General features: G+C 62.4%; 52 protein-coding genes (2 of these 52 cut by a window edge). 12 read left to right on the forward strand and 40 right to left on the reverse strand.

Annotation, left to right across the window (positions count from 1 at the left end):
• On the forward strand, positions 1 to 1,178 hold the 3' portion of the coding sequence (gene mpl, locus NOX35_RS22925) for a UDP-N-acetylmuramate:L-alanyl-gamma-D-glutamyl-meso-diaminopimelate ligase (protein ID WP_182284553.1). 241 nt of this gene lie to the left of the window's left edge; only the last 1,178 of its 1,419 coding nucleotides appear in the window; its start codon lies beyond the left edge, outside the window; it ends in the stop codon at positions 1,176 to 1,178.
• 144 nt (positions 1,179 to 1,322) lie between these two features.
• On the opposite strand, the gene NOX35_RS22930 is transcribed toward mpl, so the two are convergent.
• A complete protein-coding gene (locus NOX35_RS22930; protein ID WP_012839818.1) occupies positions 1,323 to 1,640 on the reverse strand; it encodes a hypothetical protein in 318 nt (105 codons plus the stop codon).
• A gap of 395 nt (positions 1,641 to 2,035) precedes the next feature.
• Here NOX35_RS22930 and NOX35_RS22935 point away from each other — a divergent pair, with 395 nt between their 5' ends.
• Complete coding sequence (locus tag NOX35_RS22935; RefSeq protein ID WP_182284554.1) at positions 2,036 to 2,407, forward strand: YqcC family protein; 372 nt, start codon at positions 2,036 to 2,038, stop codon at positions 2,405 to 2,407.
• 94 nt (positions 2,408 to 2,501) lie between these two features.
• Here NOX35_RS22935 and NOX35_RS22940 read toward each other — a convergent pair whose 3' ends face one another.
• A complete protein-coding gene (locus tag NOX35_RS22940; protein ID WP_232538037.1) occupies positions 2,502 to 3,662 on the reverse strand; it encodes a 3-deoxy-7-phosphoheptulonate synthase in 1,161 nt (386 codons plus the stop codon).
• A gap of 216 nt (positions 3,663 to 3,878) precedes the next feature.
• On the opposite strand from NOX35_RS22940, the gene NOX35_RS22945 reads away from it, so the two are divergent.
• Positions 3,879 to 4,181, forward strand: a complete 303-nt coding sequence (locus tag NOX35_RS22945; protein ID WP_256494835.1) for an ABC transporter — start codon at positions 3,879 to 3,881, stop codon at positions 4,179 to 4,181.
• 72 nt (positions 4,182 to 4,253) lie between these two features.
• Here the strand turns inward: NOX35_RS22945 and tldD are convergent, their stop codons facing one another.
• Together tldD and rodA are read right to left on the reverse strand one after the other, a co-directional pair.
• Positions 4,254 to 5,714 carry a metalloprotease TldD gene (gene tldD / locus NOX35_RS22950; protein ID WP_003051333.1) on the reverse strand — a complete coding sequence of 487 codons (1,461 nt, stop codon included), beginning with the start codon at positions 5,712 to 5,714 and terminating at the stop codon, positions 4,254 to 4,256.
• Positions 5,715 to 6,099: 385 nt separating this feature from the next.
• Entirely contained in the window at positions 6,100 to 7,281 is a 1,182-nt protein-coding gene (rodA, locus tag NOX35_RS22955) for a rod shape-determining protein RodA (protein WP_182284556.1), read from the reverse strand.
• Between the two features lie 178 nt (positions 7,282 to 7,459).
• Between rodA and NOX35_RS22960 the strand changes: the two genes are divergently transcribed.
• The 6 genes from NOX35_RS22960 to ruvC all read left to right on the forward strand — a co-directional run bounded on the left by NOX35_RS22960 (position 7,460) and on the right by ruvC (position 13,634).
• A complete protein-coding gene (locus tag NOX35_RS22960; RefSeq protein ID WP_182284557.1) occupies positions 7,460 to 8,044 on the forward strand; it encodes a YqiA/YcfP family alpha/beta fold hydrolase in 585 nt (194 codons plus the stop codon).
• A 167-nt stretch (positions 8,045 to 8,211) separates the two neighbouring features.
• The gene (locus tag NOX35_RS22965; protein WP_256494836.1) at positions 8,212 to 10,281 is read left to right on the forward strand and encodes a ribonuclease catalytic domain-containing protein; all 2,070 of its coding nucleotides are present in this window, start codon (positions 8,212 to 8,214) and stop codon (positions 10,279 to 10,281) included.
• Positions 10,282 to 10,310: 29 nt separating this feature from the next.
• Positions 10,311 to 11,171, forward strand: coding sequence for an energy transducer TonB (locus NOX35_RS22970; RefSeq protein ID WP_256494837.1), 861 nt, complete (start codon positions 10,311 to 10,313; stop codon positions 11,169 to 11,171).
• A 181-nt stretch (positions 11,172 to 11,352) separates the two neighbouring features.
• The gene (aroE, locus tag NOX35_RS22975) at positions 11,353 to 12,219 is read left to right on the forward strand and encodes a shikimate dehydrogenase (RefSeq protein WP_256494839.1); all 867 of its coding nucleotides are present in this window, start codon (positions 11,353 to 11,355) and stop codon (positions 12,217 to 12,219) included.
• Positions 12,220 to 12,233: 14 nt separating this feature from the next.
• On the forward strand, positions 12,234 to 12,962 hold the full coding sequence (mtgA, locus tag NOX35_RS22980; RefSeq protein WP_256494840.1) for a monofunctional biosynthetic peptidoglycan transglycosylase: 729 nt from the start codon (positions 12,234 to 12,236) through the stop codon (positions 12,960 to 12,962).
• A gap of 123 nt (positions 12,963 to 13,085) precedes the next feature.
• Entirely contained in the window at positions 13,086 to 13,634 is a 549-nt protein-coding gene (gene ruvC, locus NOX35_RS22985; protein WP_182284562.1) for a crossover junction endodeoxyribonuclease RuvC, read from the forward strand.
• Between the two features lie 173 nt (positions 13,635 to 13,807).
• On the opposite strand, the gene NOX35_RS22990 is transcribed toward ruvC, so the two are convergent.
• Positions 13,808 to 14,236, reverse strand: a complete 429-nt coding sequence (locus tag NOX35_RS22990) for an RcnB family protein (protein WP_182284563.1) — start codon at positions 14,234 to 14,236, stop codon at positions 13,808 to 13,810.
• Here NOX35_RS22990 and NOX35_RS22995 point away from each other — a divergent pair.
• Positions 14,235 to 14,435, forward strand: a complete 201-nt coding sequence (locus NOX35_RS22995; protein ID WP_182284564.1) for a hypothetical protein — start codon at positions 14,235 to 14,237, stop codon at positions 14,433 to 14,435. The two genes, NOX35_RS22990 and NOX35_RS22995, sit on opposite strands and share 2 nt — an antisense overlap.
• A gap of 3 nt (positions 14,436 to 14,438) precedes the next feature.
• Here the strand turns inward: NOX35_RS22995 and NOX35_RS23000 are convergent, their stop codons facing one another.
• The 32 genes from NOX35_RS23000 to NOX35_RS23155 form a co-directional block, all read right to left on the reverse strand.
• Positions 14,439 to 14,615, reverse strand: a complete 177-nt coding sequence (locus NOX35_RS23000) for a hypothetical protein (RefSeq protein WP_182284565.1) — start codon at positions 14,613 to 14,615, stop codon at positions 14,439 to 14,441.
• 6 nt (positions 14,616 to 14,621) lie between these two features.
• Entirely contained in the window at positions 14,622 to 15,545 is a 924-nt protein-coding gene (lpxC, locus tag NOX35_RS23005; protein ID WP_182284566.1) for a UDP-3-O-acyl-N-acetylglucosamine deacetylase, read from the reverse strand.
• Positions 15,546 to 15,815: 270 nt separating this feature from the next.
• A complete protein-coding gene (gene ftsZ / locus NOX35_RS23010; RefSeq protein WP_003051295.1) occupies positions 15,816 to 17,009 on the reverse strand; it encodes a cell division protein FtsZ in 1,194 nt (397 codons plus the stop codon).
• Between the two features lie 146 nt (positions 17,010 to 17,155).
• A complete protein-coding gene (gene ftsA / locus NOX35_RS23015) occupies positions 17,156 to 18,385 on the reverse strand; it encodes a cell division protein FtsA (RefSeq protein ID WP_003051293.1) in 1,230 nt (409 codons plus the stop codon).
• 72 nt (positions 18,386 to 18,457) lie between these two features.
• Positions 18,458 to 19,267 (reverse strand): cell division protein FtsQ/DivIB, encoded by an 810-nt coding sequence (locus NOX35_RS23020; protein WP_256494842.1) that lies wholly within the window; start codon positions 19,265 to 19,267, stop codon positions 18,458 to 18,460.
• A complete protein-coding gene (locus NOX35_RS23025; RefSeq protein ID WP_182284568.1) occupies positions 19,264 to 20,235 on the reverse strand; it encodes a D-alanine--D-alanine ligase in 972 nt (323 codons plus the stop codon). Before NOX35_RS23025 ends, NOX35_RS23020 begins: the two co-directional genes overlap by 4 nt.
• Positions 20,232 to 21,665, reverse strand: coding sequence for a UDP-N-acetylmuramate--L-alanine ligase (gene murC / locus NOX35_RS23030; RefSeq protein ID WP_182284569.1), 1,434 nt, complete (start codon positions 21,663 to 21,665; stop codon positions 20,232 to 20,234). Before murC ends, NOX35_RS23025 begins: the two co-directional genes overlap by 4 nt.
• Positions 21,662 to 22,747: an undecaprenyldiphospho-muramoylpentapeptide beta-N-acetylglucosaminyltransferase gene (gene murG, locus NOX35_RS23035; protein WP_256494843.1), complete on the reverse strand. Its 1,086-nt coding sequence runs from the start codon at positions 22,745 to 22,747 to the stop codon at positions 21,662 to 21,664. The genes murC and murG overlap by 4 nt, the downstream gene beginning before the upstream one ends.
• Complete coding sequence (ftsW, locus tag NOX35_RS23040; protein ID WP_182284571.1) at positions 22,744 to 24,015, reverse strand: putative lipid II flippase FtsW; 1,272 nt, start codon at positions 24,013 to 24,015, stop codon at positions 22,744 to 22,746. Before ftsW ends, murG begins: the two co-directional genes overlap by 4 nt.
• Positions 24,012 to 25,910 (reverse strand): UDP-N-acetylmuramoyl-L-alanine--D-glutamate ligase, encoded by a 1,899-nt coding sequence (gene murD / locus NOX35_RS23045; RefSeq protein WP_256494846.1) that lies wholly within the window; start codon positions 25,908 to 25,910, stop codon positions 24,012 to 24,014. Before murD ends, ftsW begins: the two co-directional genes overlap by 4 nt.
• A 5-nt stretch (positions 25,911 to 25,915) precedes the next feature.
• Entirely contained in the window at positions 25,916 to 27,094 is a 1,179-nt protein-coding gene (gene mraY, locus NOX35_RS23050; protein WP_003068985.1) for a phospho-N-acetylmuramoyl-pentapeptide-transferase, read from the reverse strand.
• On the reverse strand, positions 27,085 to 28,512 hold the full coding sequence (murF, locus tag NOX35_RS23055) for a UDP-N-acetylmuramoyl-tripeptide--D-alanyl-D-alanine ligase (RefSeq protein WP_256494847.1): 1,428 nt from the start codon (positions 28,510 to 28,512) through the stop codon (positions 27,085 to 27,087). Before murF ends, mraY begins: the two co-directional genes overlap by 10 nt.
• Positions 28,509 to 30,014 (reverse strand): UDP-N-acetylmuramoyl-L-alanyl-D-glutamate--2,6-diaminopimelate ligase, encoded by a 1,506-nt coding sequence (locus NOX35_RS23060; RefSeq protein WP_256494848.1) that lies wholly within the window; start codon positions 30,012 to 30,014, stop codon positions 28,509 to 28,511. Before NOX35_RS23060 ends, murF begins: the two co-directional genes overlap by 4 nt.
• Entirely contained in the window at positions 30,011 to 31,759 is a 1,749-nt protein-coding gene (locus tag NOX35_RS23065; protein ID WP_182284575.1) for a penicillin-binding protein 2, read from the reverse strand. Before NOX35_RS23065 ends, NOX35_RS23060 begins: the two co-directional genes overlap by 4 nt.
• Entirely contained in the window at positions 31,756 to 32,037 is a 282-nt protein-coding gene (ftsL, locus tag NOX35_RS23070) for a cell division protein FtsL (RefSeq protein WP_182284576.1), read from the reverse strand. Before ftsL ends, NOX35_RS23065 begins: the two co-directional genes overlap by 4 nt.
• 43 nt (positions 32,038 to 32,080) lie before the next feature.
• The gene (rsmH, locus tag NOX35_RS23075) at positions 32,081 to 33,010 is read right to left on the reverse strand and encodes a 16S rRNA (cytosine(1402)-N(4))-methyltransferase RsmH (RefSeq protein ID WP_182284577.1); all 930 of its coding nucleotides are present in this window, start codon (positions 33,008 to 33,010) and stop codon (positions 32,081 to 32,083) included.
• A 9-nt stretch (positions 33,011 to 33,019) separates the two neighbouring features.
• Positions 33,020 to 33,448 (reverse strand): division/cell wall cluster transcriptional repressor MraZ, encoded by a 429-nt coding sequence (gene mraZ, locus NOX35_RS23080; protein ID WP_003051254.1) that lies wholly within the window; start codon positions 33,446 to 33,448, stop codon positions 33,020 to 33,022.
• Positions 33,449 to 33,802: 354 nt separating this feature from the next.
• A complete protein-coding gene (gene hslU, locus NOX35_RS23085) occupies positions 33,803 to 35,122 on the reverse strand; it encodes an ATP-dependent protease ATPase subunit HslU (protein WP_182284579.1) in 1,320 nt (439 codons plus the stop codon).
• A 77-nt stretch (positions 35,123 to 35,199) separates the two neighbouring features.
• The gene (hslV, locus tag NOX35_RS23090) at positions 35,200 to 35,745 is read right to left on the reverse strand and encodes an ATP-dependent protease subunit HslV (protein ID WP_003051248.1); all 546 of its coding nucleotides are present in this window, start codon (positions 35,743 to 35,745) and stop codon (positions 35,200 to 35,202) included.
• Between the two features lie 148 nt (positions 35,746 to 35,893).
• Positions 35,894 to 37,621 carry an STAS domain-containing protein gene (locus NOX35_RS23095; RefSeq protein ID WP_256494849.1) on the reverse strand — a complete coding sequence of 576 codons (1,728 nt, stop codon included), beginning with the start codon at positions 37,619 to 37,621 and terminating at the stop codon, positions 35,894 to 35,896.
• A gap of 46 nt (positions 37,622 to 37,667) precedes the next feature.
• Positions 37,668 to 38,411 carry an RNA polymerase-binding protein DksA gene (gene dksA / locus NOX35_RS23100; protein WP_182284582.1) on the reverse strand — a complete coding sequence of 248 codons (744 nt, stop codon included), beginning with the start codon at positions 38,409 to 38,411 and terminating at the stop codon, positions 37,668 to 37,670.
• Between the two features lie 254 nt (positions 38,412 to 38,665).
• Positions 38,666 to 39,781: a GTP-binding protein gene (locus NOX35_RS23105; protein ID WP_256494850.1), complete on the reverse strand. Its 1,116-nt coding sequence runs from the start codon at positions 39,779 to 39,781 to the stop codon at positions 38,666 to 38,668.
• 210 nt (positions 39,782 to 39,991) lie between these two features.
• The gene (locus tag NOX35_RS23110) at positions 39,992 to 41,038 is read right to left on the reverse strand and encodes a tyrosine recombinase XerC (RefSeq protein ID WP_256496958.1); all 1,047 of its coding nucleotides are present in this window, start codon (positions 41,036 to 41,038) and stop codon (positions 39,992 to 39,994) included.
• A 24-nt stretch (positions 41,039 to 41,062) separates the two neighbouring features.
• Positions 41,063 to 41,776, reverse strand: coding sequence for a DUF484 family protein (locus tag NOX35_RS23115; RefSeq protein ID WP_003069020.1), 714 nt, complete (start codon positions 41,774 to 41,776; stop codon positions 41,063 to 41,065).
• Positions 41,773 to 42,651, reverse strand: a complete 879-nt coding sequence (gene dapF / locus NOX35_RS23120) for a diaminopimelate epimerase (RefSeq protein WP_182284584.1) — start codon at positions 42,649 to 42,651, stop codon at positions 41,773 to 41,775. The genes NOX35_RS23115 and dapF overlap by 4 nt, the downstream gene beginning before the upstream one ends.
• Before the next feature lie 50 nt (positions 42,652 to 42,701).
• Positions 42,702 to 43,262, reverse strand: coding sequence for a MarR family winged helix-turn-helix transcriptional regulator (locus NOX35_RS23125; protein ID WP_256494852.1), 561 nt, complete (start codon positions 43,260 to 43,262; stop codon positions 42,702 to 42,704).
• Between the two features lie 96 nt (positions 43,263 to 43,358).
• The gene (locus NOX35_RS23130) at positions 43,359 to 45,122 is read right to left on the reverse strand and encodes an acyl-CoA dehydrogenase family protein (RefSeq protein ID WP_256494853.1); all 1,764 of its coding nucleotides are present in this window, start codon (positions 45,120 to 45,122) and stop codon (positions 43,359 to 43,361) included.
• A 167-nt stretch (positions 45,123 to 45,289) separates the two neighbouring features.
• Positions 45,290 to 46,297, reverse strand: a complete 1,008-nt coding sequence (locus tag NOX35_RS23135; RefSeq protein ID WP_256494854.1) for a Bug family tripartite tricarboxylate transporter substrate binding protein — start codon at positions 46,295 to 46,297, stop codon at positions 45,290 to 45,292.
• A gap of 90 nt (positions 46,298 to 46,387) precedes the next feature.
• Positions 46,388 to 47,395 (reverse strand): Bug family tripartite tricarboxylate transporter substrate binding protein, encoded by a 1,008-nt coding sequence (locus NOX35_RS23140; protein ID WP_256494855.1) that lies wholly within the window; start codon positions 47,393 to 47,395, stop codon positions 46,388 to 46,390.
• A gap of 178 nt (positions 47,396 to 47,573) precedes the next feature.
• Positions 47,574 to 48,341: an SDR family NAD(P)-dependent oxidoreductase gene (locus NOX35_RS23145; RefSeq protein WP_003081161.1), complete on the reverse strand. Its 768-nt coding sequence runs from the start codon at positions 48,339 to 48,341 to the stop codon at positions 47,574 to 47,576.
• 60 nt (positions 48,342 to 48,401) lie between these two features.
• The gene (locus tag NOX35_RS23150) at positions 48,402 to 50,306 is read right to left on the reverse strand and encodes a feruloyl-CoA synthase (protein ID WP_182284589.1); all 1,905 of its coding nucleotides are present in this window, start codon (positions 50,304 to 50,306) and stop codon (positions 48,402 to 48,404) included.
• Between the two features lie 38 nt (positions 50,307 to 50,344).
• A complete protein-coding gene (locus NOX35_RS23155; protein ID WP_182284590.1) occupies positions 50,345 to 51,127 on the reverse strand; it encodes a crotonase/enoyl-CoA hydratase family protein in 783 nt (260 codons plus the stop codon).
• Between the two features lie 159 nt (positions 51,128 to 51,286).
• On the opposite strand from NOX35_RS23155, the gene NOX35_RS23160 reads away from it, so the two are divergent.
• The gene (locus tag NOX35_RS23160) at positions 51,287 to 52,981 is read left to right on the forward strand and encodes an MBL fold metallo-hydrolase (RefSeq protein ID WP_256494858.1); all 1,695 of its coding nucleotides are present in this window, start codon (positions 51,287 to 51,289) and stop codon (positions 52,979 to 52,981) included.
• A gap of 66 nt (positions 52,982 to 53,047) precedes the next feature.
• Positions 53,048 to 53,815 carry a pseudouridine synthase gene (locus NOX35_RS23165; RefSeq protein WP_256494859.1) on the forward strand — a complete coding sequence of 256 codons (768 nt, stop codon included), beginning with the start codon at positions 53,048 to 53,050 and terminating at the stop codon, positions 53,813 to 53,815.
• A 13-nt stretch (positions 53,816 to 53,828) separates the two neighbouring features.
• Here the strand turns inward: NOX35_RS23165 and NOX35_RS23170 are convergent, their stop codons facing one another.
• The 3 genes in view from NOX35_RS23170 to NOX35_RS23180 are tightly spaced (each overlapping or abutting the next) and all read right to left on the reverse strand, a layout consistent with a single transcriptional unit that may run on beyond the window.
• A complete protein-coding gene (locus tag NOX35_RS23170; protein WP_256494861.1) occupies positions 53,829 to 54,941 on the reverse strand; it encodes a siderophore-interacting protein in 1,113 nt (370 codons plus the stop codon).
• On the reverse strand, positions 54,938 to 56,197 hold the full coding sequence (locus tag NOX35_RS23175) for an MFS transporter (RefSeq protein ID WP_256494862.1): 1,260 nt from the start codon (positions 56,195 to 56,197) through the stop codon (positions 54,938 to 54,940). Before NOX35_RS23175 ends, NOX35_RS23170 begins: the two co-directional genes overlap by 4 nt.
• Positions 56,197 to 56,995 carry the end of a TonB-dependent receptor gene (locus tag NOX35_RS23180; RefSeq protein WP_256494863.1) on the reverse strand. Its footprint extends 1,394 nt past the window's final position, so only the last 799 of its 2,193 coding nucleotides appear in the window; its start codon lies beyond the right edge, outside the window — the gene reads right to left on this strand; it ends in the stop codon at positions 56,197 to 56,199. The genes NOX35_RS23175 and NOX35_RS23180 overlap by 1 nt, the downstream gene beginning before the upstream one ends.

Raw genomic sequence — 56,995 nt, forward strand, 5'->3', positions numbered from 1 at the left:
CCAAATTCCCGCTGATGGAGGCGATTCTGGACACCGGCGCCGCCTATACCAGCGGCCCGCAATGGCTGGCCGAACATGTGCTGCGCGGTCGCCATGTGCTGGCCGTGGCCGGCACCCACGGCAAGACCACCACCACATCCATGCTGACCTGGGTGCTTGAGTGCGCAGGTCTGCAACCCGGTTTCCTGGTCGGCGGCGTACCGCTGGACTTTGGCGTCTCCGCCCGCCTCGGTGCGGCCCAGCGCCCCGTCGCGGGCCCTGGCCCCGTCGGGGACGAACCCGTGTTTGTGATCGAGGCCGATGAGTACGACACCGCCTTCTTCGACAAGCGCAGCAAGTTTGTGCACTACCGCCCCCGCACGGCCGTGCTCAACAACCTGGAATTCGATCACGCCGACATCTTTGACGATCTGGCTGCCATCGAGCGCCAGTTCCACCACCTGATACGCACCGTGCCGTCAACCGGCCGTGTGGTGAGCAATGGCCTGGAGGAGAGCCTGACCCGCGTGCTGGCCCAGGGCTGCTGGAGCGAAGTGCGGAGCTTCGGCTCGGCTGTCAGCGACTTCAGTGCCGATGGCGATCCCAGCGACTTTGCCGTGCTGCACCGCGGCAAAAAAGTGGCGCAACTGCGCTGGAGCCTGACCGGCGTGCACAACCAGCTCAATGCACTGGCCGCCATCGCTGCTGCCGACCATCTGGGCGTCAGTGCCGAGCTGGCTTGCGAAGCCCTGTCGCGCTTTCAGAACGTCAAGCGTCGCATGGAGCTGCGCGGCACGGTCAACGGCATCGAGGTCTATGACGACTTCGCCCACCACCCCACCGCCATCCGCACCACCCTGGACGGCCTGCGCCGCAAGCTCGGGGCAGAGGCCCGCATCCTGGCAGTGTTCGAGCCTCGCAGCAACACCATGAAGCTGGGCACCATGAAGAGCCAGTTGCCCTGGTCGCTGGAAAGTGCCGATCTGGTCTTCTGCCACACTGCAGGCCTCGACTGGGATGCCGCCGAAGCACTGGAATCCATGGGCGTAGGCGCCGGCCAGCGCGCTCAGGTAGCAGCTGATATCGAGACCCTGATAGCGCAGATCAGTGCCGTCATCCGCCCCGGTGACCATATCGTCTGCATGAGCAATGGCGGCTTTGGCGGCATCCACGCCAAGCTGCTGCAAGCACTGAAATAAGCCCTCCCAAAAAGCAAATGCCCGCTCAACGCGGGCATTTTTCATTGTTCGGGCACTGAGCAAGCCAGAGACGCCAAGCAAGGGCCGCCCCGCAGCAAAGGCGTCGTCCCCCTGGGGGGAAGCCGCAAAGCGGCTCAGGGGGGGTCAATAACTAATCGACATCGCCGGCACATCCACCCGGATCAAGGGCTTGGACAGCACAGCATGCGCTGCCAGGGCATAGCTGTTGCGCCAGTCTTCGTTGTCAAACAGCTCGGGGCGATTGCGCGCTTCACGCGCCACCACCACCAGCTTGTCGGCCAGCAACACCTTGCCCGTGGCCCGCAAAGGCTCGCACTCGAGCGAGACAAACTGCTGATCCAGCCAGCGTCGGCCTTCGTCCGAACTGATAGGGGACAGGGACTGGGTATCGACCCGGTATTCACGGTCGCCATCCAAAACCACGATTACTTCACTACGCATAAATCTCCTCTGACCTGGTGACTCTTGCACCATTCGTTGTCGTGGCCACAGCTTAATAGTGACCGCGGTGCTGAAGACGCTGCAAGCTGACGGCTTGCAAACAGCTGCGGCAACCAATGCATGGCCTGAAAGACTTGCATCAAGCATCACAGTGGTTACAGGAACATGGCATGCAAAGCAATGAAAAATCTTTAAATTTCATAGCATTGCCTGCATGCTTGGCATGAATATAAGGGCAAAACCGTCTTTTTCAAGTGTCATTACGGACTCGTAACCCGCCAGTTATCTCCATCCAGGCTCCTGCCTTGAAAATGTGATGAGAGGACTTACATACTGGATAGATTTTTGACGAATACCCGTTTGCAGGCCTTGCAACGCCTTCAGGAACCATCACCATGACCGCTGAAAACATCCACAAAGAAATACGCGAGCATCTGCAACAACTGGAGGCCGAACTGCAGGTCCAGAAGCTCTGGTCCGCCGTAGCCCCAGACCCCAAGGCACTGGAATCCACCACGCCTTTCATGTACGACACGCTCAAGCTGCACGAGTGGCTGCAATGGGTGTTCATCCCGCGCCTGCACGCCGTGATCGATGCCAAGGGCAGCCTCCCCCACCAAAGCCATGTCTATCCGCTGGCCGATCACGAGTGGCAGCAGCGCACCGACTTTGACAAGCAGCATCTGCTGCGCCTGCTCAACCGCATCGATGCCACGCTCAACGGCTGCGAGATGACGCCGGAGCCGGCACCGGACACCAAGCACTGAGCCGGCAGGCGAGCCGCTCCACGCCATCTGGAAAAACAAACAGGCCACAGGGAACAATCCCTGTGGCCTGTTTCGTTCATGCCCGCTCTGTCGATCAGGCGAGCACTTCGGCTTCCTGCTTGCAGGCAGCCGCAGCCGCGCGGCGCTGGCTCACGGCCTGCGACAGCTCCTGCAGCGTTGCCAGGGAATCGTCCCAGCCCAGGCAGGCATCGGTAATGCTCTGGCCGTAGGTCAGATCGCAGACCTCATCCTTGCCGGGAGTGAACTTCTGCGCACCGCCGACCAGATGACCTTCGATCATCACGCCGAAGACGCTGCTGGAGCCACCTGCAATCTGAGCCGCGATATCACGGGCCACATCCTTCTGGCGCTCATGCTGCTTGTTGCTGTTGGCGTGGCTGCAATCCACCATCAGCGAAGGCGTGAGGCCCGCTGCCTCCAGATCCCGGCAGGCGGCTGCCACATGCGCCGCATCGTAGTTGGGCGTCTTGCCACCGCGCAGAATCACGTGACAGTCCTGATTGCCGCCCGTATGCACGATGGCGACCTGGCCGTTCTTGTGTACCGACAGGAAATGGTGACCTCGGCTGGCCGACTGAATCGCGTCGGTGGCAATGCGGATATTGCCGTCCGTGCCGTTCTTGAAGCCAATCGGTGCCGAAATGCCCGAAGCCAGTTCACGATGCACCTGGCTTTCCGTGGTGCGGGCACCGATGGCGCCCCAGCTGATCAGATCGCCGATGTACTGGGGCGAGATCACGTCCAGGAACTCGCTGGCCGCAGGCACACCCAGGCGGTTGATGTCGATCAGGAGCTGGCGCGCAATGCGCAGGCCTTCGTCGATGCGATAGCTCTGATCCAGGTAGGGATCATTGATCAGTCCCTTCCAGCCCACGGTGGTGCGGGGCTTCTCGAAGTAGACGCGCATCACCACTTCCAGCGTGTCCTTGTACTGCTCGCGCACCACGGCCAGACGGCGGGCATAGTCCAGGGCAGCGGCCGGATCGTGAATGGAACAAGGGCCGACGATGACCAGCAGACGATCATCCTGCGCACGCATGATGTTGTGGATGCTGCGGCGGGTGTCGCTGATCAGCGTCTCCACGGCAGTGCCGCGAATGGGGAAGAAGCGGATGAGGTGCTCTGGAGGGGGTAACACTGTGATTTCCTTGATACGTGCGTCGTCGGTCTGACCTGTCTTGGGAGAGCCGGCGCGATACCAGGAATCGGTGGCGGAAGTGTTCAGAGCAGTCATGGCAATCTTTCGTGAGGTGTTTGATCGTTGAAAACCGGGGGTGCTGAAACGTAGGGGTGAAAAAAAACCGCCGGGCTTTGCAGCTTCGGCGGTTCTTTGGGAGGTGTTTGCAGGGTGCGCGCGTTTACCTCTCAGCCGCCGGGGGCGAGAACCAAAAGTAAAAGAAATAGGCGCGTTGCGTTTGCATGTCTTTCAATGTAGCACAGCTCTTTTGCATTGCAACATCAGCAGCTCGCACCGCTGTTCTGTCCAAAACAGGCTTTCCCTCTGAAATGGCGCATTTTTCAAAATTCATCCAAATGCACTATTTCTGCGTTTTTTCTTGTTTTTCAGAATTTTATTGATATTAATTCCAATTTACCAAGAATCAATGCAATTTTTCAGCGAATCAACAATATTCAAGATCAACCCACAAAACACCGTACAAAAACCCTGCTGCCCGGCGACCTACAGCGTCTTGCCACAAGCTTTGTTGCCGCAAGCGGTCTGTGGCGAACGGTTTGCACCACGCTGAAATGAAAAAACCCCGCTCTGACATGCAAAGCGGGGTTTGGTGCTCGCGGCGGGCAGAGCCGCCATGAAATCTCTCTATCAGGCCGTGCCACCAACCGTCAGCCCATCAATGCGCAGCGTAGGCTGACCCACGCCCACAGGCACGCTCTGGCCTTCCTTGCCGCAGGTACCCACACCCGAGTCCAGGCGCATGTCGTTGCCTATCATGCTGATGTGCTTGAGCGACTCCGGGCCGCTGCCGATGATGGTCGCGCCCTTGACGGGGTACTGGATCTTGCCGTTTTCCACCCAGTAGGCTTCGCTGGCGGAGAACACGAACTTGCCGCTGGTGATGTCCACCTGACCGCCGCCGAAGTTGGTGGCGTACAGGCCCTTCTTGATGGAGCCGATGATCTCCTGCGGATCCTTGTCGCCACCCAGCATATAGGTGTTGGTCATGCGCGGCATGGGGATGTGGGCGTAGCTTTCGCGACGGCCATTGCCCGTGGGCTTGACGCCCATCAGGCGCGCATTCATCGAGTCCTGGATATAGCCCTTGAGAATGCCGTCCTCGATCAGCACATTGCTCTGGCTGACATGGCCTTCGTCGTCCACGTTCAAGGAGCCGCGGCGATCGGCAATCGTGCCGTCATCCAGCACGGTCACGCCCTTGGCGGCCACGCGCTGACCGATGCGACCGCTGAAGGCGCTGGAGCCCTTGCGGTTGAAGTCACCTTCCAGACCGTGGCCCACGGCCTCGTGGAACAGCACGCCGGGCCAGCCCGAGCCCAGCACCACGGTCATCACGCCTGCCGGTGCGGGACGCGATTCGAGGTTGACCAGGGCTGCATGCACGGCCTCGTCCACATACTGGCTGATCTGCTCGTCACTGAAATAGGCAAGACCGAAGCGACCGCCACCACCGGAGGAGCCCACCTCGCGGCGGCCCTTCTGCTCGGCGATCACCGTTACCGACAGGCGCACCAGCGGGCGCACGTCAGCGGCCAGCGTGCCGTCGGCACGGGCCACCAGCACCACATCGTATTCACTGGCGAGACCGGCCATGACCTGCACCACGCGCGGGTCCTTGGCGCGGGCCAGCTTTTCCACCTTGCCCAGCAGCTCGACCTTGGCCGTGCTGTCCAGCGTGCTGATGGGGTCCAGCTCAGGATAGAGCGAGCGGCTTTGCGCAATCTTCTGCGCACCCGCCTTGACGCGGCGCGTCTGGGTGGCGCTGGAGATGGAGCGCACGGTACGTGCGGCATCCAGCAGCGAGGCTTCGGAAATGTCGTCGGAATAGGCAAAAGCCGTCTTCTCGCCACTGACCGCCCGAACGCCTACTCCCTGATCGATGGAGAAGGAGCCGGTCTTGACGATGCCTTCCTCCAGACTCCAGCCTTCCGCGCGGGTGTACTGGAAGTAGAGATCGGCGTCATCCACCTGGTGCGAGCGAATTTCGGCAAGCGCACGCGCAAGATGGGTTTCGTCCAGGCCGAAGGGCTCAAGCAGCAACTGACGGGCCGTGGCCAAGCGTTCGATGGTGGGTTCGCGGGAAATCATGAGAGCATTGTAGAGATAGCTGCAAGCCCTGACTTGTCTCGGGCTGCGCATAAAAAAGAGCGGAATGCTGCCCCACCAGGCTGAACAACATTCCGCTCCATTCACTTAGCTTCGCACTTGCCGGGTTCCGCCCTGCCCGCTTTGCATTGCAGAACCCCACCTGGGTCTTTGCCGCTCCCGCTTGATCGGTCTTCTGACCCCCCCAGAACCGTTTGTAAACGCTGTTTACAGTCGAAGCAAGACCTTGGACGGAACTACTGACATTTTTCAACGATCTAAACGCGCTGCCCCGACGCGCAGTTTCACATAAAACTATTACTCAAAGCTTTCAGGACATGGGATAGAAGCTCTCCTTTTAAGAGCATCCAAGCCCTATCACGGGTCTTCACGAATGGGGAATATGCCCATCACCGCCGGGGAGTTGCCGCTGCGCCCGCGACACCGACATCAGCACACCCAGCGCCAGGCCCAGCGTGACCATGGCCGTGCCGCCATAGCTGATGAAAGGCAGAGGCACACCTACCACCGGCAGGATGCCGCTGACCATGCCCATGTTCACGAACGCATAGGTGAAGAAGATCATGGCCACGGCAGCTGCCATCAGTCGGCCGAACAGCGAGTTGGCATTCATGGAAATGGCCAGCCCGCGCCAGACAAGCAAGAGAAAGCCGACGATGATGAACAGATTGCCTATGAGGCCGAATTCCTCGGAATAGGCGGCAAAGATGAAGTCGGTGGTGCGCTCTGGAATGAATTCCAGGTGAGTCTGCGTGCCCGCCATAAAACCCTTGCCCCAGACACCGCCCGAACCGATGGCGATCATGCCCTGAATGATGTGAAAGCCCTTGCCCAGAGGGTCGCGCGTGGGGTCCAGCAAGGTACAGACGCGTGTACGCTGATAGTCATGCAGAAAATACCAGCTCACGCCGTCGGCACAGAGCTGGGGCTCGAACCAGACGATCAGGAAGATGCCGACCAAGGCCAGCAGCACGGGGGGCACGATGAGCTTCCAGGGCAGGCCGGCAAAAAAGATCACGGACAGACCTGCAGCCATCACCAGCAGCGAGGTGCCCAGGTCTGGCTGCTTCATGATCAGGCCCACAGGCACCATCAGCAACACAAAGGCAATGACAAAGTCCGAGGCGCGCAGATTTCCCTCGCGGCGCTGGAACCACCAGGCCAGCATCAGCGGCGTGGCGATCTTCAAAAGCTCGGAGGGCTGAATCACCACTCCCACATTCACCCAGCGCGTGGCCCCCTTCTTGGTGATGCCGAACAGCGCCACCGCCACCAGCAACACCACGCCCAGGGTGTAGAGCGGCACGGCTACCTTCATCAGTTGCTGGGGGGATATCTGGGCCAGCACGAACAGCAGACCCGCCGCAATCAGCATATTGCGGCCGTGGTCCACAAAGCGCGTGCCGTGATCGAAACCCGCCGAGTACATGGCCAGCAGCCCCGCCCCTGCCAACATGGCGATAAAGAGAAGCAACAGGAAATCAAAGCCGCGAAACAGCGGAACAATGCGTTGCAGCAGCGAGGGCTTATCGAATTCGATGGCGGACATGGGCCGCAATTATCGTGGGAGCCGACCGCCGTGCAGCTTGCAGGGTTGAGCTTTGCTGACGACTCAAGTCGGCCCAGGCTCATTCCCCCCGCCATAGGCCTTCTCCCCTGATAGGCTTGGGGCAGACAGTCCACAATGACCGAGACAGAAGTGTTTTTTACCAGAGGAGATTGCCGCTATGACGACCACCCACCTGCTGTATCTGCATGGCTTTCGCTCCTCCCCTCAGTCCAACAAGGCACGCATCATGGCGGACTATGTGGGCGCCAGGCATTCCAAGGTACGCTGGTGGTGTCCTCAGCTGCCGCCCTCGCCGCGAGAAGCGGCGGCCGTGATCGCCGAGGGCATCGCCAACTGGCCACGCCAGAACATGGCCGTCATGGGTTCGTCGCTGGGTGGCTATTACGCCAGCTGGGTGGCCCAGCTGGCACGCTGCAAGAGCGTGATGATCAACCCCGCCGTCAACCCGGCCCGCGACCTGGAAAAATACATTGGCGAGCAGTCCAGCTGGCATGACCCTGAGGAAACCTTCTTCTTTCGCCCCGAATACATTGAGGAATTGCGCCAGCTCGACACCCGCGCCATGACGCCGGCAGCACCCGAGATGGTGTTGATCGCCCAGGGCGACGAGGTGCTGGACTGGAACGAGATGAGCGAGCGCTACCCTCACGCCCTGCAATTGGTGCAAGAAGGCGGCGACCACGCCCTGAGCAACTTTGCCGAGTATCTGGACCGGATCGACGAATTCCTGGCCTTGGCCTGACCCCCTCGGCGACTCCATGCGCCGCCCCAGGGAACGGCTGTATCGCTAAACGCCCACTGTTCGCAGCCCTTACCGCGCGGGTGCCGCGTCTGATATTGACCGATCTCAAGCATGAACTGAATCACTTCTGAGCGCCGAATGTTCGGCTCGTGGGAAAATGCGCGGTTATGCACGCACTGTTTGAAGAAGCCGGCAAATTTCTGGCCGGGCGCATCCTCTCCGAAGCCGAATCCTCTGCCCAAGTCGAGCTGGACTCGGGCAAGCGGGTCAAGGTCAAGGCCGCCAATATCCTGCTCAAGTTCGAGAAGCCGGCTCCTGCCGAGTTGATCGCTCAGGGCCAGGCCCAGGCCGCCGAGATCGATCTGGATCTGGCCTGGGAGTTTGCGCCCGAGGAAGAGTTCGGCTTTGCCGACCTGGCGCGTGACTATTTTTCAGAATCCGCGACGCTGGCCCAGCAGGCCGGTGCGCTGTTCTGCCTCTACGACGCACCGCACTATTTCCGCCGTGCGGGCAAGGGCCGCTTCAAGAAGGCCCCTGCAGAAATCCTGCAGCAAGCCCTTGCCGCCATCGAGAAGAAAAAGCAGATTCAGGCACAGATCGACGCCTGGGCCGAGGAACTGGGCCGCGGCGAGTGCCCGCAGGCGATCCGCGAGCAGCTCTACAAGATTCTGTTCAAGCCCGACAAGAACGCCCCCGAATACAAGGCCGTGGTCGACGCCAGCCGCGCCACCAAGCTGGCCCCGCTGGAGCTGCTGCACCGCGCTGGCGCCATCGACTCGTCCTACCAGTTCCACTGGAAGCGCTTCCTGTTCGACAACTTCCCCAAGGGCACAGGCTTCCCCTCCGTGCAGGCTCCCCAGCCACCGGACGACCTGCCCGTGGCCGATGTACAGGCCTTCTCCATCGACGACTCGGCCACCACCGAAATCGACGATGCGCTGTCCGTCACCGGCCTGGGCACGGGCACCGTCACCGTGGGCATCCACATTGCCGCTCCCGGTCTGGCCATCACGCCCGGCGGCGAGCTGGACAAGCTGGGCCGCGCCCGCCTGTCCACCGTCTACATGCCCGGCTACAAGATCACCATGCTGCCCGACGACGTGGTGCATATCTACACGCTGGACGAAGGCCGCTCCAACCCCGCCGTTTCTCTGTATGTGCAGATCAACGAGGAGACGCTGGAGACCATCTCCAGCGAAACCCGTCTCGAGCGCGTGCCAGTGGAAGTCAACTTCCGCTACGACAAGCTCGATCACATCGTCACCGAGGAATGGCTGACGGACTCCTCAATCGAAGTTGAAAACACGCCCGATTCTTTGCTGGGAAAGCGCAAGGAGCTCACCTTTTTGCAGCGCTGGTCCAAGTTCCTCAAGGCCAATCGCGAAGTCGTGCGCGGCAAGCCCGAGAACTTCAACCGCCCGGACTACAACTTCCGTCTCGTCGGCAACGACGGCGCCGAGCCCAACGGCAGCGAGCAGGTGCAGATCACCGTGCGCAAGCGCGGCGCGCCGCTGGACCTGATCGTGGCCGAGGCCGCCATCGTGGCCAACAGCACCTGGGGGCTGATGCTGGCCGAGCACGGTGTGCCCGGCATCTACCGCAGCCAGGCCAGCCTGGCACCCGGCGTCAAGGTACGCATGAGCACCAAGGCCTTGCCGCATGCCGGTATCGGCGTGAAAGCCTACTCCTGGGCCACCTCGCCGCTGCGCCGCTATGTGGACCTTGTCAATCAATGGCAGATCATTGCCTGCGCCCGCCATGGCAAGACGGCTGCCCTTGCAGCGCCCTTCAAGCCCAAGGACGCCGAGCTGTTCGGCATTATCAGCAGCTTTGACGGCGCCTACAGCGCCTACAACGGCTATCAGGCCGGCATGGAGCGTTTCTGGACACTCAAGTATCTGGAGCAGAACGGCATCAGCGAACTGACGGCCAGCGTGTTCAAGGAAGGCCCCAACGGTTCCTTCCTGGTGCGCGCCGACAATCTGCCTCTGGTGCTGCCCGTGCTGGGTGCGCAGAACCTGCCGCGCGGCGCCCATGTTCGCGTCAAGCTCGGCGAGATCGACGAGATCTCGCTGGACATCTCGGGGACGCTGATCGAACGCCTGGATGCAGGAGCCGAGGCCGAAAGCGAAGATGAGGACAGCGGCGAGGACGATGAAGAAACCGTGGCCGGCCCCATCTCCATTGCAGTGGACATGAACGAAGCCGATCCCGCTGCAGACCAGCCCAAGTCCTGACCTCCACACCTCATAGCCCTGACGCTGCCGTGAAACTGCCCACCTCTCTTCGACGACTGAGTACGCTGCAGCTGGCGCTAGGCGTTTCCATCGCCATCCATGCCGTGCTACTGGCCATCCGCTTCGTGGACCCGGAACGCTTCGAGCGCGTGTTTCAGGACACGCCGCTGGAAGTGATCCTGGTCAACGCCCGCGCCAACGAGACGCCGGACAAGGCCCAGGCCATTGCCCAGACCTCGCTGGCTGGCGGCGGCGATGCCGACCAGGGCCGCTCCACCAGTCCCATGCCCTACTCGGCGCTGACGACAGTGGGCGATGATTTCGAGGAAAAACAGCGCCAGCTCGATGCCATGCAGGAGCAGCAGAACCACTTGCTGACCCAACTGCGCCAGCAAGTGGCCGCGCTGCCCCCCATAGACCCGCGGCTGAGCGCCGACAACAAGGCCCTGGAGGCACAGGAAGAAAAGCGCTTGCAGCTCATCAAGCTGCTGGCCGAGATTGAAAAGCGCATCAACGAAGAGAACGCCCGCCCCAAGAAGCGCTATATCAGCCCCGCCACCAAGGAGGCCGTGTATGCGGTCTACTACGATGCGCTTCGCCGCAAGGTGGAGGACAAGGGCACGGAAAATTTCCCCGAGCACAAGGGCAAGAAGCTGTATGGCGAGCTGGTCATGATCCTGACCGTGAACCATGACGGCCGCGTGCTTTCCACCGAGGTTGTGCAGGGCTCGGGCAACCGCATGCTCGATACCCGTGCCGAGGCCATCGCCCGCGCCGCCGGCCCCTACGGCCACTTCGGCCCGGCCATGCGCTCCAAGGCCGATCAGATTGCCGTCGTCTCGCGCTTCAGGTTCACGCGCGAGCAGACACTGGAAACAGACATAAGGTGACCCCCTGTGCCGCCTTCGGCGTCTTCCCCCGCTTTCGCATCGCTTCGCTTGCGGGCGGGGAACGCAGCCAGCGCGGCGGGACGGCCCTTGCGCATCTGCCTCGGCTTAGGCTTGGCCGGTTTCACAGGCCACTGTCCCAACGCGTATCCAACTCTGCTCAGCGATTTCTTTCAGCCTTTTTATGACCAATACGCTTGATGCCTACTGCGTCATGGGCAACCCCGTTGCCCATAGCCGCTCCCCCTGGATTCATGCCCGCTTCGCCGAGCTGACCGGCCAGCCCCTCAGCTACGACCGCGCCCTGGTGCAGCTGGATGGCTTTGCCGACTTTGTGCGCGACTTTGCCGCGCGCGGCGGCAAGGGCTGCAATGTGACCGTTCCCTTCAAGCTGCAGGCGGCCGAGCTGGCCACCAGTACCAGCGAGCGCGTGCGGCTGGCTGGTGCTGCCAATACGCTGGTATTCGGCGCCAACGGCATTCATGCCGACAACACCGATGGCCTGGGCATCGTCGCCGACATCACCCGCAATGCCGGTGTGCCCATCGCCGGGCGCGATGTGCTGCTGCTGGGTGCGGGTGGCGCCGCCGCTGGAGCCCTGGGCTCTATGCTGGAGCAAAAGCCCCGCCGCCTGGTCGTGGTCAACCGCACTCATGCCAGGGCTCAAACGCTGGTCCAGCAGCATACGGACATTGCCACGCTACATAAAGTAGAGCTGCTAGCACTTGAAAGACAAGTGCTCGAGATCGATCTGACCCAAAATTTCGACATCGTCATCAACGCCACGGCCAGCAGTTTGGCTGGGTCTGATGTGCCCGCGCCCGCCAGCGTGCTGCACGCACGCAGTCTGGCATACGACATGATGTACGGCCCCGCCGCCCAGAATTTTCTGGACTGGGCCAGCAGCCACGGCGCGCTGGCGCGTGATGGCCTGGGCATGCTGGTGGAGCAGGCTGCTGAATCCTTTGCCTTGTGGCGCGGCGTGCGTCCGCCGTCTGTGCAGGTTCTGGCCGAGTTGCGTGCCTTGCTGCAAGCCGAAGCGGCACATTGAAATCACCACGCACCATGAAAGCTCTTGGCCGACTGCTGTTGCTTGTGCTCTGCGCAGGGCTGTTGCTGCAATTATTTTTTGCAGCACGCATCGCAGTCATGGCCTGGTTGGATCCAGAGTCCACCAGCTATCAGCGCTCCGAAGCCTGGCAGCTTGCGCACAGCAGCGAGGGCCTGCGCTGGCGCCAGCAATGGGTGGACTACGGCCAGATCTCCAGCCACCTCAAGCGCGCGGTGATTGCCTCCGAAGATGCCGGCTTCATGGACCACCACGGCGTGGAATGGGATGCCGTTCAGAGGGCCTGGCAGCGCAACGCCAAAGCCGAGGCCAGGGCCATGCAGGCAGAAAAAGCCGGAAGCAACAGCAAGCCCGCCAAGGTCTATGGTGGCTCCACCATCACCCAGCAGCTGGCCAAGAACCTGCTGCTGTCGGGCGAACGCAATTTTCTGCGCAAGGGCCAGGAGCTGGTGCTGGCGCAATTGCTGGAGCTGATGCTGAGCAAGCAGCGCATTCTGGAGATCTACCTCAACAATGTGGAATGGGGCCAGGGCGTATTCGGCGCCGAGGCCGCCGCCCGGCATTACTTCCGCAAGAGTGCCACCCAGCTCAATGCTGCGGAGGCAGCGCGACTTGCCGCCATGCTTCCGGCGCCCAAGCGCTTCGAGAAAATGCCGCAATCGCGCTATCTGGTGCAGCGCAGTCGCACGATTGCACGCTATATACCGATGGTGACGCCTCCCTGAGGCGCTTCGCCTGGGCGGCCCCACGCCTTCCCCCGAGCAGAAGGCAGCATCGCCGCGAGGCGGCTCTTGCTTGCTGCCACCCGCATGGAACGTGAAGGTTTTGTACGTGGATAATCGACAGCCATGCGAATTCTAGGAATCGACCCTGGCCTGCAGACCACGGGCTTTGGCGTCATCGACATGGAAGGCCAGCGCCTGTCCTATGTGGCCAGCGGCACCATACGCACCAACAAGATGGAGCTCGGCGACCTGCCGGGCCGTCTCAAGGTGCTGTTCGACGGCATCTCGGAAGTCGCCTCGCGCTACCAGCCCGAGGTGGCTGCCGTGGAAATCGTCTTCGTCAACGTCAACCCCCAGTCCACGCTGCTGCTGGGTCAGGCCCGTGGTGCGGCGCTGACGGCCCTGGTCAACGCCAATCTCGCGGTTTCCGAATACACCGCCCTGCAGATGAAAAAAGCCGTGGTAGGCCATGGCCGCGCAGCCAAGAGCCAGATTCAGGAAATGGTCAAGCGGCTGCTGCAACTGCCCGGTCTGCCTGGTACCGATGCCGCCGACGCGCTGGGACTGGCCATCACCCATGCCCACGCGGCTGCCGCCATGGGACTGATGGCCAAGTCCACCGATCTGCGCCGCAAGCAACATGCCATGTACCGGAGCGGACGGGTCTATTGAGCTCGCCCTGAGCCGCTTCGCGGCTTTCCCTTCTCTCTTTGGAAGGGGTCGGCAGTTGCGCAGCAGGATGGCCCTTGCTCGCTGCCTTCGAGTTGGAGCGCACACCGTTTCAAAGCTCTGCCTGATACAAAAAAGCCGTGACATGTCACGGCTTTTTTGATGGTCTGATTTGCTTAATAGGCGCTCAGCACCATGGAGGCGATCACACCTGTGGCAATGGCAACCAGCAGATAGTCGCCGCCGTTCTGAATCCAGTGGTAGCCACGCGGCGGTGCCGACAGATGATGGCCGCGCCAGTCATTCACCACATAGTGCTGGCTGCGGTATTGCGGCGGCACGCGACTGCCCTTGTACCAGTTATGGTCGGGACCACCGCCACGGCGACCATTGTCGTGATGATCGGCACGTCGGTCATCACGCCTGTCATAGCGCTGCTCATGCCGGCCACGATCATCATGGCGACCGCCATGGCGCATGTCCTGCGCTCCATGCCCATTGCCGCGACCAGGCGGTGGGCCGGGCTGCGCCTGGACGGCCAGACTGCCCAGGCCCAGGCAGGCGGCAACGGAGGCAGAAAGAATGCGGGTAGTCAAACGGGACATGGGTACTCCTTTGTCGAATCGTTTCGGTCAACAAGGTGTGCGGCCAGTCATGGCGGCCGCAGCAGAGCCATCTTTACCCAATTTCGGTACCGCAAGAAGTGAGCAACTGCCGATTTACCACTTTTTGCGCGCTGTTTACAGAACAGAAACCTATGAAACGCCGAGCCGGATTTGGCAAGCCGCTATCAATATTCATTAACTCTCAGAGGATGCGCCCGACAAACATCACGGCAAAAAAGGCGAGACCGGCGATCACCGTCCACTTGAACAGCAAAAAACCAAGGCGCTTGTAGTGCGCCTTGCCGGTTCCCAGATAGAAGGCAAAGCTCAGTGCCGAAGCCAGAATCAGCAAGGTGGCCAGCCAGCGAAAGATCAGCATGGAGGTCTACCAGGCCTGGGCGGGCATGGCAAAGCCCTGGGGAGCCTGGCGCTCGCTCTCAAAGGTCACGAGCTCCCAGGTCTCGGGCTGAGCAATCATGGAGCGCAGCAGCTTGTTGTTGAGGCCGTGACCCGAGCGAAAGGCGCTATAGGCACCGAGAATGGGCTTGCCGATCAGATACAGGTCACCGATCGCATCAAGGATCTTGTGCTTGGCAAACTCGTCGTCATAGCGCAGGCCGTCGCTGTTCAGGACCTTGTAGTCGTCCATGACGATGGCGTTGTCCAGCCCGCCTCCCAATGCCAGGCCGTTGTTGCGCAGCATTTCCACATCCTTGGTGAAGCCGAAGGTGCGCGCACGGGCGATATCACGTGTGTAGTTGTCCAGGCCCATGTCGAACTCCACGCACTGCCCCGTCGAATCCACGGCGGGGTGAGCGAAGTCGATCTCGAAGCGCAGCTTGAAGCCGTGGTAGGGATCGAAGCGCGCCCACTTGAGGTTCTGGCCTTCGCCTTCGCGTACCTCGATCGGGCTCTTGATGCGGATGAAGCGCTTGGGAGCCTTCTGCAACTCGATTCCGGCGCTTTGCAGCAGAAACACGAACGAGGACGAGGAACCATCGAGAATCGGCACCTCCTCGGCAGTGATGTCCACATAGAGGTTGTCGATTCCCAGACCGGCGATGGCCGACATCAGGTGCTCCACCGTATGTACCTTGGCACCGCCGCTGCCGATGGTCGAGGCCATGCGCGTGTCGGTCACGGCCTCGGCGGAAATGGGGATATCCACAGGCTCGGGCAAGTCCACACGACGGAACACGATGCCGGTATCAGGCTGGGCAGGGCGCAGCGTCAGCTCGACTCGCTGGCCGCTGTGCAGGCCCACGCCTACGGCACGGGAAATGGTCTTGATGGTACGTTGCTGAAGCATGCTGGTATTTTAAATGGGACAACCCCGAGCCGGCTTACGCCGACCCAGGGTTGTCTTAATCGCTGCGATACAGCGAACCGATGGGCCTTCAGTCCTTAACGAACCAAAGGCCTTTGCGGCTGACCTCTCAAATACTGGCGAGCACCAACTCAGAGATGCCGAGCAAGGACCTGGACGGCCCCGCCGCCCCGCACCGAGGGTGTCGCCCCCCTCCGGCGCAAAGCGCCAGAGAGAAGGAAGCGGCAAAGCCGCTCAGGGGGTGCCGGGCGGTCAGTCCGCCTGCTTGCGCAGGAACGCAGGGATCTCCACATCGTCCATGCCGCCAGATGCCAGGGCGCTCACACGCTCCGAAGCCTGGGTGCGGTTGGTACGCCAGACGCTGGGCACATTGGTGTTGGCCGTGCCGTATTCCATGCCGCCCAGGGGAGGCAGACCTACGGCCACGTTGTCGGTACCGGTACGCAGACCGCCCTGCACCACCTGGATGTTCTGGCGACGCACATTGGGACGCGACAGGCCGGTGGCCACCACGGTCACACGGATTTCGTCGCCCAGCGAGTCATCGTAGGCAGCGCCATAGATCACATGCGCATCGGGAGACGCGTAGGCGTTGATGGTAGACATGGCCAGACGCGACTCGGACAGCTTGAGGCTGCCCTTGGCTGCGGTGACCAGCACCAGCACGCCCTTGGCGCCGGACAGATCAATGCCTTCCAGCAGCGGGCAGGCCACGGCCTGCTCGGCAGCGATACGGGCACGATCAGGACCGGCGGCCTTGGCCGTGCCCATCATGGCCTTGCCGGGCTCACCCATCACAGTGCGCACGTCTTCGAAGTCGACGTTCACATGGCCGTACTCGTTGATGATTTCGGCAATGCCGCCCACGGCGTTCTTCAGAACGTCATTGGCATGGGCAAAAGCCTCGTCCTGGGAGATATCGTCGCCCAGCACATCGAGCAGCTTTTCGTTGAGCACAACGATCAGCGAGTCCACATTCGCTTCCAGCTCGGCCAGGCCGGCGTCAGCGTTCTGCATGCGGCGGCCGCCTTCCCACTCGAAAGGCTTGGTCACCACACCCACAGTCAGAATGCCCATTTCCTTGGCCACTCGTGCGATCACAGGCGATGCACCGGTACCCGTACCACCACCCATGCCTGCCGTAATGAAGAGCATGTGCGCGCCTTCGATGGCAGCGCGAATATCTTCCACAGCAGCTTCCGCAGCGTCGCGGCCCTTGTCGGGCTTGCTGCCGGCACCCAGGCCGCTGCCACCCAGATGGATGGTGCGGTGGGCGCGGCTGCGCAACAGAGCTTGAGCATCAGTATTGGCCGTAATGAATTCGACGCCCTGAACGCTGCGTTCAATCATGTGGTCGACGGCGTTGCCGCCGCCGCCGCCGACGCCGATCACCTTGATCTGCGTGCCTTGGTTGAATTCTTCGGTTTCAATCATGTCGATAGGCATGGTGGTGCTCCTGTTCTCTAGTGGTGGTTTGTCGCTGCTGTGGAAAAGAAATTTCGAACTCTTGAGGTCTTCGCGGTCTTCGTCGTCGATACCGCGAAAAATCCATCTGTGGTGGTCCGGTGATGAACATGCGATAAGCGCTCATATCAGAAGTTCCCCACGATGAAGTCTTTGAACCGGCCAAAAGCAGTCTTCATGGAACCGCTCTTCTGGGCCACCTTGTAGCCACGCAGACGTGCCAGGCGTGCTTCATCGAGCAGGCCCATCACCGTGGCGGCACGGGGCTGGGCGACCATGTCGGCCAGCGCACCGGAATATTTGGGAAGCCCGCGACGCACGGGCTTGAGGAAGATGTCTTCGCCCAGCTCGATCATTCCAGGCATGACGGCGCTGCCGCCAGTGAGCACGATGCCCGAGGACAGTACTTCTTCGTAGCCCGATTCGCGGATGACCTGCTGCACCAGCGAGAAGATCTCTTCCACGCGGGGCTCGATCACACCGGCCAGGGCCTGCTTGCTGATCATGCGCGGGCTGCGGTCGCCCAGGCCCGGCACTTCGACCTGGGCATCGGGATCTGCCAGCAATTGCTTGGCGTAGCCGCTCTCGACCTTGATGTCCTCGGCATCCTTGGTAGGAGTGCGCAGGGCCATGGCGATGTCGCTGGTGATCAGGTCACCGGCAATCGGGATCACGGCCGTGTGGCGAATCGCACCGCCGGTGAAGATGGCAACATCGGTTGCGCCCGCACCGATATCCACCACGGCCACGCCCAGCTCGCGCTCGTCGTCGGTCAGCACAGCCTGGGCCGACGCCAGCGGGTTGAGCAGCAGTTGCTCGACTTCCAGGCCGCAGCGGCGCACGCATTTGATGATGTTCTCGGCCGCGCTCTGGGCGCCGGTCACGATATGGATCTTCGCTTCAAGGCGAATGCCGCTCATGCCGATGGGCTCGCGCACCTCGTGGCCGTCAATGACGAACTCCTGCGCCTCGACCAGCAGCAGGCGCTGGTCGGACGAGATATTGATGGCCTTGGCGGTTTCCATCACGCGGGCCATATCGGTGGACGAGACTTCCTTGTCCTTGATGGCCACCATGCCGCTGGAATTCAGACCGCGGATATGGCTGCCCGTAATGCCGGTGCACACGCGCTGAATCTTGCAATCCGCCATCAGCTCGGCCTCTTTGAGCGCCTGCTGGATGCTTTGCACGGTCGCATCGATGTTCACGACCACGCCGCGCTTCAAGCCGTTGCTGGGGGCTACGCCCAGCCCTGCCAGCTTGAGCTCGCCATTGGACATGACCTCGGCCACCACCGCCATGACCTTGGCCGTGCCGATATCCAGCCCAACAATCACATCCTTGTATTCTCTTGCCATATCAGCTTCCGCCCCCGGTAGGTTCTGTCTTGTCTTTGTGTGCGCCTTGCATGTCTGTTCCCCTGCTCCCGCTTATCGTCTGGCCCTGGCAGCAGTTGCCGGCGCGGAGGTTCCAGTGGTCACGCCCTTGAGTCGCAAGGCATAGCCGTCTTCGTAACGCAGGTCTGCAGACTCCAGTGCCGCAGCCGAGCGCTTGTATTGAGAGGTGATCTGAGGCAGCGTGCGCACAAAGCGCTGCACGCGCTGCAATATGTCTTCGGTGGTGCCGCCGCCCAGTTCCAGCAGCGCATCGTTGTCCAGCACCAGCGTCCAACTGCCACGCGCATCCAGAGTCAGGCTGTCCAGCGCCACATCGAGCGGCTTCAAGGCCGGCTCCAGCGCTCGATACATCTGCAGAACACGCGGGGCCGAGCCCTCGGGGCCTTGCAGACGCGGCAGACCTTCGCGGTCCAGTTCGCCCAGATTGGCTTCAAACACTTCACCGGCCTTGTTGACCAGACCGGTACCGGTCTCAGCCCCCCAGAAGGCCTCGGCCACATGCTCCTTGAGCGCAACGCGCAAGCCGTTCGGATACTCGCGGCGCACCTGCGCCTCCTGCACCCAGGGCACTTGCTCGAATGCGTGCTGGGCCGCCTTCAGGTCCATCGTGAAGAAGTTGCCTTTGAGCACTGGCGCCACATTGGCACGCAGCGTCACGGCGTTGTTATGCACCAGCTCGCCTTCCACCACGATGCGGCCGATATTGAAGGCCGGAGTCCGCATCAACCACCACCCCACGGCCATCACGCACGCCGTCAAGCAGCCCATGAACATCACCGTGGCAGTGATGTTCATGAGCTTGACGTCGAACGGGACGACGGCTGTGGGGTGGTTGCGGTTCATGGCAGCTCCGCTTCTCCATCCAGCGTGCTCATGGCCAGGATGCCAAGGCACAGGTTTTCGTAGCTCACGCCGGAAGCGCGCGCAGCCATGGGGACGAGAGAATGCCCCGTCATGCCTGGAGAGGTATTGATCTCCAGCAAGAAAGGCTTGCGGTCGCTGGCGCGAATCATGATGTCGGCACGCGCCCAGCCACGGCAGCCCAGCGTACGGAAGGCTTTCTCCACAATGCGCTGGATCTCGGCCTCCTCGGCAGCCGGCAGGCCGCTAGGGCAGTGGTACTGCGTGGTATCTGTGAAGTACTTGTTCTGGTAGTCGTAGTTGCCTTCGGGCGCCACGATGCGGATCACCGGCAGCGCAGCGGCCTTGGCTCCCGTGCCCAGCACGGGGCAGGTGGTCTCGTCACCGGCAATGAACTGCTCGCACAGCACTTCTGCGTCGTACTGGGCCGCCAGCTCGTAGGCCTTGGCGCATTCGTCTGCATTCATCACCTTGGTCAGGCCGATGCTGGAGCCGTCGCGTGCGGGCTTGACGATCATGGGAGCGCCCAGGGCCTGCAACGCGTCACGGGTGGCTTCGGCCGAATCGACCATGCGCCAGTCCGGCGTGGGCAGGCCTTCAAAGCGCCAGATGCGCTTGGTCATGATCTTGTCCATGGCGATGCTGGAAGCCATCACGCCCGAACCCGTATACGGAATGTCCAGCAACTCCAGCGCGCCCTGCACCGTGCCGTCCTCGCCGTAGCGGCCATGCAGCGCGATGAAGCAGCGGTCAAAGCCTTGCACCTTGAGCTGGTCCAGCCCCTGTTCGGCGGGGTCGAACTTGTGGGCATCGACACCCTTGGACAGCAATGCGGCCAGCACACCAGCGCCGGACATGAGCGAGACCTCACGTTCGGACGAGCGACCGCCCATGAGCACGGCGACCTTGCCCAGCGCCCTCACGTCGATATTTGTACCAAACATGCTCATTGCGCGCTCCCTGCGGGCGCAGCCAGCTCTTGTTTCTGAAGCATTTCAACCAATTTCCCAGGCACGGCGCCAATCGATCCGGCCCCCATGCACAGCAATACATCGCCCGCTTGCGCATTGGCAGCGATGGCTGCCGGCATATCGGCAATGTTTTCCACAAATACAGGCTCGACCTTGCCGGCCACACGCAAAGCGCGAGCCAGGGATCGACCGTCGGCAGCCACGATGGGGGCCTCGCCTGCGGCATAGACCTCGGCCAGCAGCACGGAATCGGCACTGCCGATGACTTTCACGAAGTCCTCGAAACAGTCGCGTGTGCGGCTGTAGCGGTGTGGCTGGAAGGCCAGCACCAGGCGCTGGCCCGGGAAGGCGCCGCGTGCCGCAGCCAGCGTGGCAGCCATTTCCACGGGGTGATGGCCGTAGTCGTCGATGACGGTGAAAGTGCCGCCATTGGCAACAGGCAGTTCGCCATAGCGCTGGAAGCGCCGTCCCACCCCCTTGAAGCCTTCCAAGGCGCGCAGCAGCGCCTCGTCGGAAATTTCGAGTTCCATGGCCACCGCTACGGCAGACAGGGCGTTGAGCACGTTGTGCTCGCCAGGCAGGCTCAGCACGACTTCCAGGTCGGGGTAGCTCTGGCCGTTCTGGCGGCGCACGGTAAAGCGCATGCGACCGGCTTCGGCACGCACGTTCACGGCGCGCACCTGGGCATCTTCGGCAAAGCCGTAGGTCGTGACCGGGCGCGCCAGCTTGGGCAGGATCTCACGCACGGCAGGGCTGTCGACGCAGAGAATGGCACGCCCGTAAAACGGCATGCGATGCAGGAAATCGACAAAGGCCTGCTTGAGACGGCCGAAGTCATGGCCGTAGGTTTCCATGTGATCGGCGTCGATATTGGTGACGACGGCCATCACAGGCAGCAGGTTCAGGAAAGAGGCATCGGACTCGTCTGCCTCGACCACGATGTAGTCGCCCTGGCCCAGCTTGGCATTCGCTCCGGCACTGTTGAGCTTGCCGCCGATCACGAAGGTGGGATCCAGACCGGCCTCGGCCAGCACGCTGGTCACCAGGCTGGTGGTGGTGGTCTTGCCGTGCGCGCCGGCAATGGCGATGCCCTGCTTGAAGCGCATCAGCTCGGCCAGCATCAGGGCACGGGGAACCACAGGAATCTTTTTCTGGCGGGCCGCCAGGACCTCGGGGTTGTCGCCCTGCACGGCCGTGGATGTCACCACGGCATCGCTGCCGTCAACGTTCTCGGCCGCATGACCGACAAAGGTCTTGATGCCCAGGCCGGCCAGGCGGCGCAGCGTGGCGCTGTCAGCCAGATCGGAGCCTGAAATGGCGTAACCCAGGTTATGCAGAACCTCTGCAATACCGCTCATGCCGGCGCCGCCAATACCGACAAAGTGAATGTGATGAATGGCGTGTTTCATGCTGCCAACTCCTCACAAGCGGCGACCACCTTCGCGGTGGCATCAGTCTTTTGCATTTTCTTCGCGAGTTCAGCGCGCTCCAACAGCGTCGCACGCTGCATATTTTGTAGCATTTCCGCCAACCCTTGGGCGCTCAAAGTACTTTGCGGCTGTAACCAACCGCCACCGGCATCCACCAGGAAGCGGGCATTGCTGGTCTGGTGGTCATCCACCGCAGCCGGGAAGGGTACATAGACCGCTGCCGCCCCTACGGCGGCGATCTCGGTCACGGTGCTGGCACCGGCACGGCAGACGACGAGATCGGCATCCGCAAAAGCCTTGGCCGTGTCGTCGATAAAAGGAGTCAGCTCGGCCTGCACGCCGGCAGCCTGATAGTTGGCACGCAGCGCATCGATCTGGGCCGTACCGCTTTGGTGCAGCACCACGGGGCGCTGATCGGCAGGCATCAGGGCCAGAGCCTGGGGCACGATCTCGTTGAGCGCCCTGGCGCCCAGGCTGCCGCCCACCACCAGCAGCTTGAGTGGGCCGCTGCGCCCGGCAAAGCGCTGGGCGGGCTCGGCCTGCTCCAGAAACGCTTGACGCAGCGGATTGCCCACCCATTCGCCCTTGGCAAATACCTTGGGGAAAGCCGTGAACACTCGCTTGGCAACCTTGGCCACGACCTTGTTGGCCATGCCGGCCACAGAGTTCTGCTCGTGCAGCACCACGGGCACCCCCGAAGCCGCAGCCATCAGGCCACCGGGCACGGTGAGGTAACCGCCCAGGCCGATGACCACATCGGGCCGCACGCGCTTCATCACGGCTCGCGCCTGCGCGAATGCCTTCGCCAGCTTGAACGGCAGTTGCACCAGGGTCTTGAGTCCCTTGCCGCGCACACCGCCAAATTCGATCAGCTCCAGCGCAAAGCCCTGGGGCGGCACGATGCGCGACTCCATGGAGCTAGGCGCGCCCAGCCAGTGCACATTCCAGCCTCGCGCACGCAGCTCCTGTGCCACGGCCAGACCGGGGAAGATATGACCGCCGGTACCACCGGCCATCACCAGTGCCGTGCGCGGCTTGTTTGGCTTGATGAGCAGGCTCATGCGTGGCCTCCCTTCATCAGCAGCTTGTTTTCGTAGTCGACTCGGAGCACCACAGCTATCGCAATCAAATTCATCAAAATGGCCGAACCGCCAAAACTCATCAACGGCAGAGTCAGGCCTTTGGTTGGCAGGGCGCCCAGATTCACGCCCATGTTGATAAAGGCCTGGAAGCCCATCCAGATCGCCACGCCCTCGGCCACCAGCCCGGCAAAGACACGGTCCAGCGCGATGGCCTGACGGCCGATCAGCATGATGCGGCGGGTCAGCCAGAAGAAGACGGCAGCAATCAGCAGCAGGCCGACCAGACCAAACTCCTCGCCGATCACGGCCAGCAGAAAGTCGGTATGCGCCTCAGGCAGCCAGTGCAGCTTTTCCACGCTGCGACCCAGGCCCACGCCAAAGATCTCGCCCCGCCCGATGGCAATCAGCGCATGCGAGAGCTGGTAGCCCTTGCCCAGCGCATGCTTCTCATCCCAGGGATCGAGGTAGGCAAAAATACGCTCACGACGCCACTCCGAGGTGGCGATGATCATGCCGAAGGCCAGCACCACCAGCAGTGCGATGATGAAGAACATGCGCGCATTCACGCCACCCAGGAACAGAATGCCCATGGAGATCACGACGATCACCATGAAGGCCCCCATGTCTGGCTCGGCCAGCAGTAGCACGCCCACCACGACCACAGCCAGGCCCATGGGCAGCACGGCGCGGAAGAAGCGCTCCTTGACCTCCATCTTGCGCACCATGTAGTCGGCCGCGTAGATCAGGATGGAGAACTTGGCCAGCTCGGAAGGCTGGAAGTTCATGATGCCCAGCGACAGCCAGCGCCGCGCGCCGTTGACCACCGTGCCCACATGCGGGATCAGCACCGCCACCAGCAACACGATGGAGATCAGAAACAGCTTGCGAGCCACCTTCTCCCAGACATTCATGGGCACCTGGAAGGCCAGCAGCGCGGCCACAAAGGCCATGCCTATCGACATGGTGTGACGCAGCAAAAAGTGATAGGGCTCGATCTTGCCGAAGCGCGGGTTGTCGGGCATCGCAATCGATGCCGAATACACCATGACCAGACTCCAGGACAGCAAGGCGATGACGACCCAGATCAATGCCTGATCCAGCCCCAGTACGCTGGCCGGAGTGCGGGTGGGACGGTCGTACAGCGGCCCGCCTACGCGCACAGGCAGCACGTCGATGGGCCGTTCCTCTGCGCTGCGGAACCACGAGCGCATGCGGCTGGAGAGGCTGGTCAGGAAGGCGGCTGTCATGCGCCGTCCTCCAGTTGCTGGCCGGCTTCAAGCGCCAGCTCACGCACCGCTTCCACAAACTGGTGGGCGCGGTCCGCATAGTCCTTGAACATGTCCATGCTCGCGCAGGCAGGCGAGAGCAGCACGGCATCATTGGCATGGGCCAGGCGTGCGGCCTGCTGCACGGCGTCCTGCATGCTTGCAGCATCGACCAGGGCCACGCCGGTGTCGCCAAGCGCCTCGCGAATCAGCGGCGCGTCCTGGCCGATCAGCACGGCCGCGCGCACATAGCGCGAAACGGGGGCGGCCAGCGGCGTGAAGTCCTGGCCCTTGCCCAGACCGCCCAGAATCACCACGATGCGGTGGTCCGGCCCCAGGCCCATGAGGGCGGCCACGGTGGCGCCCACATTCGTGCCCTTGCTGTCGTCGAAGTACTCGACATCGCCCACCCGACCCACGGGCTGCACGCGGTGCGGCTCGCCCCGGTATTCGCGCAGGCCGTAGAGCAGCGGAGCAAGCGTGCATCCCGCGCCGGTCGCCAGCGCCAGGGCCGACAGCGCATTGATGGCGTTGTGGCGGCCGCGGATGCGCAGCGCATCGGCAGGCATCAGGCGCACGATGTGCAGATCGTCTGCGTTCTTGCCCTTGCTGGTTTCGTCGGCCTCGTGGGCGCGCACCAGCCAGGTCATGCCGTTGACCACTTCCAGACCGAAGTCACCTGGGTGGCGCGGCATGTCGCCGCCAAAGGTGACATGGGCGCGCTGAAAAGTCTTGCCGCGCTTGCCGGGCACCGCCACGGGCGCGGGCAGCATGGCCATGACGACGGGATCTTCGCGGTTGAGCACCATCAGAGCCTGCTCGCCGAAGACATGGGCCTTGGCATCGGCATAGGCCTGCATGCCGCCATGCCAGTCCAGATGGTCCTGGGTGATATTGAGCACCGTGGCTGCCGTAGGCTCGAAGCCGTGGCAGTCGTCGAGCTGAAAGCTGGAGAGCTCCAGCACCCAGGCCTGGGGCAGAGTCTCGGCATCGATGCGCCCGGACAGGGTATCGAGCAGCGTGGGACCGATATTGCCGGCCACGCCCACGCTCAAGCCCGCATGCTCCAGCAGCTGACCGGTCAGCGAGGTGACCGTGGTCTTGCCATTGGTGCCGGTGATGCCCAGCACCTTGGGCGCATAGCCATGGGCTTCGCGCAGGCCCTTGAGCGCAAGGGCAAACAGATCCAGTTCGCCGCCCGTGGGCAGGCCGATACTGCGCGCGGCATTGAAGACCGGCGCCACGCTGGCCGGGCTCAGACCCGGCGAACGATAGACGGAGCTCAGGCTCTGGCCGTCGACCAGAGCCGCCGTGAATGCGCCGGCGACAAAGCGCGCGCCGGGCAGCTCGGTCTGCAGCGCAGACAGATAGGGAGGGGCTTCACGCGTGTCGGCCACCGTGACCTCGGCACCGGCACGCACGCACCAGCGGGCCATCGCTATGCCCGAGATGCCCAGACCCAGAATCAGCACGCGCTGACCCTGCAGGTGCTGGGCCGCGCCTTGCGGCCAATGCACGGGGACAGGCGGCAGCTCCACCGCCTCGTGCTGCTCGGCTTCGGGCTGCGGCTCGGCGGCAGTCACTTCGGCGTCGGCGGCATCGGAGATGCTGGGGTCGGCAAAGATCTGTGCCACAAAGGCGGCCGCATCCCTGGCTGCCGTCAAGGTGGAGATATCGGGCACCGGCTCTGCATCCAGCGTCTTGGCGATGATGACAGGCGCTTCCATTTCAGGAGCTGCTTGCACTTGCTCCTGAATCACTTCAACCAAGTTTTCGTCCACAAGACTTTGCAGCTCTGCGGAAGACGCTTGCATTTGCATAGCACTCTCCTCCTGCAGCAGAGCTTGATCGTCGAGCTTGAGGTCTTCGTCTTGCATGGCGATTACCTCAGCTTCAGGGTGGACAGGCCCAGCAGGCACAGCAGCATGGTGATGATCCAGAAGCGGATCACGACCTGGGTCTCCTTCCAGCCGCTCTTTTCAAAGTGGTGGTGCAGCGGCGCCATCTTCAGCAGGCGGCGGCCCTCTCCATAGCGCTTCTTGGTGTACTTGAAGTAAGTCACCTGCAGCATCACCGAGATGGCTTCCGCCACAAAGATGCCGCCCATCACGGCCAGCACGATTTCCTGGCGCACGATCACGGCAATCGTGCCCAGAGCAGCGCCCAGCGCCAGCGCACCCACATCGCCCATGAAGACCTGGGCGGGGTGTGCGTTGAACCAGAGAAAGGCCAGACCGGCGCCCGCCATGGCGCCGCAGAACACCATCAGCTCACCCGTGCCGGGGATGCTGGGAAAGAGCAGATAGCGCGCATAGGTGGCGTTGCCGGTCACATAGGCGAAGATGCCCAGGGCTGTGCCCACCATGATGACGGGCATGATGGCCAGACCGTCGAGGCCGTCGGTCAGGTTCACGGCATTGCTGGCGCCCACGATGACCAGATAGGTCATGACGATGAAGCCCAGCACGCCCAGCGGATAGCTGACTTCCTTGAAGAAGGGCACCATCAGGCCGGCCTTGGGCGGCAGGTCCATGGAAAAGCCCGACTGCACCCAGGAGACGAACAGCGCAAACACCTCGGCATTGCTGTTCTCCGAGATGCAGAACACCAGATACAGGGCGGCCAGCAGACCGATGACGGACTGCCAGAAATACTTCTCGCCCGAGCGCATGCCCTCGGGGTCCTTGTTGACGACCTTGCGCCAGTCGTCCACCCAGCCAATCGCACCAAAGCCCAGCGTGACCAGCAGCACAATCCAGACAAAGCGGTTGGACAGGTCAAACCACAGCAAGGTGGACACGGCAATCGAGAACAGAATCAGCACCCCACCCATGGTCGGCGTGCCGCTCTTGACCAGATGGGTCTCCATCGCATAGCCACGCACGGGCTGGCCGATCTTGAGTGCGGTCAGCATGCGGATGGCCTTTGGGCCGATCCACAGACCGATCAGCAAGGCGGTGACGGCGGCCAGCACGGCACGCAGAGTCAGATACTGGAAGACGCGCAGGAAGCCGAACTCCGGCGAGATTCCCTGCAGCCATTGAGCAAGCATCAGCAGCATGCGGCCTCCTCGCAGTTGCCCTGCTTCTTGTCTGCGCAGGCCTCAATGCTCTGCACCACTTGCTCCATCTTCATGAACCGCGAACCCTTGACCAACACGCTACCTACCTTGGGTAAAACTGCGCACACCGCCTGCTGAAGGGCGGCCATGCTATCAAAATGCCTAGCGCCACTGCCAAAGGCAGAGGCCGCAAACGCGCTCTGGTCACCCAGAGCAAAGAAATGGGCAATACCTGCCTGCTGCGCCAGCGCACCGGCCTCAGCATGGAATTGCGGGCCGCTATCGCCGACCTCCCCCATGTCGCCCAGCACCAGCAACTGCGGCGCGGGCAGCTCGGCCAGCACCTCAATGGCGGCAGCAACCGAGTCGGGGTTGGCGTTATAGCTGTCATCGACCACCGTAACGCCTTGACCATTGATCTGCACAGCCAGTGCGCGCGAGCGACCCGTCACAGGCTCGAAGCCGGAAAGCCCCTGTGCAATGGCAAGCAAAGGCACGCCGGCGGCATGGGCGCAGGCAGCTGCAGCCAGTGCATTGCGCACATTGTGGCGGCCGGCAATATGCAGCTGCACGGCAGCCACGCCTTGCGGGGTGTTCAGCGCAAAACTCCAGGCGCCGTCGGCCCAGACCACATCGCCAGCAAAAACCTGGGCACCGGCAACCGCCTCGCCAAACATCAGGCAGGGGCGACCGGCGCTCAGCTCGGTCCACAGCGGCGTGTATTCATCTCCAGCTGGGAAGATGGCCACGCCGTCCTTGGGCAGAAAGCGCAGCACCGAACCGTTTTCACGCGCCACGGCTTCCACCGTACCCATGAATTCCTGGTGTTCGCGCTGAGCGTTGTTGACCAGAGCCACCGTGGGCTGGCCGATGGCAGCCAGCTCGGCAATCTCGCCGGGGTGGTTCATGCCCATCTCCAGCACCGCAATGCGATGCGCGCCCGTCATGCGCAACAGGTTCAGCGGCATGCCGATGGAGTTGTTGAAATTGCCACGCGTGGCCAGCGCTGCCTCGCCCTGCCCGCCCACATGCGCGCGCAGGATGGACGCGATCATCTGCGTGACCGTGGTCTTGCCATTGCTGCCGGTCACGGCAATCAGTGGCAGATCGAACTGCGCGCGCCAGGCCCGCGCCAGCGCGCCCAGCGCCAGCAGCGTATCCGGCACTTCGATGCCGGCCATGCCTGCAGCCTCCAGCCCATGGCTGGCAATGGCAGCAACGGCACCGGCGGTCTGCGCCTGAGGCAGAAAATCATGGGCGTCAAAACGCTCGCCCTTCAGGGCCACGAACAAGTCCCCATCCTGCAGCGTACGCGTGTCGGTGTGCACGCGTGCCAGTTCAAGCTGGCCGTTGCCGACCAGGCGGGCTTGGGGGATATGCGTCTGGATCAGCTCCAGCGCTTTTGCCAGGGTCATCATGACCGGATCTTTCCTTCGCGGGCTGCGAGCGCCTTCTGCGCCTCAGCCATGTCGGAGAACGGATGGCGCACGCCCTTCGTCTCCTGATAGTCCTCATGTCCCTTGCCGGCAATCAGCACCACATCGCGCGCATCGGCACGGGCAATGGCTTGGGCAATGGCCGCCGCGCGGTCGGCCTGAACATGCAATGTCTCGCCCGCCTGCATGCCGGCCAGAATCTGGTCGATGATGCTTTCGGGCACTTCACTGCGCGGGTTGTCGCTGGTGACGAAAACGCTGTCGGCATGCACCTGGGCGGCCTGGCCCATCAACGGGCGCTTGCTGTTGTCCCTGTCGCCGCCGCAGCCGAACACGCACCACAGCTTGCCCTGACGCTGGCGCGCCGCAGGCCGCAAGGCGCGCAGGGCTTTCTCCAGCGCATCGGGTGTGTGGGCATAGTCCACGGCCACCAGAGGCTGGCCGGGCTTGACGATCTGCTGCATGCGACCCGGCACAGGCTCCAGATGGGCGCAGGCAGCCACAGCCTCTTCCAGCGTCAGGCCCAGGCAACGCAGGGCGGCCAGTACCCCCAGCAGATTGGAGACGTTGTACTGACCGACCAGACGCGTATTCATGCGCAGGCTGTGACCGGCTTCCAGCACGGTAAAGCTCAGGCCCTCGTCGCCCAGACCGATGTCCTTGGCCTGCAGGCGTGCCGGCCCCTGGATGGAGACGCTCCACACATCCATTGCGCGGCCTTGCAGCCTGGCCCAGAGCCTGGCGCCGTGTGCGTCATCGATATTGACCACGGCCGCCGGCAGGCCGGGCCAGTCGAACAGCTGGGCCTTGGCCTGCCAGTAGGCCTCCATGCTGCCGTGGTAGTCCAGGTGGTCCTGGGTGAAATTGGTGAACAGAGCCACGCGAATCTTGCTGCCATCCAGACGGTGCTCGACGATGCCGATGGACGATGCCTCGATGGCGCAGGCCGCGAGGCCCTGGTCGGCGTAGCTGCGGAACACGCGCTGCAGCAGCACCGGGTCCGGCGTGGTCATGCCCGTAGACTCCAGCGCAGGCGGTACGCCCACGCCCAGGGTGCCCACCAGCGCACAGCCGGTGCGAGCCTTGAGCGTCACCTTGGCCAGCGCATGGGCCAGCCACCAGGCTGTGGTGGTCTTGCCATTGGTGCCGGTCACGGCCAGCACGTCGAGCTCGCCACTGGGATGAGCAAACCATTGGTCGGCAATCAGTCCCGTCGCGGCCTTCAGATCCTTGAGAGCGGCAATACGGTCGCCGCTCAGGTCAAAGGCCTGCAAGCCTTCGGCCTCCACCAGCACGGCGGCAGCTCCCTGCTCCAGAGCCTTGCCCACGTAGGCTCGGCCGTCAGCGGCTGCTCCGGGCCAGGCGACAAAAGCATCGCCTGCCTTGACCTTGCGGCTATCGGTCTGCAGGTCACCCTGCACACGGCTGCGCAGCCAGGCAACGGCCTCGGCTGCATTGTTCAGGATTTGAATCTGGGTGCTCATAGCACAGGCTCCTCAGCGGGTGCAGCCACGATCTGAGGCTTGACTTCCTTGTCGGGCTGAACGCCCATGAAACGCAATGTCTGCTGGACCACGTCCGCAAACACGGGGCCGGCCACCGTGCCGCCGTAGTAGGAACCGGCCGTAGGCTCGTCCACCATCACGGCCACAATGATGCGCGGCTTGTCGATGGGAGCGATGCCCGTGAACCAGGCGCGGTACTTGCCTGCGGCATAGCTCTTGCCCACCTGCTTGCGGGCAGTGCCCGATTTTCCGCCGATGGTGTAGCCCTCGGCCTGGGCCTTCTGGCCGGTACCACCAGGGCCTGCGGCCAGGCGCAACATGTGCAGCACCGCCTCTGCGTTTTCCTTGGAGATCACGCGCACGCCCACGGGAGGCTCGTTCGTTTTCAGAATCGTCGAGGGAATGACATTGCCCTCGTTGGAGAACACGGTGTAGGAGCGCGCCATCTGGAACAGCGAGGCCGACAGGCCATAGCCATAGGACATGGTGGCCTGCTCGATGGGCTTCCAGGTCTTCCAGGCACGCAGACGACCCGAGACCGCGCCCGGGAATTGAATCTGCGGTTTCTGGCCAAAGCCCAGAGCACTGAAGTACTCCCACATCTCCTGGGGCGAGAGCCTTTGCGCGACCTTGGTCGCGCCCACGTTGCTGGACTTCTGGATCACGCCCTCCACCGTCAGCGCGCCGTAGTTGTGCGTGTCGGTGATCGTGGAGCCCGTCACCGTATAGCGGCCAGGTGCGGTATCGATGATGGTGGACGGCTTGACGCGCTTGAGCTCCAGTGCCGTGGCAATGGTGATGGGCTTCATGGTCGAGCCGGGCTCGAAGGTGTCGGTCAGCGCGCGATTGCGCAGCTGCTCGCCCGTCAGGTTCTTGCGATGGCCAGGGTCATAGCTGGGATAGTTCGCCAGGGCCAGCAGCTCGCCGGTGTGCGCATCCATCACCACCACGCTGCCGGCCTTGGCTTTTTGCGACTCCACCTGCTGCTTGAGCTTCTGGTAGGCGTAGTACTGAACCTTGCTGTCGATGGACAGCTGAATGTCCTGGCCGTCCTGCGGCGGCACTTCCTCGCCCACGCCTTCGACCACACGGCCCAGGCGGTCCTTGATCACGCGACGCGAACCGGGCTTTCCGGCCAGCTCCTTGTCAAAGGCCAGTTCCATGCCTTCCTGACCATGGTCTTCCACATTGGTGAAGCCCACGATATGCGCCGCCGACTCCCCTTCGGGATACTGGCGCTTGTATTCCTTGCGGTTGTAGATGCCCTTGATATTGAGCGCCACGATCTTCTGGCCTACATCCCAGTCCAGCTGACGCTTGACCCAGACAAAGGTCTTGTCCTCGACATCCAGCTTCTCCATCAGGGAGCGCAGCGGCATGTCCATGAGGCGCGCCACTTCCTTGAGCTTCTGCTGGACTTCAGGATCCTTCAGATCCACGTCCTCGGGAATAGCCCAGATGCTGGCCGCCGGCACGCTGGAGGCAAGGATCAGGCCGTTGCGATCCAGCAAACGGCCCCGGTTGGCCGGCAGCTCCAGAGTACGCGCAAAGCGCACCAAACCCTGACGCTTGAAGAAGTCGTTGCCGAAGACCTGCACATAGGCAGCACGCGCACCCAGGCCCACAAAACCCAGCGCCAGCGCAGCCACAATGAACTTGCTGCGCCACAGCGGCGTCTTGGAGGCCAGCAAAGGGCTGGTGGTGTAGAGCACGCTGCGTGTCATCGCGCCGCTCCCGCTGCAGTCTCCTGCACGTACTGGGTGATTGCGGGGGATGCCGGCTTCATCTGCAGCTTTTCTCGCGCCACGGTCTCGATGCGCTGAGGCGTGGCCTGAGCACGCTTTTCTACCTGCAAGCGCAGCTGATCGGTCGCCAGCCGACGCGCCTCTGCCTCGGCGCGGTCCAGCTCGGTGAACAGGCGACGCGACTCATACTGGGTATGCACCAGAAAAATGGCGCTGGTCATGACCGCCAGCAGCAGCAGCAGGTTTATGCGCAGCATGGCAGCCCTCCCGCAGCCATGCGCAGAGCGGCATGGCGATGCATCATGCAGGCACCTCGGTGCGCTCGGCGACGCGCATCACGGCGGAACGCGAACGGGGATTGGCATCCACCTCGGCAGCACTGGGCTTGATGCGCTCCAGCGCCTTCAGACGCATGGGCGTGGGAGGCGCAAACGGTGCACGGCGGTCGTAGACCTCCTTGGAATGCTTGGCAATGAACTGCTTGACGATGCGATCTTCCAGCGAATGGAAGCTGATCACGGCCAGACGGCCGCCGGGGGCCAGCACGCGCAGACTGGCTTCTAGCGCTTGCTCAAGCTCCTGAAGTTCGGCATTGATGAAAATCCGAAGAGCCTGGAAGGTCCGTGTTGCCGGGTTCTGCCCAGCCTCGCGGGTCTTGACCGCGCCAGCCACGAGTTGGGCCAGCTCGGCAGTGGTGCGTAATGGGCCCTGGCTTTCGCGCCGAGCAACAATCGCCTTTGCAATGGGGCCAGCAAACCGTTCTTCGCCGTAGTCACGTATCACCTCCGCAATCTGCTGCACTTCCGCGTCTTCGAGCCACTCGGCCACGCTCTGACCACGCGTGGTGTCCATGCGCATGTCGAGGGGGCCATCAAAGCGGAAGCTGAAGCCCCGGTCCGGGTTGTCGATCTGGGGCGAGCTCACCCCCAGGTCCATCAACACGCCCTGCACACTGCCTTCGGGCAGTTCGCCCAGATGGCGAAATCCTTCATGCCGAATCGAAAAACGCGCATCGGTGATGCGCGCCGCCTCAGCAATTGCGTCCGGGTCTTTGTCGAACGCGATCAAGCGCCCCTCCGGCCCCAGCCTTTGCAAAATGAGCCGGGAATGACCGCCTCGACCGAACGTCGCATCGACCCACTGGCCGGCGGGCGGCTCGGCGGCACCACCCAGCAGGGCGTCCACGGCCTCATCCAGCAAGACGGTGATATGTTGCAACGGCTGATTCACAAGCACTTCCTACAAAACAAAATCCTGGAAAGCCGCCGGCATCGGTTGCTGGCGCGCTTCCGCTTCGCGCATTTCATAAGTGGCCTTGTCCCAGACCTCGAAATGCGCCCCCATGCCCAGCATCAAGACCTCTTTGGTCAGACCTGTGGCCTCACGCAACTCGGGCGAAATCAGCAGCCGACCGGTTGCATCCATCTCCGCATCCATGGCATTGCCCAGAAAAATCCGCTTCCACCACTGAGCCGTGATCGGCAGTTGCGCGACACGTTCGCGAAACTGCAGCCACTCGGGGCGCGGAAACAGCAACAGACAGCCATCGGGATGCTTGGTGAAAGTGACCTGCCCCTCAGCCAAGGACAAAAGGGCGTCACGATGCCGGGTCGGCACCGAGAGCCGCCCCTTTCCATCGAGATTCAGCGAAGACGCCCCTTGAAACACGGCAAGTTACTCCGGTCATCTGGAGCCGCTCGTTCCCCCAAAATGGGCACGAGGGCAACTTTCACCACTTAATTGCACTTTTTTGCACTGTATCAGCAATTCAAGGTGAATCCAAACCCGAAGGAACAATTATTTGCAATGAAATCAAGTACTTAGAGAGAAAAAGAAAAGCCTTATTCTGAAAATACCTTTCCTTTACAAGCACTTAGCAAAGTCAATGCAAGTGGACTCTCATTAGGGAGCGTCAATTGCAACCATTCAATTCAATGGAAAGAACTGATTTAAGTCTCGACCTTCTCCTACAAATGCAAACTGCCCGCACAGGCGGGCAGCTCGCTTCAAGCGCTCAGTTCCTCAAAGAATGAAGCGCGACAGATCCTCATCCTTGCTCAGCATCTGCAGGCGCTGATCCACATAGGCTGCATCGATCACCACGGTCTGCCCCGAAAGCTTGGCCGCATCGAAGCTGACCTCGTCAAGCAGACGCTCCATCACTGTGGACAGGCGCCGCGCACCGATGTTCTCGGTACTCTCGTTGACGTCAAAGGCAATCGTCGCCAGACGCGTGATGCCCTCTGGCTTGAACTCCAGAGTCACGCCTTCGGTCGCCAGCAGCGCCTGATACTGCTTGACCAGGGAGGCGTGAGTCTGCATCAGAATCGCCTCGAAGTCCTGTACCGACAGAGATTCCAGTTCCACGCGAATGGGAAAGCGCCCCTGCAGCTCGGGAATCAGGTCGCTGGGCTTGGACAGGTGGAAAGCACCCGAGGCGATGAACAGAATGTGGTCAGTCTTGACCACACCGTACTTGGTCGAGACGCTGGTGCCTTCGACCAAGGGCAGCAGGTCACGCTGCACACCCTGACGCGATACATCGGAGCCACTGGTTTCCTGGCGCGTCGCCACCTTGTCGATTTCGTCGATGAAGACAATGCCGTTTTGCTCGGCATTGGCAATGGCGCGGGTCTTGACGTCTTCCTCATTGACCATCTTTGCGGCTTCCTCATCGGTCAGCAGCTTCAGGGCCTCGGCGATCTTGAGCTTGCGCGTCTTGCGCTTTTCCTGGCCCATGTGGCTGAACATGCCGCGCAGTTGCTCGGCCATCTCCTCCATGCCCTGGGGGCCCATGATCTGCACCTGAGGCATCTGCTCGGCGATGTCGATCTCGATTTCCTTGTCGTCGAGCTGACCTTCACGCAACTTCTTGCGAAAAACCTGACGCGCCGTATTGTCTGCCGGTACTTCGCCGGTGCGGGCCTGCGGGATCAGCACATCGAGAATGCGCTCCTCGGCAGCATCTTCGGCGCGGGCGCGCATCTTCTTCATGTCCGACTCGCGCGTCTGCTTGACGGCAACCTCGGCCAGATCGCGGATGATGGCATCCACATCCTTGCCCACATAGCCCACTTCGGTGAACTTGGTCGCCTCGACCTTGATGAAGGGGGCATCGGCGAGCTTTGCCAGGCGGCGCGCGATCTCCGTCTTGCCCACGCCCGTAGGGCCTATCATCAGAATGTTCTTGGGCGTGATTTCCTGGCGCAGGCCCTCGGGCACCTGCTGGCGGCGCCAGCGATTGCGCAAGGCAATCGACACCGCGCGCTTGGCACCATGCTGGCCGACGATGTGCTTGTCCAGCTCGGAGACGATCTCCTGGGGAGTCATGGCAGAAGACATGTGAATTCTCAGTCAAATATGCTTCTAGCGCCCATCCATAAAGCGCCAGCAGCTATCAATTCGGATAGTCGAGGTGCTTACAGCGTCTCGATCGTGTGATTCATATTGGTGTAGATGCACAGCTCGCCGGCAATCGCCAGGGATTTGCGCACCACATCCTCAGCCGACAGCTCGGTATTGTTCAGCAAGGCCTTGGCGGCAGAATGCGCATAGGCACCGCCGGAGCCGATGGCCACGATGCCCTGTTCGGGCTCCAGAACGTCGCCATTGCCGGTGATGATGAGCGAGGTCGTAGCATCGGCGACTGCCAGCATGGCTTCGAGCTTGCGCAGCACGCGGTCGGTACGCCACTCCTTGGTCAGCTCGATCGCGGCGCGGGTCAGGTTGCCCTGGTGTTTTTCCAGCTTGGCCTCGAAGCGCTCGAACAGCGTGAAGGCATCTGCGGTTGCCCCCGCAAAGCCCGCCAGCACCTTGCCGTGATAGAGCTTGCGCACCTTGCGCGCCGTGCCCTTGATGACGATATTGCCCAATGTGACCTGACCATCACCGCCGATGGCGACTTGCACGCCCTCGGGAGTCTGGCGGCGCACGCTCAAAATGGTGGTGCCGTGAAACTGTTCCATCTGGGGCAGATGGGGGCAGGCAAGATCGACCTCAAGAGGTCCAGAAAAATTAAATTTGCAGCGCTTGCCGTGGACAAGGCCTCAAAACAGCCCAGCTCCAGCCAGAGACGCAGCCCTCTTCGGAGATGCTGCACAGCCACTCAGGGAGCTAGTCCCGTCTTGGAATCACCTGTGCATGCTCCTGAACGCCAACAACATTGAAGAACACCGCAAGCAACTGGTGCAACTGACTGAACTGCAACACGTGGCCCAGCTCCTGCATCTGCGCAGCCCAGTTCAGCACCGAGCCTGCGGCAGCAAAGTCCATGCGTACCAGGCGCGTGCAGTCAATGGCAATGGCTTCGCCAAGCTTGGCCTTTTCCTGAACCTCGGCCAGCCAGGGCAATGCATCGCCGTCGATCACGCCTTGCAGCGCAAAACGCGGCTGACGCTCCTTCCAGAGCATGCCTGGCTGAATCGTCTCCGGCCCCAGGAGCCGGCTATCTTTGGCACGCAGGTTCTGCGCCTGCCCTTCATTCGAGTATGCACAGACTGGATCGTCCCACGAGGGTGGTGACAACTCGTAGGTCACGCAATAGTCCAGCGCCGTCAGCTCAAATTCGTCCTGCAGATGCATCAGGCGCTGCATGGCCAGACGCAAATACCACCAGTCCTGATCAACGGCGCGATCACCGGAAGGGGTGTGCTTGCTGAGTACGGCCTGCAATCTTTCATGTCCGGCAAAGACCAGTGATCCTTTTTCGTCGGCCCATCGCTGGGTCGCATCCAGCAGCGGCTTCTTCACACCAGGGTCGAGGCTCTCCAGGGCGCTCCAGTCCATGACAGAGCTGCCGGCGCTGCGCGCCTTGCTTGCCAGCAGCGCCTTGAAAGCAGGCTCATCCAAATGCACAGGAGCCTGCCAGCGAACGCCGGTCTGCACTGCTGTGGCATCCGGCGCGGTTTCGCCAAGCCTGCCCGCCTGCTGCGGCATCACAAACCATTGCGGGGCCGAACGACCGAAACGCGCCACAAAGTCCATGGCTGCGTCTTCAAACTGAGCCTGCATGCCTGCTGCGCGGTACATATCCAGCAGTGCCAGCCAGACCTGCAACTGCGCCGGCGTATCCTGAGCACGCTCGGCGATCAAGGCCTTGAGACTGGTCTCGGCTGCGACGTTGTCACCGCTGGCAAACACAATCGCTGCGTCCTCAAGCGCAGCATCATGCTCGAAGCGCGCAAAGGATGGCGGAACCATGTTGATATCGGTTGGAGCCGAGACCTCGGTCGTGGCAAACGCCGGCGAAAAGTCTGTCTCGCCACGCAGGCCCGGCAAAGCCACAGGATTGCCCAGTCGACTTGATGGCGGCAGTTCCAGATCGCTTGGCAGCACATCCTGAAGCAGAGGCAGCGTGCTGATCGAAAGCGGCTGGCTTTTAAATACCGAAGGCATGCTGCCTCCGCCCTCAGGCAGTTGCAGCGGCATGGTCGCGGCATCAGCGGCCAGCTTGCCGCGCCACCATTGCTGGGCCATCTGCGCTTCGATCTCGTCGATCTTCTTGATGGTTTCTGCGCGCTCGCCCGGCACGGAGCTTTGGGCAGTCTGCAAAAAAGCGGAAGGCGCTAGTGGGGTCAGCGTCTCGAGTGGAGCCCTGGCAGTCACCGCCGTCTTGGACAACTGAGCCTGGCGCAGCTTGCGCAGCTGGTCAAACTCACGCTTTCGCACAAAGTCGTTCTGGCGCTTGCGCTCCAGCATTTCCTTGAGCGCCTGCTTGCTGTACTGACTTTCTTCGCTGTCCTGGTTGAGATTCTCCAAGTCGGACCAATTCACGGTCGGGTGGCGCACAAAACGCACCACCTTGGACAGCAACCCTCCCGACTTGTTTTCTTCTTTTGCCATGGTCCTCTACTTTGCTGCCTGCAGCCCCTCCAACGCCTGACGCAGATCAATCGCCGTACATCTTCTGCTTGAGTTCACGGCGCTGCTGGGCTTCCAGCGACAGTGTAGCCGTGGGGCGAGCCAGCAGTCGTCCCACACCGATGGGCTCGCCGGTCTCGTCACAGTAGCCGTAGTCACCTGCATCAATGCGGGCAATGGACTGATCGATCTTCTTGAGCAGCTTGCGCTCGCGGTCACGGGTGCGCAGCTCGAGAGCGTGCTCTTCCTCAATGGTGGCACGATCGGCAGGATCGGGCACCACGACGGTGTCTTCACGCAGGTTTTCCGCAGTCTCGCCCGCATTCACATGCATATCGTTCTTGAGCGCGACCAGCTTGCGACGGAAGTAGGCCAGCTGGGCGTCGTTCATGTAATCGTCATCAGACATGGCCAGCACTTCAGCATCGGTCAGCTCCTCTACCGACTTGGTCTTCCAGGCGTTGGCCAGCTTGGGATCTTTCTTGGGCACAGCTTGCTTTGTGTTGGTCATTGCTTTCGTATCTCTCATGGTTGCCGCTGCCCTGGCTGCCGAAGCTGCCAGGGGCGGAACATCTGTTTCAGGCTGCCGCGCTGGAGGCGATGCAGAACGCTTGGATCTGGACGATTTGGAAGATTCTCCCGCTGCTGCAGGTACCAGCACCGGGTTGTCCAACGCGGCGTCCACCAAAGAGGTCTCGACGCTGCGGGGGTGCACAGCCGCTGACGCAGCTTTGGCTGCAGCCTTGGGCAGATTACTTTTCACAGCGGTCACGTCCTGTCTCCTTACAGTACAGAGCCCTTGCAGGGCCGGATTGCTCCAACACCCTCTTTAGGGCCGGCATTGTAGCCACGCCAGTCCCCCCAGCCCGGCTCCGTTGCACATACCCCACAATTTGCAACAAAGCCTGCGCCTGTTTCGGTCAGTTTGCGAGAAATAACAGACAAACAAAACGGCCTGCTTGGCAGGCCGTCAGTCATTGTCAGCAAACCGTTAGCTTTCGCCGAAACAGCCCCCAAACCAAGGGTTTACACCAGGCATTGATCCAGTCCCTGGCGAAGAATGTCCTGCGGCAGGTCGATGCCGATGAAGACCATTTTGCTGACTCGCTTTTCATCGGCTTCCCACTCGGGCCCCAGATCGCTGCCCATGAGCTGGTGCACGCCCTGGAAGATGACCTTTCGGCTGGTGCCCTTCATGTCGAGCACGCCCTTGTAGCGCAGCATCTTGGGGCCGTAGATATTGACGATGGCGCCCAGAAAGTCTTCCAGCTTGGCCGGGTCGAACGCGCGATCGGCGCGGTAGACAAAGCTCTTCACGTCATCGTCGTGATGATGGTGGTGCGGGTGAGTGCAGTGCTCGCCATGCTCGTGGTCATGGTGATCGTGGCCGCAATGCTCGTCGTGCTGATGTTCATGATCGTGCTCGCATTGGCCATGGTCATGGTCGCAAGCGCTGTGGTCGTGATGATCGTGGTCGTGATCATCTTCCTTGAGGAAATCAGGGTCGATGTCCAGCTTGGCGTTCAGGTTGAAGCCACGCAGGTCGAACACTTCGCTCAGGGGCACATCGCCAAAATGAACGGCACGGATGGGCGCACGAGGGTTCATATGTTTGAGGCGATGGATCAGCGCCTCCTTTTCCGCATCCGTCACGAGATCGGTCTTGGACAGGAACATCTGGTCGGCAAAGCCCACCTGGCGGCGCGCTTCCTGGCGGTCGTCGAGCTGCTGATTGGCATGCTTGGCATCCACCAATGTGATGATGGAGTCGATCAGATAGGTCTCGGCGATCTCGTCATCCATGAAGAAGGTCTGGGCCACGGGGCCGGGGTCTGCCAGGCCGGTAGTCTCGATCACGATGCGGTCGAAGTCCACCAGTCCCTTGCGGCGCTTGGCAGCCAGCAACTGCAAAGCCTCGCGCAGGTCTTCACGGATGGTGCAGCAGATGCAGCCGTTGCTCATCTGCAGAATCTGTTCTTTGGATTCGGTCTTGAGAATATCGGTGTCGATGTTCTCCTCGCCGAACTCGTTCTCGATCACGGCAATCTTCATGCCGTGGGATTCGTGCAGCACGCGCTTGAGCAGCGTGGTCTTGCCCGAGCCCAGAAAGCCCGTGAGGATGGTGACTGGAATGAGAGCCATGCGTTGAAACCTCTTGCTGCGGCCAGCCGCCACATGCGGCTGTCCAAAAAACACGGGCGGCGCATCCCTATGCGCGCTCCGGTGATAACAGCTGGGGAGTGTAGCGGTGCTTTCAAGCGCGCATGGGCAGCAGGGACGGCAGAAATTTCAGCAAGAAATCGCCTCCATCAATTACCCAATAATCATTTCACGCTATCAAATCAGGATTCTTCAGTCTTGTTCTTCGTCGTCCGGCTTGCGCAATGGGCCGAACGTCTCGCCGACACTGCTGCGCTGCGCACGCGGGTGGGCTTTTTCATAAGCCTGGGCCAGATGCTGGAAATCCAGCCGCGTATATATCTGCGTGGTGGCAATGCTGGAATGCCCGAGCAGCTCCTGTACGGCACGCAGATCGCCACTGGACTGCAGCATATGACTGGCAAAGGAATGACGCAGCACATGCGGATGCACGCCAGTCGCAAGCCCCGCCTGCTGGCCTCGCCGCTTGAGACGTGACCAGACCGACTGGGCGCCGAGCCGCTCGCCCCGGCGGCCGACGAACAAGGCTGCTTCATCCTGTGCCTTGAGCTGTGCGGCCCCGACCAGCGCGCTGCTGCGCAGCGCCAGCCAGCGCTGCAAGGCCAGGATCGCCATGCGCCCCACGGGCACGATGCGTCGCTTGCTGCCCTTGCCCTGAACGTGGGCATCGCCCGCCTCCAGGTCGATCCAACCCCTGCCTTCATGCCGACTCTGCTGGTCGGGCCGCAGATCCAGCCCCACCAGTTCGGCCACACGCAGGCCGCAGCTGTAGAGCAGCTCGGTCATCGCGACGTCGCGCGCCTCCATCCACGGATCAGCTTCGGGGTTCTGAAAACTGGCCAGTTGCACGGCGTCGTCCACAGCCAGTGCCTTGGGCAGGGGCTTGGCAGCCTTGGGGCCGCGCACGCCCTCCACGGGATTGAAAGGCACCAGCTCCCGCTGGGCCGCCCAGCGAAAGAAGCTGCGCCAGCCCGAGAGAATCAGTGCGATGCCGCGTGCACTGCGGCCGGCGCCATGCATTTGCGCAGCAAAGCGGCGGATATGCGATGGCTGCAGCGTCAAAAGCTCCTGAGCTGCCGCCTGCGCAAAGCTCCGCAGCTTGATCAGGTCCAGCGCATACAGCGTATGCGTGCGCTCGGCCAGGCGCTTTTGCACACGCACATGCTCCAGATAGCTATGGACAACTTCCGGAAGCTGCGCGTACTGCTCCTCAAAAGAGGGCTGCTCGCGCTCTTGCATCGGCATCTACACCCTTTTGCAGCCTCAGCCGTGCGCCAGCGTCAGCGCAGGAGCGCGCATGCGCGAGAGCGATGCACTGGCCAGCTCGGAGATGCGTGAAAGGAATTCAAGGCCCATGGTGGCATCGAAGCGAAGCGGGTCGGGCGAGCCCAGCACCAGCATGCCAAAGGCGTTGGAGGTGCTGTCCATGGCACCGTCATGCAGGGTCAGCAGCGCGACCGACTGCACCGCATTGGGGTTGGGCAGCCAGGTCACGGGTTCGAAGCCCATATTGGGGCCGCAGAACGGCATGGTCAGAGACGAGGCAAAGGCCTTGGCATCATCGCTCACTCCCATGGTGTAGACGGTGCCGCTGTGCGCGCCCGCCACATTCCACAGACGCAGTGCGACCTGGGGTACATCAAACGTGTGCTGCAGGCTGGCGGTTAGCGCATGGGGCAGCTCGCGCAGGTCCTGCACCTTGACCAGGGCATGGGTCCACTGGTGAATCTTGTTGGCGATGGATGCGTTCTCGCTGCCATGGCGCACCATGTCCATGATGCGATGCTCCAGACCCTTGATCTTTTCGCGCAACATCTCGGCCTGACGTTCCTGCAGGCTGACGGCACGTGGGCCGTGGCCGCTGATCAAACGCACGCCCGTCAGCATCTCGGCGTGGCGCTCGAAGAAATCGGGGTTTTCCTGGAGGTAATCGGCAATCGACTCTTCGGTCATGGCGGTATCGGTCAAGCTGTTCATAAAGTATCAGGTATGTCGATCTGGCCTTCAAAAACAAATTCGGCAGGGCCTGTCATGCGCACGCGATCCTGCGCACCGCCAGCCCATTCAATGGTAAGCAGACCACCGCGGGTATGCACATCGACGCGCTGGTCGAGCAAGCCCCAGCCAATGCCGGCCACCACGGCGGCACAAGCCCCCGTACCGCAGGCCAGGGTCTCGCCGGCACCGCGTTCATAGACACGCAAGCGGACTTCACCGCGGTTGAGGATCTGCATGAAGCCGGCGTTCACACGCTGAGGAAAACGGGCATGGTTCTCGATCAACGGGCCGTGCAACTCCACCAAAGCGGCATTCACATCGTCCACCAGTTGCACCGCATGCGGATTGCCCATGGAAACGGCTGCTATCCAGACTGTAGCTGGCTGCAAAGGCGTGTCGAGCGTCAGAGGCCATTTTTGTGTTGACCCCAAGGCTTCTGGCTCCAGACCGCCGGTCGTGAACGGCACCTTGGCCGGATCCAGCTGAGGCGCCCCCATATCGACCGTGACGCGGCCATTGCCATGAATTTCGGGGGCAATGATGCCCGAAAGGGTCTGTACGCGAATCACGCTCTTGTCGGTCAGACCCTTGTCATGCACATAGCGCGCAAAACAGCGTGCGCCGTTTCCGCACTGCTCGACCTCGCCACCGTCGGCGTTGTGGATGACATATTCAAAGTCCACGCCCTCTGCGGGAGCCGGACGCACCGTCAGGATCTGGTCGGCACCCACGCCAAAGTGACGATTGGCCAGGTAGCGGTACTGGGCGGTGCTCAAGCCCAGGCGAGCCTGGGTTTCGTCGAGTACGACAAAGTCGTTGCCCGCACCTTGCATCTTGGTAAAGCGAATCTGCATGATGCCGCACATTATCGCGCCGGGCGCAGGATCTGCGCCATGCCATGGGATCAGCGATACAGCTTTTGCAACAACTCCATGAGCTGCACCTGCTCGGCAGCACTCAGATGCGAGATGGCACGGGTCTCGCTGCTCTTGAGCTCGGGCTCGGCGGTGTCCACCAGTTCGCCCCCGGCGGCGGTCAGGTACAGCCCTGTGGCGCGCCCGTCGCGCGGGTGCGGACGCCGTTCCAGAAAGCCGCGTTTGCCCAGCGCATCGATCATGCCCACCATATTCGGCGGCAGCACGGCCAGTTGCTGACAGAGCTGGCGCGAGGTGATGCCCGGATTGCTGCCCACCAGAGACAGCACGGAGAACTCGACGATCTTGAGGTCAAAACGCTCCATGCAGCGCATGAAGACCCCCACCAGAGCCAGCGAGGCGCGCCTGGCGTTGTAGCCCAGCAGGGACTCCAGAAAGCTGGCATTGACCTGATCGACGGCAAAAACCTCGGCACTGTCCCTGGGCTCCTGCCCCGAGCCCGGAACGTCCGAGCCGGCCTCTCTGGAGCGCGTGCCGCGCAAAGAGCGTGCAGGTCTGGAGTCTGGTTCAGCAGTCTTGTGAGCGAGCATTGGCGATGTCAACTTCGAAGGCAAAAGAGCAATCCAGGAGCGCGATGAAAAGACTGCAATTGTGCCGGCATTGCTCGCATCTTGCAGCCATTTAGATCAATGCGCGGAGGTGAACAGCTGGTTGCCATGTACGACGGAAGCCTGCGCCCACTGCGCCTTCATCAGAGTCAGACGCCAGTCCATTTCGGGCAATATGCGCTGCTGCACCTGCTTGCAGGGGCCTCGCCAGCGCTCACTATCGCCCCCCGCCGTGGCCGCAATACGTGCCCACGCCCAGCCCAGCAGCACCACGGCCACGCAGCGCAGATAGTCGTCGGCCACGCGCCAGGCCAGGGTGTCATCTTCCTTGCAGGCCTGCGCCAGCACCGTGGTGAAGTAGCGCAGCTGGGCCAGGCAGCGCAGCACTTCTGCATCCAGCGTCCGACTTGCATCCAGGCTGTTGCGCAAAGTCAGCAGCCATTGCCCCATGGCCTGACCACCGTCCGGCAACACCTTGCGCACCAGCAGGTCGATGGCCTGAATTTCATTCGTGCCTTCGTAAATCATGGCCACGCGCGAATCGCGCACGATCTGTTCTATGCCCCACTCGCGGATATAGCCGTGGCCACCGAATACCTGCAGACAGGCGCTGGAACCCTCGAACGCCTGCTGGGTCCAGGCCGCCTTGAGGACGGGGGTGATCAGACTGCACCATTGCTGGGCCTGATCACATGTCTTGGCATCTTCGGCATGTCGCGCCACATCGAGATAAATACCGGTCTGGTAGGCGAGCACACGCCCGCCATCCACCCAGGCGCGCTGCAGATCGAGCGTACGGCGAATGGCCGGATGCTCGATGATCAGATCCGCTGCATCATTCGGGCCACGCGAGGCCGGCACCGCCCCCGGTGCACGCATCTGGCGGCGTTCCAGCGCATAGGCATGGGCCTTCTGGCATGCCGCATCCAGCAAACCTATGCCCTGCAGCGCCACATGCAGACGCGCGGCATTCATCATGACAAACATGGCGTTCAGGCCCGCTCCGGGCTGACCGATCAGCCAGCCGGAAGCTGCATCAAAGCGCATCACGCAGGTGGGGCTGCCGTGCAGGCCCATTTTCTCCTCGATGCGCTCGCAGACCACGCTGTTGCGCTCGCCATCTGACAATAGCTTGGGCACGAGAAACAGCGACAGGCCCCTGGGCCCTGCAGGGGCCCCGGGCAGACGCGCCAGCACCAGATGCACGATGTTCGCGCTCAGATCATGCTCGCCGCCCGAAATGAAAATCTTGCTGCCGCTGATCTCGAAGCGCTCGCCCAGCTCGGATTCGCCAGCCGGCACGGCCTGCGTGCGCACCTGCCCCAGGTCGCTGCCCGCATGGGCCTCCGTCAGACACATGGTTGCCAGCCACTCGCCGCTAGCCACCTTGGGCAGATAGACGCTCTTCAAGGCCTCGCTGCCATGGTGCTTGAGGCACTCATACGCTCCATGCAACAGACCCGGTGCCATGGTCCAGCCATGGTTGGCAGCGCTCAGCCATTCATAGAGCACGCCTTCCAGCACCCAGGGCAGCCCCTGGCCGCCATCCTCCTCGGCACAGGCCAGTGCAGGCCAGCCAGCCTGCCAGAAGTCCTGATAGGCCTGGGCAAAACCAGGCGGTGTGGTGACCTTGCCCGCTGCAAACTGCACACCGACCTCATCGCCTTCACGCGACAGCGGCGCCACCACCTCGCCCACCCATTTGCCGGCCTCCTCCAGCACCTGCTGCATCAGCCCCCGGTCTGTTGCCACATGCGCCGGCAGGCGCTGCAATTGCTCATCGGCCTTGAGCACATCAAATAGAAGAAACGCGTTATCGGCACTGGCGGGCAAATAGGACATACAAAACCGGCTGCCAAGCAGCAAATAAAAATCTCTGAAGGCTGCCCCATTCATGCCGAAGAGCGGCCCAAGCCAGGGATGCCAAGCAAGGGCCGCCCCGCAGCGAGGGCATCGTCCCCCTCCCGCGCAGCGAGAGAGGGGGAAGCCGCAAAGCGGCTCAGGGGTGATCAGGTATCAGCCGTAAACCCAATCTGCTTGACCAGCGGGCCCCAGCGCTCGAACTCGGCCTGCTGCGAACGGGCCATTTCCTCGGGCGTGGAGCTGGTGGCAATCAGACCGACCACACCCACGCTTTCCTTGAGAGCCTCGCTCTTGAGCGCTGCCGTGATGGCCGCATGGGCGCGTGCACGCACTTCGGCGGGCGTCCTGGCATTGGCATAGAAGCCGAACCACTCCTCGGCCGTCAGATCGGCAAAGCCCTGCTCGGCAAACGTGGGCACATTGGGCAGATAGGGGTTGCGCTGCGGACCGCTGGTGGCCAGCACGCGCAGCTTGCCGGCCTTGTAGTAGCTCAGGAAGTCGCCGCTGGGGCCCATCACGGCAGCAATCTGTCCACCGGCCAGATCGGACACTGCAGGCGCCGTGCCACGATAAGGCACATGGCTGAGCTTGATGCCCGAACGCAGGCTGAGCAGGGAGCCGATCAGATGCGGCTGGGTGCCGGCACCGGGGCTGCCGAAGCTGGCCTTGTCGGGGTTGTTCTTGCACCAGGCCAGGAAGTCCTTGAGCGTCTTGACCTCGGCCGGCACGGCGGGACCGACAGCCAGACCGTGGTGCATGATGGCTCCGATGGAGATCGGCTCGAAATCCTTGGCCTGATAGGTCAGCTTGCTGTAGATATGCGGGTAGATGGAGAAGGCCGAGACCTGGGACAGCACGATGACCGAGCCATCGCCCACGGAGTTGCGCAGATTCTCCAGCGCGATGCGGCCGCCGGCACCGGGCTTGTTTTCCACCACGCCCATGTTCTTGGAGTAGCTGGTGCCGCCGATCTTTTCCGCCACGCGTCGCGCCACCGAGTCACCGGCGCTGCCTGCGGGGAAGCCGTACAGAATGCGCACCTGCTCCAGCGGTCCACTGCCCTGTGCATAAGCATTGCGGCCGGCGATGCTGCCGAATGCGGCCAGCGCGGCACCAGCGCCCAGGCCTTTGACGAAATTGCGACGATCTTGCATGTTTGTCTCCTCTATTGTTCGATCGCTATGTGCAGGCTTGAGCCTGTCTGAAAAATCCCGACCCGAATGCTATTCGATACCGAGGGGTCATCAGGAATCGCCTGTAAAACCGATCTGCTTGACCAGCGGTCCCCAGCGCTCGAACTCGGCCTGCTGCGAACGGGCCATTTCCTCGGGTGTGGAGCTGGTGGCAATCAGGCCGACTACACCCAGACTTTCCTTGAGCACGTCGCTCTTGAGCGCTGCCGTGATGGCCGCATGGGCGCGTGCACGCACTTCGGCCGGTGTCCTGGCATTGGCGTAGAAGCCGAACCATTCTTCGGCCGTCAGATCGGCAAAGCCCTGCTCGGCAAACGTGGGCACATTGGGCAGATAGGGATTGCGCTGCGGCCCGCTGGTGGCCAGCACGCGCAGCTTGCCGGCCTTGTAATAGCTCAGATAGTCGCCGCAAGGCCCCATGATGGCGGCGATCTGTCCGCCCACGACGTCCGAGACACCAGGGGCCATGCCACGATAAGGCGCATGGCTGAGCCTGACGCCGGAGCGCAGGCTCAGCAGCGCCCCCAGCAGATGCGGCTGACTGCCGGCACCGGGGCTGCCGAAGCTGGCCTTGTCGGGGTTGTTCTTGCACCAGGCCAGGAAGTCCTTGAGCGTCTTGACCTCGGCCGGCACGGCGGGACCGACAGCCAGACCGTGGTGCATGATGGCTCCAATCGAGATCGGCTCGAAATCCTTGGCCTGATAGGTCAGCTTGCTGTAGATATGCGGGTAGATGGAGAAGGCCGAGACCTGGGACAATGCAATCACCGAGCCGTCCCCCACGGCATTGCGCAGGCTCTCCAACGCGATGCGGCCGCCGGCACCGGGCTTGTTTTCCACCACGCCCATATTTCTGGTGTAGCTGCTGCCACCCATTTTTTCGGCCACACGGCGAGCCACCGAGTCCCCCGCGCTGCCTGCCGGAAAGCCGTAGAGAATGCGAACCTGCTCCAGCGGGCCTCCACCCTGGGCATAAGCACTGCGGCTGACGATGCCGCCGAATGCGGCCAGCGCTGCGCCAGCGCCCAGTCCTTTGACGAAATTGCGACGACCTTGCATGACTTGTCTCCTGCTTGAAATACGGACTCTTCGGTCCTGTGGAATCAATACCTGCCTCAATCTTTGGCACTGAGCTGGCTCTGGCACTCTCCAGGCCAGAGACATCGAGCAAGGGCAGCCCCGCAGCGATGGTGTCGTCCCCCTTGGGGGAAGGCGCAGAGTGCCTCAGGGGTAACACTTACCGAGGAGCCATGCGCAGCGCACCATCCAGGCGAATCACCTCGCCATTGAGATGATCGTTGTGCACGATATGCACGGCCAGATCTGCAAACTCCGAAGGCTTGCCCAGGCGCGAAGGAAAGGGAATGGATGCCGCCAGCGACTGCTGCACAGGCTCGGGCAATTCCTTCATCAACGGTGTGGCGAACAGGCCTGGAGCCACGGTGCAGACACGAATGCCGTGCTGGGCCAGATCACGCGCCATGGGCAGCGTCATGCCGACCAGGCCGCCCTTGGATGCGCTGTAAGCCTGCTGCCCCACCTGGCCGTCAAAGGCAGCCACCGAGGCGGTATAGAGAATCACACCACGAGCACCGTCCTCCAGCGCTGCCAGCTTGGCGCAGCGTGCGGCAAACAGTCGCGTCATGTTGTAGCTGCCGACAAGGTTGACGCGAATCACGCGCTCAAAGTCTTCCAGCGGCGCGGGCTCGCCGTCGCGGCCGATCACGCGCTTGGCCGTACCGATGCCGGCCACATTCATGAGAATGCGCGCATCGCCACCCCATTGCTCGCGCACGGCATCCAGCGCAGCCGTGACGCTGGCCGCATCGCAGATATCGCACTCCAGCGCCAGTCCGCCGATCTCGGCAGCCACCACCTTGGCCTTGTCGAGCTGGCGATCCAGCACGGCAACCCTTGCCCCCGCGGCAGCCAGTGCACGCGCCGTGGCTTCGCCGAGGCCCGAGGCTCCCCCGGTCACGATGGCAATCTGATCCTGAACTTGCATATCACTATCCTTTCAAAAGCTGCTTGCGCTTTCTGTTATCGGGCTCAAGCCTGTTCTGGCTCAGAGATTGGGCTTCAGGATCAAGGCCAGCGTTTCGTCATACAGGCCGGTCACCACATCGGCGCGATGCTGGAGCACGGCGCGCTGGTTGATGGAGCCCTTGTCCGTAACCTCGCCCAGGTCCAGCGATGGCGGCTTGACCGCAGCCACCGCACGCGCAATGCGGGTGGCACTGCCAGTTGCCGTCTGCGCCAGCTGGTTCAGAACCGTCTGCAAATGCTGCTGCACGGGCTCGCTGTGCATGATCTGCTCCAGCGTCGCCCCCGCTTCCAGACCGCTCAAGGCCGCACAGGCCGGGGTCCCGAAAACGATGGCACCGACCTCCTTGCGATCCAGGCCTGTCAGCACCACGTCCTGAATATAGGGGGCGCCCGCGTGAATGATCCTGGCGCGCAACGGCCCCACGTTGACGAATGTGCCCGTGGCCAGCTTGAAGTCTTCGGCAATGCGGCCATCGAAGCGCAGGCCCTGGTTTCGATCCTGCGGGTCGCGCCACTGCACGGCGTCGCCGGTGCGGAAATATCCGTCCTCGTCAAACGCCTCCTGCGTCGCTTCAGGCGCGCGCCAATAGCCGGGCGTGACGTTCGGGCCGCGATAGCGAACCTCCAGCTTGCCATCCACGGGCGCCAGCTTGAGCTCCAGACCCGGCACCGGTACGCCCAGGTCCCCGGAACGCACGTCGGGACGGTTGATGAACAGGGCCGATGGCGAGGACTCGGTCATGCCCAGGCCGGTTCCCATCACGATGCGCTCGCCACACTCGGCCTCCTGCGTGCGGTGCAGGCTATCCCAGACGGGCTGCGCCAGAGAGGCTCCGGCGTAGAAGAACATCTTGACGCGCTTGAGCAGGCTGCTGCGCAACTGCGCATCGCTCTCCATGGCACGGGCGATGTATTCGAAGCCCGTGGGTACGTTGAAGTAAACGGTGGGAGAGATCTCGCGCAGATTGCGCAGCGTCTCGGCAATGCCCGCCGCCGTAGGCTTGCCCTCGTCGATATAGACAGTGCCGCCGTGATAGAGCGCGAGGCCGATGTTCTTGTTGCCGCCGAAAGTGTGATTCCAGGGCAGCCAGTCCACCAGCACGGGCGGGCCTTTGACCATATCGGGCATGGTCTGGGCAATCTGCTGCTGGTTGGCGCACCACATTCCATGGGTGTTGATGACGGCCTTGGGCAGCTTGGTCGATCCCGAGGTGAACAGGAACTTGGTGATGGTATCTGGCCCGGTGGCCTGCATGGCGGCATCCGCCGCAGCCGTGTGCTCGGTCGCAAGCAGGTCGGCAAACAGGGTGCAGGTCTGGGCATCGACGGCCGGCTGGCGGTACACCACCTCACAGCCCTCGGGCAGCACGGCGCGTACCGCCTTGTCATAGCGCGCAGCATCGGCGGCAAAGATCAGGCCGGGCGTGAGCGTGTCGACCACATGGCGCAGCTTGGCGTAGTCGGTGCTGACCAGTGAATAGGCCGTGGAGACCGAGCAATAGGGCACGCCTGCATACAGGCAGCCCATGGCCAGCATGGCATGATCCAGATCGTTCTCGCTGAGGATGATGACGGGACGCTCTGCCGAGAGCTTTCTGTCCAGCAAGGACTGTGCAATGCTGCGCGCCGCTGCCAGCGTCTGGGCATAGCTGATGCGTTGCCAGTCTCCTGTGCTGCCGTCGGCCAACCGCTGCCGCTGGGCGATGAAGGTCTGCTGCGGCGTGGTCTTCGCCCAGTGCACCAGCCTGTCGGTCATGCGCGCTGCGTGCTCTGCCAGCGCCTGGTCGGAGCGCACGTAGAAAGTGCCGTCGCCTGCCTCCCTGACCTGGATGCTGCGCACGCCGAACTCCAGCTCTCGGTAGCGGGGCCTGCTCCCCTCTGCCACCTGGCCGAGGGCCTGCATGGCTGTGTCTGTCTCCTGCATTGTCTTTGTCTCCACAGCTTTGTTTTTCGAGAGTGCTTTCAGTCCTTGCTGACCTTGGCAGCCCGCCCGGACAGAAATTCCTGCAAACGAAACTTGGCTTCTGGCGCGCTCTGCGCCACGGCGGCCATCAGCGCTTCGGTCATCAGACCCTGATCGGCGGGCTGATCGGCAATCCGGGGCAGCGCGTGCATCAGGGCGTAATTGGTCATGGGGGCGTTTTCGGCAATGCGCAAAGCCAGTTCCACGGCCTTGTCCAGCGCATGCCCTTCGGGCACCAGATATTGCGACAGACCGATGCGCTCGCCTTCTTCCGCCTTGTACACACGACCCGTGAACATCATGTCAGCCATGCGCGCCGCACCGATCAGGCGCGGGATGCGCACCGAGCCGCCGCCGCCGACGAAAATGCCGCGCGAGCCTTCGGGCAAGGCATAGAAGGTGCTGCTGTCGGCCACACGGATATGACAGGCGCTGGCCAGTTCCAGGCCGCCGCCCACCACGGCGCCATGCAGGGCGGCGACCACGGGCACCGCGCCAAACTGCACCTGACGCAGCGCCTCATGCCACATGCGCGAGTGCAGAACGCCCTGGGCCGCATCGCGCTCGCTGAGCTCGCTCAGATCCAGGCCGGCGCAGAAATGCGGTCCATCGCCATCCACCACCGCCGCACGCACACTGGCGGGCAGATTCATGAACACATCGCGCAGACCCAGCACCAGCCCATCGGACAAGGCGTTGCGTTTGGCGGCACGCATCAGACGAATGACGGCAACCTGCCCGGCTTCGCCGCGAAACTCAACTGCAATTTCTTTATGAGTCATAACCATTCCTTTTGCATCATTATTGTTATTTAAAATAACTAAATGCAAGACATCCCAGGCCGTTTGCTCTCAGTGCTTTCCCCGATTCGCGCAGCTTGAGCGCACAACTAGTCCAGGTGTGATATTCACGAACGCGGCGACTTCGCATAATGTGACCTCATGACATCACCCAGCCAGCCCCGCCCCAGCCAGTTGCTTCAGCCCCAGCGCGCGCCAGTTCCCGTGCGCGAAGCTTCCACGCTTTTGTTGCTGCGCGACTGCGCTGATGGCAATGGTTTTGAAGTACTGATGACAAGGCGTGCCGATCAAGGCATTTTTGCCAATGCCTATGTTTTCCCCGGTGGCGGTCAGGAAGATGAAGATGCAGCCCCAGCCAGTCATGCACTGGCGCGCGTGCGCCCCGGCATGATCGCCGAGGCGGGTGACGAACGCATTACCCAGGCTCTGACAGGCATTCGCGAGACTTTTGAGGAGTTGGGCATCCTGCTGGCCTATGACCAGGCCGGCCAACCCGTTCCTCCTGCCCAAGTTCAGCAACTGGACCGCAAGGCATCGCTGTATGAGCAATGCAGTGCGCGTGGCTGGACGCTGGCAGTGGACCAGCTCTGGTATCTGGCGCACTGGACCGCACCACTGGACCTGCCCAAGCGCTTTAACGTTCCGTTCTTTGTGGCCCGCATGCCCGAGGGGCAGACGGCGGTAGCCGACGAAAGCGAGCAGTTCGAGCCTACCTGGATTTCTCCACAGGATGCGATTGCGCGCTTTGAAGAGAAAAAGCTGTTCATCCTCTTTCCCACCCAGCGTACATTGCAGCGCATCGCTCACCTGCCCGATACCCAGGCCGTGATCAACGCCCTGCTCAACGAGAAGCCGCTGTGGCAGGCCTGCCCCCGTGGCGGCCACCTGAAAGGCAAAGACACACGCCATATCGAAACCGATATGGCCTATGGCGAGCTGGAAATGGTGCTGCCCGACGGCCACGGCATTCACCATCTGGACTGGCAGCCTGAAAAAGCCGTGCCGCTGCGCAAAAACCTGCTGCGCCTGACGGCCCCCAACTCCGGAATGATGACCGGCCCCGGCACCAACAGCTATCTGGTCGGCGATGCACATACCGGCTATATCGCCATCGACCCCGGACCGAACGATGCCGAGCATCTGCAGCGCCTGCACGATGCCGCCGGCGGCGATATCCGTTTCATCGTCTGCACCCATTCCCACCCCGATCACTCGCCGGGTGCCGCGCCGCTGCAGGCCATGGTCCTGCTCTCGGGCCACGCCAGGCCGCCCATCATGGGCCTGCCTTCAGCGCCCACGGCACGTACCAACAGTCGCTTCAGACCCGAGGTGACGCTACAGGACGGGGAGCGCATCACGCTTAGCGGAAAAGGGGCAGAAGGCGAGATCACGCATACGCTGCAAGCCATCTTCACACCAGGCCACGCAGCCAACCACCTGTGCTTTCTGCTGGAGGAGGACGCGCTGCTATTCAGTGGCGATCACATCCTCAATGGCAGCACCACCGTCATCAGCCCGCCGGACGGCAATATGATCGATTACCTCGATTCGCTGGACCGGCTGCATGCCATGTGCCTGGAGCATGACATTCGCTACATCCTGCCCGCCCATGGCTATGTGCTCGGCTTTGCGCGTCATCAGATCACCCGCCTCAAGGCCCACCGCCTGGCACGCGAGGCCAAGGTGCACCAGGCCATGCGCACCAAGCCGGACGGCAGCATTCAGGACTGGGTGGCGATTGCCTACGCCGACACGCCGCAGGCGCTGTGGCCCGTGGCCCAGCAATCGCTGCTGGCGCATGTGGAGCGCATTCAAAAGCTCTGCCTTGGCAGATAGCGCGCCGCAACCGACGCGCTAGACCTGTGGACAACTAGGACATGGCCGGAGCATTAAGCTCTCGTCATGTCTGAATCCCTGCCTGAACAAGAAAGCATCCGCCTGGCCAAACGCGTGGCGGAGCAAGAACAATGCTCGCGCCGCGAAGCCGAGCTCCATATCGTCGCGGGCAATGTCCAGGTGGACGGCAAAGTGGTGCAGGTGCCCGAAACCCGCGTGCACCCCGATCAGGTAGTGATCCTGCGCAAGGATGCCAAGCCTGAAGCCATTCCGCCCGTCACCATCCTGATGAACAAGCCTGCTGGCATGACCCAGGGCCCGGCCTATGGCCGCGTGCGCAGCGCGCATTCGCTGCTGAGCGAGGATACCAAGGCCAAGCTGGACACACCCATGCCCCAGCTGGTGCTGGATCATCACTTCAGGAATCTGGAGTCGTTTCTGACGATTCCCCTGCCCGCCAGCGGCCTTATCGTCTACACCCAGGACAAGCGCGTGGCACGCAAGCTGGCCGAGGAAGGCATGTGGCTGGAGCAGGAAATCATCGTCGGCGTGGAGGGCCGGATCATTGAAGATGGCCTGGAAATTCTGTACGAAGGTTTACCTATCCCTGGCGGCAATGGCCATCGCCGCATGCCCCCCTGCCATGTGAGCTGGCAAAGCGAAAACCATCTGCGTTTCGCTCTCAAGGGCATTGCGCCCGAAGAGATCGAGAAGATGTGCGCCGCCATCGGCCTGACGGTGGTCAACATGCGCCGGCTGCGTCTTGGCCGCGTCTCTCTGGCCAAGGTGCCCGAGGGTCAGTGGCGCTATCTGATGCCCTGGGAAAGGTTCTGAACGGATTGGCGCCTTAGCGCCAATAACTGCTCACCAGTCTGCGCACGCTGGCTGCGGGGGCATGACCGCGCACCCACTGCCGTATGGCTACGGCCATGGCCTGACCGCCAGCAGCCCATAGCTGCGTGCCTTGGGGCTGCGACCAATCCTGCTGCTGCAGCCAGGCCAGCACCGCCGCGATGCCCTCCTCCGATGCCCCCGGCCTGCCAGCGCAGAACCAGGTGACATGCCGCTGCAACTGCGCGGGCAGCGCCCCGCACTCCTGCGGCGAGTCGACCCAGCACCAGGCATACGCCTGCCGGCCAGGCTGGGAGTCTTCCAGAATGCGGGCCACAGCAGGCAGGCCACAGGCATCCGCCAGCAGTATCAGCCGGTCGGCCTGAGGCACTCTGCCGCCCGAAGGGCTGAGGACACCGACCTCATCGCCGGCCGCAGCCGTCATACCCCATCGCACACCGGGCGCCAGCGGCCCATCACCCTCCCGCGCATGCAGCAGCACGTCGATATCGATGGCACGCGTCTGCGGGTCCCGCGCCCGGATGGTGTAGCTGCGGCGTGGCAGCCCGGGAGCTCCGTGTGGCCAGAGCAGGCGGCCGTCAGCATCTATGGGCGGCCACTGGGGCATAGCGCCCGGAGTCGGCAGCAGCAAGCGCACATGCAGGCCGTCCGGAGCCAGATCCTCGAATCCCTTCTGCGCCTGGGCCTGCAAGCGCAGGCGCCGCATATGCGGCGTCAGCACCTGGTTGCTAAGCACGCGCCAGACATTCAGGCTCGGACTGTCGCCCGCGCTCCCGCTCTCCCTGTCACTCTCCCAGGCAATACACCATTGCACGGCGGGAATGCACAGCTGCTCGGCAAACTGCTGCAGGTGCTCGCCCAGGGACAGCTGCATCAGCTGCGCCATGCGCCCATCCACGGCCTGCAATTCGCAGGCTATGCGCGAGCCCCCCGCAAGGCGCAGCTCCAGGCTGCCCACCTGGTCGAGTTGCAAATGCACCGAGCCTGGTGGCTCGGTGTGCCGGACCTGGACCTCCTCATCCTCCAGATGTGCGGCAAACCAGCGGATAAAGGCGGCGGCATCGGGCAGCTGCAACTGAGCGGACGCAATGTGTGCTTCGAATGTCATGCGGCAGCCTCCACGGATCCGCCACTGGTGCAGCGGTAGCTCAGCAACAACCTGGCCACGGCCAGCCAGCTGAAAACGGCCAGCGCGCTGGTCACGGCAAACAGGCCCGAAAAGCCGAACTGCTTTGCGATGAAACCACCCGCCATCGAGCTGAGCATATAGGTCAGAAACTCCGCACAGGCCAGGATGGTGAAGTCCGTGCCCGGCTGCGAATGGCTGGACGCCGACATGAACAAGGCATAGAGCGCGACCATTTCCATGTAGCGCAAAAGGCTGAGTGCCACGGTGAGCCCGACCAGCGGCAGATCCGAACCCAGCCAGTGCAGCGAATGCAGCAGGAACAGAGCAAAAACCAGGGTGCGTATGCCGCTCAATGCCAGCAGCACCTGCTCACGGCTGCGCCAGCGCAGCCACAGTGCGGCCAGCGCGCTGCCGGCCAGACCCGCAATGGCTGCCCCAGCGCCACCAAGCACCCCCACCTGGCCCAGCGACAGCTCGTTGTGCAGCAGATAGCTGCTTTCCATGGAGCGCTGCATGCCTTCGCTGAGCCGGAAGACCACGGCCAGCGCCAGCACCGACAGCATACCGGGACGCTGCAGGAAGTTGCGCAGACTGGGCCCGGTCTTTGCTCGCCCGGGCGCTGCTGCCGCCGGCATGCGCTCGGGGTCGGGCTCGGGCTCGGCCATCCAGGGTAGCGTCAGCAGCGGCAACAAGCACAACGCAGCCATCAGCAGCAGTGCCGGCTGCCAGCCCAGGCGCTCCATGAGCACCAGAGACAGGGAGCCGCCTATGAGCACCCCGCCAGCCACCGCAGCCGCCTGTATGGCATTGCCACGACCCAGCTCGGTGCCGCGCAGTTGCTGTGTGGCATAGCCGTCGGTAGCGATGTCCTGCGTGGCCACGGACAGAGAGATCAACATGCCGATGGCAACAATGGTGGCGATGGGTACCTGCGGTCCACACAGCGCCAGCAGCACGACGCCGGCTGCCGTGGCCAGTTGGGTGCAGAGTATCCAACTGCGCCTGTGGCCCCAGTCCAGGGGCTGCCAGCGGTCCACGAAGGGAGCCCAGAGGAATTTGAGGACCAGCGGCAGCATCAGCACCGACAGCATGCCCACCTGCTGCAAAGGCATGCCGGCCGCGCGCAAGGCAGCCGGCACGGCCATGATCAGCAGATAGCCGGGGATTCCCTGAGCAATGTACAGAGCCACGAGCACGGTCCAGAACCCACGCGGGCGGGCATGGTACTCCTGCATCAATACTCCACACGGTAGTTCAGCGTAAAGGTGCGCCCGCGCCCCTGGAAGGCAAAGGCCTGCGGCGAGACGGCTCCCACGCCGTAGAGCGCCATGGCGCGCTGTGACCAGGTGGTGAGGTACTGCCTGTCCAGAAGGTTCTGGATGCCGAAGTTCAACGTGCCCAGCGACAGCTTCACGCTGCCCAGCAAGTCCATGGTGGTGAAGCCCTTGATGCGCTGTGCACTCTCATCCTTGAGCCTGAACTGGTGCGTCGCCTGCAGTCTGAGCTTCCACGGCGATGGCGCCCATTGCACATAGGTACCGAGCTTGGACGGGCTCGCCGTCATGATGCTCTGCCGCGACCACTCCCCGCCCTGGCGCGTCTGCGAGCGTATCCACAGCCAGTTGCCGCCTGCACTCCACTGCGAACCCATGGCGTAGTCCAGCGAGCCCTCGATGCCGTAGTTGCGTCGTCTTTCGTCCGCCACCTTGATGGTCACGTTGTTGTTGGCATTGTTGATCTGCAGCGTCTGGTCTGACCATGCGTAGAACAGCGCCGCCTGCAGCTTCAGGGGACCGCCATGCGTCTTCCAGCCCCATTCGAGCTGGCGTGTCTTGATGCCCTTGAGCGGAGATCCGGCAGGATCGATGCCGCTGACCAGTTGCCAGCGCGAACCATTGAGCGTGTAGTTGCCCTGGCCGTAGTACTTGGCAGGATCGGGAAGCTCGAAGCCTTCGGAGTAGCTGAGCCAGGTACTGTGGGCCTTGCTCAGCTCATAGGTGGCCCCCAGGTTAAACAATCCGACCTTGTAGCTG

Origin of the sequence: Comamonas sp. C11 (genome assembly GCF_024496285.1) — a bacterium.
GTDB lineage: Bacteria > Pseudomonadota > Gammaproteobacteria > Burkholderiales > Burkholderiaceae_C > Comamonas > Comamonas testosteroni_F.

Bases quoted from the DNA above. Each gene is read 5' to 3' on its own strand.
- NOX35_RS23170 (WP_256494861.1), bottom strand. From the start codon at position 54,941: ATGACATTCGAAGCACACATTGCGTCCGCTCAGTTGCAGCTGCCCGAT.
- mraY (WP_003068985.1), bottom strand. From the start codon at position 27,094: ATGCTGCTGATGCTTGCTCAATGGCTGCAGGGAATCTCGCCGGAGTTC.
- tldD (WP_003051333.1), bottom strand. From the start codon at position 5,714: ATGATTTCCCGCGAACCCACCATCGAACGCTTGGCCACGGCCCGTCAG.
- NOX35_RS23105 (WP_256494850.1), bottom strand. From the start codon at position 39,781: ATGGCTCTCATTCCAGTCACCATCCTCACGGGCTTTCTGGGCTCGGGC.
- NOX35_RS23140 (WP_256494855.1), bottom strand. From the start codon at position 47,395: ATGCAAGGTCGTCGCAATTTCGTCAAAGGACTGGGCGCTGGCGCAGCG.
- ruvC (WP_182284562.1), top strand. From the start codon at position 13,086: ATGCGAATTCTAGGAATCGACCCTGGCCTGCAGACCACGGGCTTTGGC.
- hslU (WP_182284579.1), bottom strand. From the start codon at position 35,122: ATGTCTTCTGCCATGACTCCCCAGGAGATCGTCTCCGAGCTGGACAAG.
- murD (WP_256494846.1), bottom strand. From the start codon at position 25,910: ATGCAAGACGAAGACCTCAAGCTCGACGATCAAGCTCTGCTGCAGGAG.
- mtgA (WP_256494840.1), top strand. From the start codon at position 12,234: ATGAAAGCTCTTGGCCGACTGCTGTTGCTTGTGCTCTGCGCAGGGCTG.
- NOX35_RS23135 (WP_256494854.1), bottom strand. From the start codon at position 46,297: ATGCAAGATCGTCGCAATTTCGTCAAAGGCCTGGGCGCTGGTGCCGCG.
- NOX35_RS23060 (WP_256494848.1), bottom strand. From the start codon at position 30,014: ATGAGCACCCAGATTCAAATCCTGAACAATGCAGCCGAGGCCGTTGCC.
- dapF (WP_182284584.1), bottom strand. From the start codon at position 42,651: ATGCAGATTCGCTTTACCAAGATGCAAGGTGCGGGCAACGACTTTGTC.
- NOX35_RS22995 (WP_182284564.1), top strand. From the start codon at position 14,235: ATGGGTACTCCTTTGTCGAATCGTTTCGGTCAACAAGGTGTGCGGCCA.
- NOX35_RS23095 (WP_256494849.1), bottom strand. From the start codon at position 37,621: ATGGCAAAAGAAGAAAACAAGTCGGGAGGGTTGCTGTCCAAGGTGGTG.
- NOX35_RS22940 (WP_232538037.1), bottom strand. From the start codon at position 3,662: ATGACTGCTCTGAACACTTCCGCCACCGATTCCTGGTATCGCGCCGGC.
- NOX35_RS23150 (WP_182284589.1), bottom strand. From the start codon at position 50,306: ATGCAGGAGACAGACACAGCCATGCAGGCCCTCGGCCAGGTGGCAGAG.
- NOX35_RS23145 (WP_003081161.1), bottom strand. From the start codon at position 48,341: ATGCAAGTTCAGGATCAGATTGCCATCGTGACCGGGGGAGCCTCGGGC.
- NOX35_RS22935 (WP_182284554.1), top strand. From the start codon at position 2,036: ATGACCGCTGAAAACATCCACAAAGAAATACGCGAGCATCTGCAACAA.
- lpxC (WP_182284566.1), bottom strand. From the start codon at position 15,545: ATGCTTCAGCAACGTACCATCAAGACCATTTCCCGTGCCGTAGGCGTG.
- NOX35_RS23025 (WP_182284568.1), bottom strand. From the start codon at position 20,235: ATGAGCATGTTTGGTACAAATATCGACGTGAGGGCGCTGGGCAAGGTC.
- NOX35_RS23020 (WP_256494842.1), bottom strand. From the start codon at position 19,267: ATGAACCGCAACCACCCCACAGCCGTCGTCCCGTTCGACGTCAAGCTC.
- NOX35_RS23155 (WP_182284590.1), bottom strand. From the start codon at position 51,127: ATGACTCATAAAGAAATTGCAGTTGAGTTTCGCGGCGAAGCCGGGCAG.
- NOX35_RS23175 (WP_256494862.1), bottom strand. From the start codon at position 56,197: ATGCAGGAGTACCATGCCCGCCCGCGTGGGTTCTGGACCGTGCTCGTG.
- NOX35_RS22965 (WP_256494836.1), top strand. From the start codon at position 8,212: ATGCACGCACTGTTTGAAGAAGCCGGCAAATTTCTGGCCGGGCGCATC.
- ftsL (WP_182284576.1), bottom strand. From the start codon at position 32,037: ATGCTGCGCATAAACCTGCTGCTGCTGCTGGCGGTCATGACCAGCGCC.
- murC (WP_182284569.1), bottom strand. From the start codon at position 21,665: ATGAAACACGCCATTCATCACATTCACTTTGTCGGTATTGGCGGCGCC.
- rodA (WP_182284556.1), bottom strand. From the start codon at position 7,281: ATGTCCGCCATCGAATTCGATAAGCCCTCGCTGCTGCAACGCATTGTT.
- NOX35_RS22960 (WP_182284557.1), top strand. From the start codon at position 7,460: ATGACGACCACCCACCTGCTGTATCTGCATGGCTTTCGCTCCTCCCCT.
- ftsW (WP_182284571.1), bottom strand. From the start codon at position 24,015: ATGACAGCCGCCTTCCTGACCAGCCTCTCCAGCCGCATGCGCTCGTGG.
- NOX35_RS23115 (WP_003069020.1), bottom strand. From the start codon at position 41,776: ATGAACAGCTTGACCGATACCGCCATGACCGAAGAGTCGATTGCCGAT.
- NOX35_RS22930 (WP_012839818.1), bottom strand. From the start codon at position 1,640: ATGCGTAGTGAAGTAATCGTGGTTTTGGATGGCGACCGTGAATACCGG.
- NOX35_RS23000 (WP_182284565.1), bottom strand. From the start codon at position 14,615: ATGCTGATCTTTCGCTGGCTGGCCACCTTGCTGATTCTGGCTTCGGCA.
- NOX35_RS23110 (WP_256496958.1), bottom strand. From the start codon at position 41,038: ATGCAAGAGCGCGAGCAGCCCTCTTTTGAGGAGCAGTACGCGCAGCTT.
- murG (WP_256494843.1), bottom strand. From the start codon at position 22,747: ATGAGCCTGCTCATCAAGCCAAACAAGCCGCGCACGGCACTGGTGATG.
- hslV (WP_003051248.1), bottom strand. From the start codon at position 35,745: ATGGAACAGTTTCACGGCACCACCATTTTGAGCGTGCGCCGCCAGACT.
- NOX35_RS23125 (WP_256494852.1), bottom strand. From the start codon at position 43,262: ATGCTCGCTCACAAGACTGCTGAACCAGACTCCAGACCTGCACGCTCT.
- ftsA (WP_003051293.1), bottom strand. From the start codon at position 18,385: ATGGCAAGAGAATACAAGGATGTGATTGTTGGGCTGGATATCGGCACG.
- NOX35_RS23165 (WP_256494859.1), top strand. From the start codon at position 53,048: ATGTCTGAATCCCTGCCTGAACAAGAAAGCATCCGCCTGGCCAAACGC.
- NOX35_RS23130 (WP_256494853.1), bottom strand. From the start codon at position 45,122: ATGTCCTATTTGCCCGCCAGTGCCGATAACGCGTTTCTTCTATTTGAT.
- ftsZ (WP_003051295.1), bottom strand. From the start codon at position 17,009: ATGCCTATCGACATGATTGAAACCGAAGAATTCAACCAAGGCACGCAG.
- aroE (WP_256494839.1), top strand. From the start codon at position 11,353: ATGACCAATACGCTTGATGCCTACTGCGTCATGGGCAACCCCGTTGCC.
- NOX35_RS23160 (WP_256494858.1), top strand. From the start codon at position 51,287: ATGACATCACCCAGCCAGCCCCGCCCCAGCCAGTTGCTTCAGCCCCAG.
- NOX35_RS22990 (WP_182284563.1), bottom strand. From the start codon at position 14,236: ATGTCCCGTTTGACTACCCGCATTCTTTCTGCCTCCGTTGCCGCCTGC.
- NOX35_RS23065 (WP_182284575.1), bottom strand. From the start codon at position 31,759: ATGACACGCAGCGTGCTCTACACCACCAGCCCTTTGCTGGCCTCCAAG.
- murF (WP_256494847.1), bottom strand. From the start codon at position 28,512: ATGATGACCCTGGCAAAAGCGCTGGAGCTGATCCAGACGCATATCCCC.